Origin of the sequence: Caulobacter vibrioides OR37 (assembly GCF_000372645.1) — a bacterium.
GTDB lineage: Bacteria > Pseudomonadota > Alphaproteobacteria > Caulobacterales > Caulobacteraceae > Caulobacter > Caulobacter vibrioides_E.
The window spans coordinates 1-55,004 of record NZ_APMP01000030.1; the positions used below are offsets into that span (position 1 = coordinate 1).

At 68.5% G+C, this 55,004-nt stretch carries 56 protein-coding genes and 1 pseudogene; 39 read left to right on the forward strand and 18 right to left on the reverse strand.

Going from position 1 to position 55,004, the window contains the following annotated elements; all coding sequences use genetic code 11:
• The first annotated feature begins 71 nt into the window (after positions 1-71).
• On the forward strand, positions 72-905 hold the full coding sequence (locus OR37_RS17490; RefSeq protein WP_035017666.1) for a tetratricopeptide repeat protein: 834 nt from the start codon (positions 72-74) through the stop codon (positions 903-905).
• Between the two features lie 40 nt (positions 906-945).
• A complete protein-coding gene (locus OR37_RS17495; RefSeq protein WP_004622909.1) occupies positions 946-3,081 on the forward strand; it encodes a discoidin domain-containing protein in 2,136 nt (711 codons plus the stop codon).
• Here OR37_RS17495 and OR37_RS17500 read toward each other — a convergent pair.
• Entirely contained in the window at positions 3,038-3,235 is a 198-nt protein-coding gene (locus tag OR37_RS17500) for a hypothetical protein (protein ID WP_004622912.1), read from the reverse strand. The two genes, OR37_RS17495 and OR37_RS17500, sit on opposite strands and share 44 nt — an antisense overlap.
• Before the next feature lie 109 nt (positions 3,236-3,344).
• On the opposite strand from OR37_RS17500, the gene OR37_RS17505 reads away from it, so the two are divergent.
• Positions 3,345-3,611 carry a hypothetical protein gene (locus OR37_RS17505; protein WP_106404405.1) on the forward strand — a complete coding sequence of 89 codons (267 nt, stop codon included), beginning with the start codon at positions 3,345-3,347 and terminating at the stop codon, positions 3,609-3,611.
• Positions 3,612-3,669: 58 nt separating this feature from the next.
• Here OR37_RS17505 and erpA read toward each other — a convergent pair whose 3' ends face one another.
• The gene (gene erpA / locus OR37_RS17510) at positions 3,670-4,002 is read right to left on the reverse strand and encodes an iron-sulfur cluster insertion protein ErpA (RefSeq protein WP_004622918.1); all 333 of its coding nucleotides are present in this window, start codon (positions 4,000-4,002) and stop codon (positions 3,670-3,672) included.
• An 87-nt stretch (positions 4,003-4,089) separates the two neighbouring features.
• Between erpA and OR37_RS17515 the strand changes: the two genes are divergently transcribed.
• The 5 genes from OR37_RS17515 (at position 4,090) to scpB (ending at position 8,785) form a co-directional block, all read left to right on the forward strand.
• Positions 4,090-5,274, forward strand: coding sequence for a deoxyguanosinetriphosphate triphosphohydrolase (locus OR37_RS17515; protein WP_004622920.1), 1,185 nt, complete (start codon positions 4,090-4,092; stop codon positions 5,272-5,274).
• Positions 5,275-5,434: 160 nt separating this feature from the next.
• Complete coding sequence (gene ftsN, locus OR37_RS17520) at positions 5,435-6,262, forward strand: cell division protein FtsN (RefSeq protein WP_004622922.1); 828 nt, start codon at positions 5,435-5,437, stop codon at positions 6,260-6,262.
• The gene (nagZ, locus tag OR37_RS17525) at positions 6,259-7,299 is read left to right on the forward strand and encodes a beta-N-acetylhexosaminidase (protein ID WP_165570629.1); all 1,041 of its coding nucleotides are present in this window, start codon (positions 6,259-6,261) and stop codon (positions 7,297-7,299) included. Before ftsN ends, nagZ begins: the two co-directional genes overlap by 4 nt.
• Entirely contained in the window at positions 7,296-8,120 is an 825-nt protein-coding gene (locus OR37_RS17530; protein ID WP_004622925.1) for a segregation and condensation protein A, read from the forward strand. Before nagZ ends, OR37_RS17530 begins: the two co-directional genes overlap by 4 nt.
• Complete coding sequence (gene scpB / locus OR37_RS17535; protein ID WP_004622927.1) at positions 8,117-8,785, forward strand: SMC-Scp complex subunit ScpB; 669 nt, start codon at positions 8,117-8,119, stop codon at positions 8,783-8,785. The genes OR37_RS17530 and scpB overlap by 4 nt, the downstream gene beginning before the upstream one ends.
• 15 nt (positions 8,786-8,800) lie before the next feature.
• Here scpB and OR37_RS17540 read toward each other — a convergent pair whose 3' ends face one another.
• A complete protein-coding gene (locus tag OR37_RS17540; protein WP_004622929.1) occupies positions 8,801-9,124 on the reverse strand; it encodes a hypothetical protein in 324 nt (107 codons plus the stop codon).
• A gap of 322 nt (positions 9,125-9,446) precedes the next feature.
• Between OR37_RS17540 and tatA the strand changes: the two genes are divergently transcribed.
• From tatA to dipM, 7 genes are all read left to right on the forward strand, one after another.
• Positions 9,447-9,674, forward strand: coding sequence for a twin-arginine translocase TatA/TatE family subunit (gene tatA / locus OR37_RS17545; RefSeq protein WP_004622932.1), 228 nt, complete (start codon positions 9,447-9,449; stop codon positions 9,672-9,674).
• 83 nt (positions 9,675-9,757) lie between these two features.
• Entirely contained in the window at positions 9,758-10,345 is a 588-nt protein-coding gene (gene tatB / locus OR37_RS17550) for a Sec-independent protein translocase protein TatB (RefSeq protein ID WP_004622935.1), read from the forward strand.
• Positions 10,342-11,250 carry a twin-arginine translocase subunit TatC gene (tatC, locus tag OR37_RS17555; protein ID WP_004622937.1) on the forward strand — a complete coding sequence of 303 codons (909 nt, stop codon included), beginning with the start codon at positions 10,342-10,344 and terminating at the stop codon, positions 11,248-11,250. The genes tatB and tatC overlap by 4 nt, the downstream gene beginning before the upstream one ends.
• Before the next feature lie 230 nt (positions 11,251-11,480).
• Positions 11,481-12,875 (forward strand): serine--tRNA ligase, encoded by a 1,395-nt coding sequence (gene serS / locus OR37_RS17560; protein ID WP_004622938.1) that lies wholly within the window; start codon positions 11,481-11,483, stop codon positions 12,873-12,875.
• Between the two features lie 153 nt (positions 12,876-13,028).
• Positions 13,029-13,835 carry a 5'/3'-nucleotidase SurE gene (gene surE / locus OR37_RS17565; protein WP_004622940.1) on the forward strand — a complete coding sequence of 269 codons (807 nt, stop codon included), beginning with the start codon at positions 13,029-13,031 and terminating at the stop codon, positions 13,833-13,835.
• Entirely contained in the window at positions 13,832-14,500 is a 669-nt protein-coding gene (locus OR37_RS17570) for a protein-L-isoaspartate(D-aspartate) O-methyltransferase (protein WP_004622941.1), read from the forward strand. The genes surE and OR37_RS17570 overlap by 4 nt, the downstream gene beginning before the upstream one ends.
• 95 nt (positions 14,501-14,595) lie before the next feature.
• On the forward strand, positions 14,596-16,503 hold the full coding sequence (gene dipM, locus OR37_RS17575; RefSeq protein ID WP_004622942.1) for a cell division endopeptidase DipM: 1,908 nt from the start codon (positions 14,596-14,598) through the stop codon (positions 16,501-16,503).
• Positions 16,504-16,535: 32 nt separating this feature from the next.
• On the opposite strand, the gene OR37_RS17580 is transcribed toward dipM, so the two are convergent.
• Together OR37_RS17580 and OR37_RS17585 are read right to left on the reverse strand one after the other, a co-directional pair.
• Positions 16,536-17,468, reverse strand: a complete 933-nt coding sequence (locus tag OR37_RS17580; RefSeq protein ID WP_004622943.1) for a retropepsin-like aspartic protease — start codon at positions 17,466-17,468, stop codon at positions 16,536-16,538.
• 29 nt (positions 17,469-17,497) lie between these two features.
• Positions 17,498-18,337: an ATP-binding protein gene (locus OR37_RS17585; protein WP_004622944.1), complete on the reverse strand. Its 840-nt coding sequence runs from the start codon at positions 18,335-18,337 to the stop codon at positions 17,498-17,500.
• Between the two features lie 117 nt (positions 18,338-18,454).
• Here OR37_RS17585 and yajC point away from each other — a divergent pair, with 117 nt between their 5' ends.
• The 7 genes and pseudogenes from yajC to OR37_RS22445 form a co-directional block, all read left to right on the forward strand.
• Complete coding sequence (gene yajC, locus OR37_RS17590) at positions 18,455-18,760, forward strand: preprotein translocase subunit YajC (RefSeq protein ID WP_004622945.1); 306 nt, start codon at positions 18,455-18,457, stop codon at positions 18,758-18,760.
• Between the two features lie 59 nt (positions 18,761-18,819).
• Positions 18,820-20,415: a protein translocase subunit SecD gene (secD, locus tag OR37_RS17595; protein WP_004622948.1), complete on the forward strand. Its 1,596-nt coding sequence runs from the start codon at positions 18,820-18,822 to the stop codon at positions 20,413-20,415.
• 11 nt (positions 20,416-20,426) lie between these two features.
• Complete coding sequence (secF, locus tag OR37_RS17600; protein WP_004622950.1) at positions 20,427-21,374, forward strand: protein translocase subunit SecF; 948 nt, start codon at positions 20,427-20,429, stop codon at positions 21,372-21,374.
• On the forward strand, positions 21,374-21,727 hold the full coding sequence (locus tag OR37_RS17605; RefSeq protein ID WP_004622952.1) for an Mth938-like domain-containing protein: 354 nt from the start codon (positions 21,374-21,376) through the stop codon (positions 21,725-21,727). The genes secF and OR37_RS17605 overlap by 1 nt, the downstream gene beginning before the upstream one ends.
• A 60-nt stretch (positions 21,728-21,787) precedes the next feature.
• Complete coding sequence (locus OR37_RS17610) at positions 21,788-22,402, forward strand: urate hydroxylase PuuD (protein ID WP_004622954.1); 615 nt, start codon at positions 21,788-21,790, stop codon at positions 22,400-22,402.
• 51 nt (positions 22,403-22,453) lie between these two features.
• Positions 22,454-23,167, forward strand: coding sequence for a squalene/phytoene synthase family protein (locus tag OR37_RS17615; protein WP_004622956.1), 714 nt, complete (start codon positions 22,454-22,456; stop codon positions 23,165-23,167).
• Positions 23,166-23,275, forward strand: a pseudogene (locus OR37_RS22445) (hypothetical protein); the annotation flags it as partial. The gene OR37_RS17615 and the pseudogene OR37_RS22445, both read left to right, overlap by 2 nt.
• 5 nt (positions 23,276-23,280) lie before the next feature.
• Here OR37_RS22445 and OR37_RS17620 read toward each other — a convergent pair.
• Positions 23,281-25,371, reverse strand: a complete 2,091-nt coding sequence (locus OR37_RS17620; protein ID WP_004622959.1) for a S9 family peptidase — start codon at positions 25,369-25,371, stop codon at positions 23,281-23,283.
• 287 nt (positions 25,372-25,658) lie between these two features.
• On the opposite strand from OR37_RS17620, the gene lpxC reads away from it, so the two are divergent.
• The 5 genes from lpxC to OR37_RS17645 all read left to right on the forward strand — a co-directional run bounded on the left by lpxC (position 25,659) and on the right by OR37_RS17645 (position 32,351).
• A complete protein-coding gene (gene lpxC, locus OR37_RS17625; protein ID WP_004622962.1) occupies positions 25,659-26,555 on the forward strand; it encodes a UDP-3-O-acyl-N-acetylglucosamine deacetylase in 897 nt (298 codons plus the stop codon).
• A gap of 99 nt (positions 26,556-26,654) precedes the next feature.
• Positions 26,655-27,587 (forward strand): outer membrane protein assembly factor BamD, encoded by a 933-nt coding sequence (locus OR37_RS17630; RefSeq protein WP_081612986.1) that lies wholly within the window; start codon positions 26,655-26,657, stop codon positions 27,585-27,587.
• Positions 27,588-27,670: 83 nt separating this feature from the next.
• Positions 27,671-29,368, forward strand: coding sequence for a DNA repair protein RecN (recN, locus tag OR37_RS17635; protein ID WP_004622965.1), 1,698 nt, complete (start codon positions 27,671-27,673; stop codon positions 29,366-29,368).
• 80 nt (positions 29,369-29,448) lie between these two features.
• Positions 29,449-31,800 carry an NAD-dependent DNA ligase LigA gene (gene ligA, locus OR37_RS17640; RefSeq protein WP_004622966.1) on the forward strand — a complete coding sequence of 784 codons (2,352 nt, stop codon included), beginning with the start codon at positions 29,449-29,451 and terminating at the stop codon, positions 31,798-31,800.
• Between the two features lie 131 nt (positions 31,801-31,931).
• Entirely contained in the window at positions 31,932-32,351 is a 420-nt protein-coding gene (locus tag OR37_RS17645; RefSeq protein ID WP_004622968.1) for a DUF2147 domain-containing protein, read from the forward strand.
• 6 nt (positions 32,352-32,357) lie between these two features.
• On the opposite strand, the gene OR37_RS17650 is transcribed toward OR37_RS17645, so the two are convergent.
• A complete protein-coding gene (locus OR37_RS17650; protein ID WP_004622969.1) occupies positions 32,358-32,831 on the reverse strand; it encodes a MarR family winged helix-turn-helix transcriptional regulator in 474 nt (157 codons plus the stop codon).
• A gap of 210 nt (positions 32,832-33,041) precedes the next feature.
• Here OR37_RS17650 and OR37_RS17655 point away from each other — a divergent pair, with 210 nt between their 5' ends.
• Entirely contained in the window at positions 33,042-34,298 is a 1,257-nt protein-coding gene (locus OR37_RS17655) for a chloride channel protein (RefSeq protein ID WP_235046601.1), read from the forward strand.
• On the opposite strand, the gene OR37_RS17660 is transcribed toward OR37_RS17655, so the two are convergent.
• From OR37_RS17660 to OR37_RS17670, 3 genes are all read right to left on the reverse strand, one after another.
• Positions 34,295-36,106: an aminopeptidase P family protein gene (locus tag OR37_RS17660; protein ID WP_004622971.1), complete on the reverse strand. Its 1,812-nt coding sequence runs from the start codon at positions 36,104-36,106 to the stop codon at positions 34,295-34,297. The genes OR37_RS17655 and OR37_RS17660 overlap by 4 nt on opposite strands.
• 431 nt (positions 36,107-36,537) lie before the next feature.
• The gene (locus OR37_RS17665; protein ID WP_004622972.1) at positions 36,538-37,404 is read right to left on the reverse strand and encodes a 50S ribosomal protein L11 methyltransferase; all 867 of its coding nucleotides are present in this window, start codon (positions 37,402-37,404) and stop codon (positions 36,538-36,540) included.
• A 40-nt stretch (positions 37,405-37,444) separates the two neighbouring features.
• On the reverse strand, positions 37,445-37,942 hold the full coding sequence (locus tag OR37_RS17670; protein WP_004622973.1) for a hypothetical protein: 498 nt from the start codon (positions 37,940-37,942) through the stop codon (positions 37,445-37,447).
• 66 nt (positions 37,943-38,008) lie between these two features.
• On the opposite strand from OR37_RS17670, the gene OR37_RS17675 reads away from it, so the two are divergent.
• Both OR37_RS17675 and OR37_RS17680 read left to right on the forward strand, forming a co-directional pair.
• Entirely contained in the window at positions 38,009-39,178 is a 1,170-nt protein-coding gene (locus OR37_RS17675; protein WP_004622974.1) for a low temperature requirement protein A, read from the forward strand.
• Entirely contained in the window at positions 39,175-39,768 is a 594-nt protein-coding gene (locus OR37_RS17680) for an ATP-binding cassette domain-containing protein (protein WP_004622975.1), read from the forward strand. The genes OR37_RS17675 and OR37_RS17680 overlap by 4 nt, the downstream gene beginning before the upstream one ends.
• 30 nt (positions 39,769-39,798) lie before the next feature.
• On the opposite strand, the gene OR37_RS17685 is transcribed toward OR37_RS17680, so the two are convergent.
• Positions 39,799-42,222 carry an ATP-dependent helicase gene (locus OR37_RS17685; RefSeq protein WP_004622977.1) on the reverse strand — a complete coding sequence of 808 codons (2,424 nt, stop codon included), beginning with the start codon at positions 42,220-42,222 and terminating at the stop codon, positions 39,799-39,801.
• A gap of 143 nt (positions 42,223-42,365) precedes the next feature.
• Between OR37_RS17685 and OR37_RS17690 the strand changes: the two genes are divergently transcribed.
• Positions 42,366-42,551 (forward strand): hypothetical protein, encoded by a 186-nt coding sequence (locus OR37_RS17690; protein ID WP_004622978.1) that lies wholly within the window; start codon positions 42,366-42,368, stop codon positions 42,549-42,551.
• Positions 42,552-42,555: 4 nt separating this feature from the next.
• Entirely contained in the window at positions 42,556-42,804 is a 249-nt protein-coding gene (locus OR37_RS17695; RefSeq protein WP_035017667.1) for a hypothetical protein, read from the forward strand.
• Positions 42,805-42,816: 12 nt separating this feature from the next.
• On the opposite strand, the gene OR37_RS17700 is transcribed toward OR37_RS17695, so the two are convergent.
• The 3 genes from OR37_RS17700 to OR37_RS17710 are packed head-to-tail and all read right to left on the reverse strand — an operon-like array spanning position 42,817 to position 44,161.
• Positions 42,817-43,047, reverse strand: a complete 231-nt coding sequence (locus OR37_RS17700; RefSeq protein WP_004622980.1) for a ribbon-helix-helix domain-containing protein — start codon at positions 43,045-43,047, stop codon at positions 42,817-42,819.
• 10 nt (positions 43,048-43,057) lie between these two features.
• On the reverse strand, positions 43,058-43,234 hold the full coding sequence (locus tag OR37_RS17705; protein ID WP_004622982.1) for a DUF4169 family protein: 177 nt from the start codon (positions 43,232-43,234) through the stop codon (positions 43,058-43,060).
• A gap of 21 nt (positions 43,235-43,255) precedes the next feature.
• Complete coding sequence (locus OR37_RS17710) at positions 43,256-44,161, reverse strand: DUF6807 family protein (RefSeq protein WP_004622983.1); 906 nt, start codon at positions 44,159-44,161, stop codon at positions 43,256-43,258.
• Positions 44,162-44,321: 160 nt separating this feature from the next.
• Between OR37_RS17710 and OR37_RS17715 the strand changes: the two genes are divergently transcribed.
• Positions 44,322-44,957: a glutathione S-transferase family protein gene (locus OR37_RS17715; RefSeq protein ID WP_004622985.1), complete on the forward strand. Its 636-nt coding sequence runs from the start codon at positions 44,322-44,324 to the stop codon at positions 44,955-44,957.
• A 130-nt stretch (positions 44,958-45,087) separates the two neighbouring features.
• Here the strand turns inward: OR37_RS17715 and OR37_RS17720 are convergent, their stop codons facing one another.
• Together OR37_RS17720 and OR37_RS17725 are read right to left on the reverse strand one after the other, a co-directional pair.
• Complete coding sequence (locus tag OR37_RS17720) at positions 45,088-46,290, reverse strand: pyridoxal phosphate-dependent aminotransferase (protein ID WP_004622986.1); 1,203 nt, start codon at positions 46,288-46,290, stop codon at positions 45,088-45,090.
• A 169-nt stretch (positions 46,291-46,459) separates the two neighbouring features.
• Positions 46,460-47,137 carry a ParA family protein gene (locus tag OR37_RS17725; protein ID WP_004622988.1) on the reverse strand — a complete coding sequence of 226 codons (678 nt, stop codon included), beginning with the start codon at positions 47,135-47,137 and terminating at the stop codon, positions 46,460-46,462.
• 248 nt (positions 47,138-47,385) lie between these two features.
• Here OR37_RS17725 and OR37_RS17730 point away from each other — a divergent pair, with 248 nt between their 5' ends.
• Positions 47,386-48,105, forward strand: a complete 720-nt coding sequence (locus tag OR37_RS17730; RefSeq protein ID WP_004622990.1) for a TVP38/TMEM64 family protein — start codon at positions 47,386-47,388, stop codon at positions 48,103-48,105.
• Here the strand turns inward: OR37_RS17730 and OR37_RS17735 are convergent.
• On the reverse strand, positions 48,068-48,751 hold the full coding sequence (locus tag OR37_RS17735) for a TetR/AcrR family transcriptional regulator (RefSeq protein ID WP_004622992.1): 684 nt from the start codon (positions 48,749-48,751) through the stop codon (positions 48,068-48,070). The genes OR37_RS17730 and OR37_RS17735 overlap by 38 nt on opposite strands.
• A 51-nt stretch (positions 48,752-48,802) precedes the next feature.
• On the opposite strand from OR37_RS17735, the gene OR37_RS17740 reads away from it, so the two are divergent.
• The 3 genes from OR37_RS17740 (at position 48,803) to OR37_RS17745 (ending at position 52,570) form a co-directional block, all read left to right on the forward strand.
• The gene (locus tag OR37_RS17740; protein WP_004622994.1) at positions 48,803-50,758 is read left to right on the forward strand and encodes an alkyl/aryl-sulfatase; all 1,956 of its coding nucleotides are present in this window, start codon (positions 48,803-48,805) and stop codon (positions 50,756-50,758) included.
• A gap of 95 nt (positions 50,759-50,853) precedes the next feature.
• Positions 50,854-50,910 carry a hypothetical protein gene (locus OR37_RS21900; protein ID WP_106404407.1) on the forward strand — a complete coding sequence of 19 codons (57 nt, stop codon included), beginning with the start codon at positions 50,854-50,856 and terminating at the stop codon, positions 50,908-50,910.
• An 85-nt stretch (positions 50,911-50,995) separates the two neighbouring features.
• A complete protein-coding gene (locus OR37_RS17745) occupies positions 50,996-52,570 on the forward strand; it encodes a 2-isopropylmalate synthase (RefSeq protein ID WP_004622995.1) in 1,575 nt (524 codons plus the stop codon).
• Positions 52,571-52,656: 86 nt separating this feature from the next.
• Here OR37_RS17745 and OR37_RS17750 read toward each other — a convergent pair whose 3' ends face one another.
• Positions 52,657-53,145: a hypothetical protein gene (locus OR37_RS17750; protein WP_004622997.1), complete on the reverse strand. Its 489-nt coding sequence runs from the start codon at positions 53,143-53,145 to the stop codon at positions 52,657-52,659.
• Positions 53,146-53,272: 127 nt separating this feature from the next.
• Between OR37_RS17750 and OR37_RS17755 the strand changes: the two genes are divergently transcribed.
• Entirely contained in the window at positions 53,273-53,848 is a 576-nt protein-coding gene (locus OR37_RS17755) for an O-methyltransferase (RefSeq protein WP_004622999.1), read from the forward strand.
• 3 nt (positions 53,849-53,851) lie between these two features.
• Entirely contained in the window at positions 53,852-54,736 is an 885-nt protein-coding gene (locus tag OR37_RS17760; protein WP_004623001.1) for a hypothetical protein, read from the forward strand.
• Positions 54,737-55,004: the final 268 nt, after the last annotated feature.

Genomic DNA, 55,004 nt, shown 5'->3' on the forward strand with positions numbered 1-55,004 from the left:
AAAAATTATGCTTAACGATTCCTTGAGGAGCGCGCCGGATGATGGCGGGACCTTCTGGAGACATGTCACTCATGTGTCGCAAGCGCGCCCTCCTCGCAACCGTTCTCGGTTCCGCCGCCCTGTCGCTGGCCTCCCAAGCCGTCGCCGCCGACGCGGTCAAGGCGTCGGCGCCCGCCGCCCCGACCCCGGCGGCCGCGCCGGCCCCGCCGCGCAAGGCTTCGCCGCAGCAGCGCGCGGAAGCGCGACGGCTGGACCCGCTGGCTCAAGCGGCCTTTTGGGGATCTGAGTTCGAGATCGACCCGGCCGACGCCGAGGCGGGCGCCGGCCTGGCGCGGGCCTTGCGGGCCCTGGGCCGCAATGACGAGGCCGCGGAAACCGCGACCAAGGCCCTGGTGGCCCACCCCGACGACGAACCGCTGCTGCTGGAGCTGGCCCGCGCCCACATCGCCCGAGGGCAGGGCTTCTACGCCATCGAGCCGGCCCGCAAGGCCGCCGCTCAGAACCCTAAGGACTGGCGTCCGCTGACCCTGCTGGGCGTGGCCTACGAACAGGCCGAGCGCGACGACGAGTCCGAGGCCGCTCATCGCCAGGCTATCGCCCTGGCGCCCAGCGAGGCCACGCCGCTGGCCAACTACGCCATGCACCTGGCCGCGCGGGGCGATCTGGCCGGCGCCGAAGCCCAACTGCGTCGCGCCGCCGCCCTGCCGTCGGCCGGCATCCAGACCCGGCAGAACCTGGCCCTGGTGGTCGGCCTGCAAGGTCGCCTGCCCGAGGCCGAGAAGCTGGCTCGCGCCGACCTGCCGCCCGAGCAGGTGGCCAACAACCTGGCCTATCTGCGCGCCGCCCTGGGCCAGGCGGGCGCCGGCCGCAGCTGGGACGCCCTGCGCGGCGGCGGCGGCCAATAGGCGCCTTGCCTCGGCCTTGAAATAGAGCTCAAACGCGGCGGTGATCAGCTTCCTCGCCCTCGCCGCCGCGCTTGCCGCCCCGCAAACCGTTCCCGATCGCGTGGTCGTGGATCTTTCGGGCGCCAAGCCCGCCAATGTCTTTCGCCCGGACGAGGCGTTCGGCGGGGGGCTGGACGGCATGGGCCGCGACGAGGTCAAGGCGACCTACACCCCGCACAACGTCGCGGCCATGCGCCAGGCGGGGCTGAAGAAGATCACCTATCGGCTCCGCACCGAGCTGGGCAACGAGGCCTGGCACTGGAACCCGGAAGGGACTTGGAGCGACCCGGCGCGTCAGCAGGGCTATTGGACGGGCAGCGACAAGCCCGGCGCGCCGATCCTGCTGTCGCACGGTTACGACCTGCCGCGCCGGGGCATGACCAACGACCAGGCCAACAACAACGGCTATTCGCGCCTGGACGACGGCGATACGGCGAGCTTCTGGAAGTCCAACCCTTATCTGGACAGCCGCTACACCCACGCGCCGGCGCGGCCGCAGTGGCTGATCGCCGAGCTGGGCAAGCCGTCCGAGATCGACACCGCCCGCCTGTCGTGGGCCACGCCCTACGCCGTCGACTACAAGGTGCAGTACTGGGTCGGGGTCGACGACTACGACCATCAGGGCCGATGGGTCACGTTCCCGCGCGGCGACATCCATGGCGGCCAGGGCGGCGAGGTGACGCTGAAGCTGACCGACGCGCCGATCAAGACGGCTTATATCCGGGTGATCATGAGCCGGGGCTCGGGAACCGCGCCCCAGGGCTCGACCGATCCGCGCGATGGTCTGGGCTATGCTCTGGCGGAGGTCGGTTTCGGGACCACGCGGGACGGCCAGTTCGTCGACGTGATCCGCAAGGGTCGCTCGCGCACGTCCCAGAGCGTCATGCACGTCTCCTCGACCGATCCCTGGCACCGGGCGGTCGATCTGGACAAGGATCTGGAGCAGCCGGGCCTGGATCTGGTCTTCCGCGGCGGCCTGACCAATGGCTTGCCGATGATGACGCCGGTTGGGGCGATGTTCGACACGCCCGACAACGCCGCCGCCGAGATCCGTTGGCTGAAGCGTCGCGGCTATCCGGTCGACCAGGTCGAGATCGGCGAGGAGGCCGACGGTCAATACGGCTCGCCCGAGGACTACGGCGCGCTCTATCTGCAATTCGCCGACGCGGTGAGGGCGGTTGATCCGAAGATCACGGTCGGCGGTCCCAGCCTGCAGTCGGCGACCACCGAGATGTGGATGCCAGACCAGGGCGAAAGCCGCTGGTGGCATCAGCGCTTCGTCTCGTACCTGAAGGCGCGGGGCCGCCTGAGGGACCTCGGCTTCGTCTCGTTCGAGCACTATCCGTTCGACGACGTTTGCGGCCGGATCGACGAGAAGCTCAAAGACCACACGGCGATGCTGGACGGGGTCTTCGCCCGTCTGGCCGACGACGGCGTGCCCAAGACGACGCCGCTGGTGATCAGCGAATACGGTTTCTCGGCCTATTCGGGTCGCGTGATGTCGGAGGTGCCGGCGGCCCTGCTCAACGCCGACATCGTGGGCCAGTTCATGAGCCGGGGCGGCAAGCAGGCCTTCCTGTTCGGCTACACGCCCAACACGCCGATCAACCAGCACCAGGCCTGCGCCGGTTACGGCAACATGATGACCTGGCAGACCGACGAGGATGGTCAGGCCAAGTGGCCCAGCCCCACCTTCCAGAGCGCCTGGCTGCTGACCCACGCCTGGACCCAAGGCGACCACGGACAGCATCAGGTCTGGCCCGCGGCCTCGACCGTCCGTGACGCCAAGGGACGCGCGCCGGTCATGGCCTACGCCGTCAAGCGTCCGGACGGGAAGTGGGCGCTGATGCTGGTTAATCGCGATCCCGACGCCGCGCATCTGGCGACCTTGACCTTCAAGGGCAAGGACGGCCGGGCGATGACCTTCAAGGGTCCGGTCGAAGTCTGGCGCTATGACCGGACGCGATACGTCTGGAAGGACGACGGCGAGCATAGCCGGCCGGAAAAGACCCTGCCGCCGCTGAAACTGAGCCAGGATGGGACGAAGCCCGTTCTGCTGCCGGGCTGGTCGCTAACGGTGGTGCGGGGCGAGATCAGCCCGCCAGCGCGTCGCCGATCACCCGGGCCGCGCGGGTGAAGAGGCTCAGTAGCGGCGCGGCCAGCGCCTGACGCAACGTGAAGGCGAAGAACGCCGACAGAGCGATCAGCAGGGCCGTCTCCGTGGCCGCCCCGCCATCCTCGTTCGCCAGCCCGCGCGCCAGCGTCTTGACCGTCTTCTTCCCACCAAGCATTGGTCGCTGTCCCAAAAAGAAACCCCACGACCCGGGTGCGGCAAAACGCGCGCCACGCTCAATTCAGGATAGGTGTATGAAGCCGCCGCTCGCGAAGAAGGAACGCTCCATGCGGAAGGTCCTGGTGTTCACGGCGCTGGCCGTCGCGGCCGCCCCGGCCCTGTATTCCGCCTACATCGCCGCGGCGATCCTCGATCGGGGGTATCACTGGAAAGAGATGGACTGGAACGGCGATGGCCGCACGCAGCTGAGTGAGCTGATCGCCGCCGGCGATATCGTTCCGCATAGGACCGTGCGCGGCGCCCAGCGCTGCACGCACTATTTCGCCTATCGCACCGCGACCCTGGTGCGCTCGGACTGCGACGAGGACGCCTAAGGCGAAGGCTCGGGCTTGAGCGAGCGGCTGGGCCGCCGCCGCCCACGCCCTTTAGATGCTAGATCGAGAAGCTTACGCCGCAGCCGCAGCTGGACTTGGCGTTCGGGTTGCGCACGCGGAACTCCGCCCCGGCCAATTCGTCGACGAAGTCGATTTCCGACCCCTTCAGCAGCGCCAGGGACACCACGTCCACCAGGGCGGCCGCGCCGTCGCGCTCGACCTTGAGGTCATCATCCTCGACGGTGTCCACGAGATCAAAGCGGTACTGGAAGCCGGAGCAGCCGCCGCCGTCGACGGCGACGCGCAGCATCAGGGGGCGGCCCTCGCTCTCGGCGATGGCCTTGATCCGCCGGGCGGCGTTTTCGGAAAGCGTTAAGTCGACTTGGGTCATGGCTGTGGAAAAGTCACCTCGGGCCTATATGAGGCTGACGCGGCCTCTTCGGAAGAGGCAAATGGTCAAACGCGATAAAGGCGGTCTATGTCCCAGGCTCCGTACTTCGTCCCCCGCGCGCCCTACGCCGAGGATCCCTTCAAGTCGAAGGGCCGTCGGTTCCAGGAGGATGAGAGCCGCACCCGGACCCCGTTCGCCCGCGATCGTGACCGGATCATCCACACGTCGGCCTTCCGTCGCCTGAAGGAGAAGACCCAGGTCTTCGTGGCGCACGAGGGCGACAATTTCCGCACCCGCCTGACGCACTCGCTGGAAGTGGCGCAGGTGGCGCGCTCGCTGGCGACGGCGCTCGGCCTCGACAGCGATCTGGCCGAGACCATCGCGCTGGGCCATGACCTGGGCCATCCGCCCTTCGGTCACGCCGGCGAGGACGAGCTCGAGATCCAGATGCGCGACTACGGCGGCTTCGACCACAACGTCCAGACCTTCCGGGTCGTGACCGAATTGGAGCACCGCTATCCCGATTTCCTGGGCCTGAACCTGACCTGGGAAACGCTGGAGGGGATCATCAAGCACAACGGTCCGGTGACCAACAAGCTGGGCAAGCCGTCGTGGAAGGCGATCCAGCGGTACGACAACGACTATGGCCTGGGTCTGGACACCTGGGCCTCGGCCGAGGCCCAGGTCGCGGCCCTGGCCGATGACATCGCCTACAACAATCACGACGTCGACGACGGCGTCACCGCCGGCCTGTTCACCCTGGACGAGCTGATGGATGTGCCGCTGATCGGCCCGATCCTCTACGCCGTGAAGAGCGAGCGGCCGGACCTCGATCCCCGCCTGACCCATCTGGAGGCCGTGCGCCGCATGATCGGGGCCATGGTCGACGACGTGATGGGCGAAACCTTGCAGCGCGCCGCCGCCACGGGCGTGTCGTCGGCCGACGATGTCCGCGCCCTGGATCACGCCTTAGTCGCCTTCTCGCCGGACATGGCCGAGGACCTGGCCCGCCTGCGCGCCTTCCTCTACGAGCGCATGTACCGCCATTGGCGCGTCAATCGCACGCGCAGCCAGGCTCGCCGCATTCTGGGCGAAATGTTCGCGCTATTCCTCAAGGAGCCGGAGGTCCTGCCGACCGTCTGGTTCGCCAAGTCGCAGAACCGCGACGAAGCCGGCCGAGCCCGCGTGGTGTGCGACTACATCGCCGGGATGACCGATCGCTTCGCGATAGAAGAGCACCGCAAGCTGTTCCATCTCGACGTCTGGAACTAGGCCTTAGGGGCCTGGCTCGGCGGCGAGGCGCGAACAGCGGGATGTAAGCCGCCTGAGCGGGGCGGACGCTTCTTGGACGCGCCGGCGTTGGGTAACCTAGGATCGCGCGCGTCTGATTCGCTTCGTTCGATCCGCGCCCGAGAGTTTGGAGCCTGCCTCGATGTCCGATCCGCACCGCGGGGCCTATACGCCCCCCACCGACGCGCCGTTGTCGTTCGACGCGCGTCAGCCCGTGCGGGGCGCGCGCCCGCTGCCCATGACCCTGATCATCAGCGCGGTGGTCCTGGTCACGCTCGTCGTGGGCGTGGCGCTGGTCTATCGCGGCGGCATTCGCAATCCGAACGAGCCGCCGCGCGAGGTCGGCTCCCAGGTCGCCCAGATGAAGACGCCGCCGCCCGCTGGCAGCCAGCCGCAGGATCCGGCCGCCGGCTTGCAGATCTATCACAACGACGAGCCGCGCCCGTCGGCGACCTTCGCCGCCCCGCCCGAGGCGCCGGCGGCTCGCCCGGCCGTTCCGGTCAGCAGCGCCCCGGTCGAGACCGCCGCCCTGCCGCCGGCCAAGCCCGCGTCGGCCGTCGCCGCGGCCGCCGCCAAGCCGGCGCCGACCATCGAGTCGCTGGCCACCGCCGCCAACGCCGACTCCGCGCCCGTCGCCGCCAAGCCCGCGCCGAAGCCGACCCCCAAGCCCGTGCAGGTGGCTTCGGCCACGCCGAAGCCGGCGGCCGCCGCGCCCGTCGCCGCCGCCAGCGGCGCCGCCTCGGTTCAGATCGGTGCGCTGTCCTCGCCGGCCCTGGCCGACAAGGCCTGGATCGAAGCCACGCGCCTGGCCCCGGGCCTGGCCGCCGGCAAGGGCAAGAAGGTAGAGGCCGTCGACAAGAACGGCACGACCCTCTACCGCACCTCGGTCACCGGCTTTGCTTCCCGCGAGGCGGCCAAGGCCTTCTGCGAGGCCATCGCGGCCTCCGGCAAGTCCTGCTTCGTCAAATGAGCCTGCTGATGGGCGCCACGTCCTCCGCCGCCATCCTCGGCTGCGCCGGGACCACCCTGACGGCCGAGGAGGTCGCGTTCTTCAAGGACGTGAAGCCCTGGGGCTTCATCCTCTTCAAGCGCAATATCGCCGATCCGGAGCAGGTGAGGGCGCTGACCGCCGCGCTGCGCGACACGGTTGGCCGTCCCGACGCCCCCATTCTCATCGATCAGGAGGGCGGCCGGGTCGCCCGCCTGCAACCGCCGCACTGGCGGATCTATCCGCCGGGTCGCGCCTATGGCGAGCTGGTCGCCAATGATCCTCTGACCGCCCGCGAGATCACCCGTCTGGGCGCGCGCCTGATGGCGCACGACCTGCACGTGCTGGGCATTAATGTCGACTGCGCGCCGGTGCTGGACGTGCCCGACCCCAAGGGCCACGAGATCATCGGCGACCGCGCCTATGGCGACACGCCCGAGCAGGTGGCGACCCTGGGCCGCGCGGCCGCCGAGGGCCTGCTGGCCGGCGGTGTCCTACCGATCATCAAGCACATCCCCGGCCACGGCCGCGCCCTGAGCGACAGCCACCTGGAGCTGCCGGTCGTCAAGGCCAAGCTGCTGGAGCTGGAAATCCGCGACTTCGCGCCGTTCCGCGTGCTGTCCGACATGCCGATGGCGATGACGGCGCACGTCGTCTACGCCGCCATCGACCGCAAGAACCCAGCTACGACCTCGAAGAAGGTGATCAAGCAGGTCATTCGCGGGTCCATGGGCTTCGACGGCCTTCTGATGAGCGACGACCTGTCGATGAAAGCCCTGACGGGCGACTTCAAGCAGCGGGCCAAGGACAGCTTGTCGGCCGGCTGCGACGTCGTCCTGCACTGCAACGGCGACATGGACGAGATGAAGGCCGTGATGTCGGGCGTCGGCAAGATGTCCAAGGAGGCGCGTCGGCGGGCCCAGGCGGTGATGAACCGTCTGGTCAAGGTTCCCGAGCCCTTCGACCCGGCCGAGGCGCGCGCCCGCTTCGACGCGGCGTTCGGCGGTCGGTACGCTTGAGCGCGGGCTTCCAGCCCACCCTGGACTTCGAGGCCGCTCACGAGGCGGCCGAGGATGGCGCGGCCCTGGTCATCGACATCGACGGCTATGAAGGCCCGCTGCATGTCCTGCTGACCTTGGCGCGCGGCCAAAAGGTCGACCTGCTGCAACTGTCGATTACCCGCCTGGCCGAACAGTATCTGGCCTTCGTGCAGCAGGCGCGCCGCGTGCGTTTCGCCCTCGCGGCCGACTATCTGGTGATGGCCGCGTGGCTGGCCTATCTGAAGTCGCGCCTGCTGCTGCCCAAGGCCGAGCGCGCCAAGGCCGAGGGGCCACCGCCCGAGGAAATGGCCGCCCAGCTGGCCTTCCGCCTGGCCAAGCTCGACGTGATGCGCAAGGCCGTGGAGGCCTTGAAGGAGCGTCCCATCCTGGGGCGCGACGTCTTCATGCGCGGCGACCCCGAAGCGGTGAAGATCGTCTCCTCGACCCGGCTGGAGGGCGATCTCTACGGCCTGATGAGCGCCTATATCGAGCAGCGCAAGCGCGAGCACGGCCGCCATTACGCCCCCCGTCCGCCGACGGCCTATCCACTGGAAGACGCTCGCGACCGCCTGCGAACGCTGCTGCCGCGCATGAGCGAGTGGACCACGCTGTCGACCGTCGCGCCGATCGAGCAGGCGCTGGAGGAGGATGACGGACCCACGCCGGCCTCGTACCTGGCCTCGACCCTGTCGGCGTCGCTGGAACTGGTGAAGGAAGGGGCGCTGGAGGTCCGCCAGATGGAGGCGTTCGCCGACATCTACTTGCGGACCCGGGCCGAGCCGGCGCAAATCGCCGAATGACCAGCGCGATCGATCCGCTCTTCGTCGAACGCTGCATCGAGGCGCTGCTGTTCGCGGCGGCCGAGCCGCTCAGCGACCTGGACCTGGCCAAGCGCCTGCCCGCCGGGGCCGATATCGCGGCCGGCGTCGCGGCCCTGCGCGCGCGCTATGAGGGGCGAGGCATCGAGCTGGTCAAGGTGGCCGACCGCTGGCGTTTCCAGACGGCGGTCGACCTGTCCTTCCTGATGACCGAGGAGCGGGAAGAGCCCCGCCGTCTCTCCAAGGCCGCTCAGGAGACCCTGGCCATCGTCGCTTATCACCAGCCGGTGACCCGCGCAGAGATCGAGGCCGTGCGCGGCGTACAGGCCAGCCGGGGCACCCTGGACGTCCTGCTGGAGCTGGGGCTGATCCGGATGCGCGGCCGTCGACGCACGCCGGGCCGGCCGGTGACGTTCGGCACGACCGACGCCTTCCTGGAGCACTATGGACTGGCCAGCCTGGCCGATCTGCCCGGCGTCGCCGAGATGAAGGCCGCAGGCCTGCTGGAAATGAACCTGCCGCCCGGCTTCACCGTGCCCGATCCGCTGGGCCTGCGCGCCGGCGAGGACGAGGACCCGCTGGACCTGGACGATGGCGACGCGCCCGAATTCGCGCAGGACTTCCTGGGCGAGCCGGAAAAGGCTTAGGGCGGCTCTACCCGCCTAAGCCATCACGTCGGCCAGGATTCCGGTTTTCCTCTTCAAGGCCGGATCGTTCTGGACCTGCTGCTTGATCATGTCCTTGATCTTGTCCTCGACCGCCTTGCGCTTGTCGTCGGGCAGGGCCTTCACCTGCTCCTCGGTCAGGCCCAGCCTGGCCAGCATCATGGCCCGCATCTTCTGGGCGGGCGTCATGGCCTGATATTTCTCGAACGCCTCGCGGGGCGAGGTCGGGTCGGCGGCCGCGCTGGCGCCCGCGCCCGAGATCGCGCTCGGGCCGCTGTAGGGACCGACGGCGCCGGCTGAACCGATGGACATGATCGACATGAGCGCTTCCCCGCTGAAGGTCGCGCGTCCGCCGCAAGAAGCGGGCCAGACGATTTAGCTCGCCATTTCCGTCGCTTGGCCGGGAGAAGCGCGTCCGATGTCGCGCTCTCGGTCAACTTGACCGAGCAGAACTTGCCGCCTTTGGGCCTTAAAGGCGAGCCGGGCGTGACGGTCCGTGGGTTGAGCGGATTCGCCGGCCCGCGACCGGCGGTCCTCGTGACGTCGACAGTGGCCGCTGGTCTCGCGAAGGCCTATATTTAGCGGCATGTTGTAACGACGCGTCGCAGCGGCTATGGGGCGCTGTCGCAAGGAGTCTTTGGCTATGGGAAGTCTCGGTCCGATCCACTGGATCATCGTCGCCGTCGTCGTACTGCTGCTGTTCGGCGGTCGCGGCAAGCTGTCGGGCGTCATGGGTGACGCCGCCAAGGGCATCAAGGCCTTCCGCGACGGCCTGAAGGACGAGCCGGTCAGCAGCGACGTCGCCGAGAACAAGGCCACCGGCGCGCTGCCGCGCACCGAGGCCGAGAAGGAAGAGCTGCGCAAGTCGTAGTCATCGCCGCGCGCGGGGAAGGGTCTCCGCGCGACGATCCAACCTTGGGGGAGCCTCGGCTCCGCCCGGTCTAAGGCGCGTCCATGCTTCCTGATATCGGCGGCACAGAACTCCTTGTCATCGCCGCCGTCGCCCTGATCGTGGTCGGTCCGAAGGACTTGCCCGTCCTGCTGCGCAAGCTGGGCCAGTTCATTGGCAAGATGCGCGGCATGGCGTCGGAATTCCGCGCCAGCTTCGACGAGATGGCGCGCCAGTCCGAGCTGGACGAGCTGCGCCGCGAGGTCCAGGCCATGCGCGCGGGCCAATACGCCGCCCCCGCTCAGCCCGCCGCGCCCAATCCCGTCGACCAGACCTTCGCCGACATCGACGCCTCGCTCAGCAGCGGGGCGATGCAGATGCACCCCTATGCCGGGGCCGAGATCCATAGCCCGGCGCCCGAGCCCTCCATCCTGCCGCCGACCCCGGCTCCCCCCGCCGAGATCGTCGAGGCCAAGCCCAAGCGCGCGCCGCGCAAGAAGGCCGAGCCCGCGCTCGCCGAGCCGGCCAAGGCCCCGCGCAAGCGCGCGCCCGCCAAGAAGGACGTCGCGGTCGAGGCGCCCAAGGCGACCCGCGCGCCGCGCAAGAAGACGGCCAAGGCCGGCGGCTCCACCGCTTCGGACATCGCCTCGTGAACGACAAGGCCATCGGATACGACCCCGAGGACGAGATCGAATCCTCGCGCGCGCCGCTCCTCGATCACCTGATCGAGCTGCGGATGCGGCTGATCATCTGCGTCGGCGCGATCGCCGTCGCGTTCGGGATCTGCTTCGCCTTCGTCAAGCAGATCTTCCTGTTCCTGGTGCGCCCGTTCACCGTGGCCGAGGGCCTGAAGGCGGTGCAGGAATCCGGCGGCGGCCATCACGGCTCGTTCGACCTGCTGCTGGCCCTGGTCGGGATCAAGCACGTGCCGCCGGGGGCGTTGAAGGACATCACCCTGCAGGCCACCGCGCCGCTGGAACAGTTCTTCACCAACATCAAGCTGTCGGCCTTCGCGGCCATCGTCCTGGCCTTCCCGATCATCGCCTGGCAGCTGTATCGCTTCGTCGCGCCGGGCCTGTACAAGCAGGAGCGCAACGCCTTCCTGCCGTTCCTGATCGCCTCGCCGGTGCTGTTCCTGATGGGCGCGGCGCTGGTCTATTACGTGATGCTGCCGTTCGTGCTGTGGTTCTCGCTGTCGCAGCAGATCGTCGGCGAGGGCGTGAAGGTGGTGCTGCAGACCAAGGTCTCGGAGTACCTGACCCTGGTGACCACGCTGCTGCTGGCTTTTGGCCTCAGCTTCCAGCTGCCGGTGGTGCTGTCTCTGGCGGGCCTGGCGGGGTTGGTCGATTCCAAGATGCTGCGGTCGGGCCGTCGCTACGCCATCGTCGCCGTCTTCGTGGTGGCGGCCATCGTCACCCCGCCCGACCCGATCAGCCAGATCACGCTCGCGGTGCCGCTATGTCTGCTCTACGAGATCTCCATCTGGTGCGTGTGGCTGATTGAGCGCCGCCGCAAGAAGGAAGACGAGGAAGCCGGCCGGGATGTGATCTCGGTCTAGCGGCTAGCGTTCTCTTTGTGCCCGCCCGAGCGTCGCCCCTGACCGGGTGCGTCATCCGGTCGCACGCCCGCGTTTCCGGGATCCGGCGCGGTGTTCGGCGGCGCGAGCGGCGTCCGGGCGGATCACGAAGCCGTGGGGCGGCGACCAGGGCCGCCGGAACGCTTGGCGCCCCCGCCGACGCGCCTTAGAGAGGGCGTTTCTTCTCCGCCTTACTCCCGAGCTTGCGTTCGATGCACGACATCAAGGCCATCCGCGACAATCCCGAAGCCTTCGACCGCCACTGGTCGGCCAAGGGCCGCTCGGGCGCGGCCGCCGAGGCGGTCAAGCTGGACGTGCAACTGCGCGCCGCCCAGACCGCCTTGCAGGAAGCCCAGGCCAAGCGCAACGAAAGCTCCAAGCTGATTGGCATGGCCAAGGCCAAGAAGGACGAGGCCGAGGCCCAGCGCCTGATGGCCGAGGTCGAGGCGCTGAAGGGCGTCATGGCCGCCGCCGCCGAGGAGCAGGAGCTGGTCGGCGGCAAGCTGAAGGACCTGCTGGCGTCCTTGCCCAACATCCCCGCGCCCGAGGTTCCCGAGGGCGAGGACGAGCACGGCAATGTCGAGCAGCGCGTCTGGGGCGACGCCAAGGCCCTGCCGGCCGGCAAGCTGAACGCGCCGAAGGACCACGTCGATCTGGGCGCGGCCCTGGGCGGCATGGACTTCGAAGCCGCCGCCCGCATGAGCGGCGCGCGCTTCGTGGTGCTGAAGAAGGAGATCGCCCGCCTGGAGCGCGCCATCGGCCAGTTCATGCTGGACCTGCAGACGGTCGAGCATGGGTACACGGAGGTTAGTCCGCCGCTGCTGGTGCGCGATGAGGCGCTGTACGGCACGGGCCAGCTGCCGAAGTTCGCCGAGGATCTGTTCGCTAGCGTGACCGTTGGCTACGTGACCGACGTCATAAACACCTCCATTGGCCGTGAGCCCGACCGCTCCATCAAGGAGCGTGAACAGCATTTTCTCGATCGTACGTCGGGTCGGCACTGGCTAATCCCCACTGCCGAGGTCTCCCTCACCAACATCGTCCGCGAGCAGTTGGTCGCCGAGGAAGAGCTGCCGATGCGCCTGACGGCCCTGACGCCGTCGTTCCGCGCCGAGGCGGGCTCGGCCGGGCGCGACACGCGCGGCATGATCCGTCAGCACCAGTTCTACAAGGTCGAGCTGGTCTCGATCACCACGCCCGACCAGTCCGAGGACGAGCATCAGCGCATGGTCGAGTGCGCCGAGGCCGTGCTGAAGAAGCTGGAGCTGCCGTTCCGCACGATGCTGCTCTGCACCGGCGACATGGGCTTCGGCGCGCGCAAGACCTACGACCTCGAGGTCTGGCTGCCGTCGCAGAACATGTACCGCGAGATCAGCTCGTGCTCGAACTGCGGCGACTTCCAGGCCCGTCGCATGGACGCCCGCTACCGCAAGACCGGCGAGAAGGGCGGCCATTTCGTCCACACCCTGAACGGCTCTGGCCTGGCCGTCGGCCGCACCCTGGTCGCCGTGCTGGAGAACTACCAGGACGAGGGCGGCCGCATCCACATCCCGGCCGCGCTGCAACCCTATATGGGCGGGCTGACGCATATCGGGGGGCAGGGGTGAGCCCGGCGCGTGAAGTGTCCTTCCCCCTTGATGGGGGAAGGGTAGGGATGGGGGTGACGCCGCGTCTCCGCCAGACCAAGGCCGGTCGGTTGATCGTCCACGGCCGCATCACCCCCACCCAACCCTCCCCCATCGAGGGGGAGGGCTAAGGTCATGCGCATCCTCCTGACCAACGACGACGGCATCAACGCGCCGGGCTTGCAGAGCCTGGAGCGGATCGCCCGCGCCCTGACCGACGACGTCTGGATCTGCGCGCCGGAGTACGAGCAGTCGGGGGCCAGCCGGGCGCTGACCCTTTCGGACCCGATCCGCGTGCGGAAGCTGGACGACCGCTGCTTCGCCGTCGAGGGCACGCCGACCGACTGCGTGATGATGGCCGTTCAGCAGCTGATCGACGGCCCCGCGCCGGACCTGGTGCTGTCGGGCGTCAATCGCGGCCAGAACCTGGCCGAGGACGTCACCCTGTCGGGCACGGTGGCCGGCGCCATCGAGGGCATGACTCACGGCATCCCGTCGATCGCCCTGTCCCAGACCATGACCTTCTTCCACGAGGAGATCGTCGCCCACTGGGAGACCGCCGAGGCCTTCGGGCCGGGGATCATCCAGCGCCTGCTGGAGGTGGGCTGGCCCGCCGACGTGATCATGAACGTCAACTTCCCGGCCGTTTCGCCCGACAAGGTCGCCGAGGTCGAGGTCACGCGCCAGGGCTTCCGCGACGGGCTGCTGCGCACGATGGAAAAGCGCACCGACCTGCGCGGCCGCGACTATTACTGGATGGGCTTCTCGGCCAAGGCCTCGCAGCCGGCCGTCGGCACCGACCTGCGGGCGATTTATGAAGGCCGCATCTCGGTGACGCCGCTGCATATCGACCTGACGCACAACGAGACCGTCCACGCGCTGAAGGGCGTGCTGGGCGGGGCGCCGCCCAAGTCCGTCAAACCGGTTCGGGCGGATAGATGAGCGCACGCACGACCAAGGCCGCCGACGCCGCCAAGGCCGACCTGCAACGCCTGATGCAGGCCCTGCGCGACCAGGGGGTCAACGACGCCCAGGTGCTGCGGGCCATCGAGACGACGCCGCGCGATCTCTTCACGCCCGATCTGTTCAAGGACCGCTCTTGGGAGGATTCGGCCCTGCCGATCGCCTGCGGCCAGACGATCAGCCAGCCCTATATCGTCGGCCTGATGACCCAGGCCCTGACCGTCGAGCCGCGCTCGCGGGTGCTGGAGATCGGCACGGGCTCGGGCTATCAGACCACGATCCTCAGCAAGGTCTCGCGCCTGGTCTATACGATCGAGCGCTACCGGACGCTGATGAAGGAGGCGGAAGCCCGCTTCAACACGCTGGGCCTGACCAATGTCATCACCAAGTTCGGCGATGGCGGCGAGGGCTGGGCCGAACAGGCGCCGTTCGACCGCATTATGGTCACGGCGGCGGCCGAAGATGACCCTAAGAAGCTGCTTTCGCAGCTGAAGCCCAACGGCGTGCTGGTCGCGCCGGTGGGCAAGGGGCCAGTTCAGAGCCTTCGTCGCTATGCCGGCGATGGCAAAGGGGGCTTCCGGGTCGAGATCCTTTGCGACGTGCGCTTCGTGCCGCTGCTGGCCGGCGTGGCCAAGGATCAGTGACGGGTTGGAGGGCGCGGCGTCTCGCGTCCTTTGGTGTTAAAGGTTGGTTTACCCTGGCGGAGCCTTCTGGCGGCTCCGGCGGGAAAGGAGAGGCTATGAGGCAGTTGTGGACGCAAGCGGCGGTGGTCGCGCTGACGGCTGGAACACTCGGCGCCTATGCGGGGAGCGCGGACGCCGCGGGCCAGCGCTTCACGCCGAACTTCCCGATCACCCAGCCCGCCGCGCCGCCGGCCGATCAGCCGGTCGCGACCCAGCCCGCGACGACGACCGTCGCGCCGGGAGCCAGCGAAACCCTGCCCAGGCCAACGCCGATCCCGGTCGCTAGTCCCAGCGCCCCGGCGGTGACCCAGTCCGCCCTGCCGCCGCCGCCGGCCGCCCATCCGGCGCCGACCCGCGCCGCCTATCAGACCACCGCGCCCGCGCCGACTCTCCGCGCCGCGCCGCCCAAGACCGTGGTCACGACCTCGGTGACCGGTCCGGTCGTTACGGTGAAGGGCAAGCCCCAGGTGCACGTGGTCGAGTCCGGCGACGCCCTGGACGCCATCGCCCGCGGCATGGGCTCGACGCGCGCCGAACTGGTCGAGATCAACAAGCTCAAGGCCCCGTATCACCTGAAGCTGGGCCAGAAGATCAAGGGCCCGGCCAGCGAACAGAAGGCCTATGTCGTCCAGCAGGGCGACACGATGTTCTCGATCGCCAAGCGCTTCAACGTCACCGCCGCCGCCCTGGCCGAGGAGAACGACCTAAAGGCCAGCTCGGCGATCAAGAAGGGCCAGAAGCTGGCCCTGCCGGACGGCTTCAAGGACAAGGGCCCGATCAAGACGACCCAGGTCATCCCGGGGACGCCCGCCAGCCAGGCCGCCGAGGCCGCGCCGGAGACCGCGACGCCCGCGCCGGCCCCGACCCGTCAGGCCCCGTCCTCGCGCGTCAGCCGCCAGATCCCGACCGCCGAGACGGCCGAGCCGGCGACGGTCAGCACCACCACCGTCCGCGCCGGCGGCTCGGTGATCACCGTGGACGGTCCGCCCGAGATCCACGTCGTCAAGTCGGGCGAGACCCTGACCTCGATCGCCAAGCGCTTCGACGTCAGCGTCAAGGACCTGGCCGACGAGAACGACATCAAGACGACCAAGGCCCTGCGCCCCGGCCAGCGGATCAAGGGTCCGCCGACCGACCAGAAGGCCTATGTGGCCCAGGCCGAGGACACCCTGGCCGACGTCGCCAAGCGCTTCAATGTCAGCGTCAGGACGCTGGCCGCGACCAACGGCCTGCGGGCGGGCGCGTCGCTGAAGAAGGGCCAGAAGATCCGCCTGCCCAGCGGCTATCGCGACAAGGGGCCGATCCGCACGACCACTGTCGTGTCCCGCCCGACCGCCGAGCCGTCGAACACCTACGCCAAGGTCGAGACCCCGATCACGCCGCCGTCGACCTCGCGGCCGATCTATCCGTCGACGCCGTCGTCTCCGGTTCCCTATACGCCGTCGCCCTCCACCAGCTATCCGCGTCCCAGCGCGCCGGTCACGGCCCAGCCGACCACGCCCTCGACCACGCGCCCGATCATCGAGAGCAGCGCCGCCCCGACCGAGGCCGAGATCGTCGCCTCGGGCAAGGGCAAGTTCGCCTGGCCGCTGCGCGGCGAGCTGATTTCGAACTTCGGCGTCAAGGGCACGGGCCAGCGCAATGACGGCCTGAACATCCGCGCCGCCCAGGGCACGCCGGTGCTGGCCGCCGGCGACGGCGAGGTCGCCTATGCCGGCAACCAGGTGCAGACCTTCGGCAATCTCGTTCTGATCAAGCACGCCGACGGCTGGGTCACGGCCTACGCGCACCTCTCCAGCATCAATGTGAAGATGCGCCAGCAGGTCAAACAGGGCGAGCAGATCGGCGCCGTCGGCCAGACGGGCGGCGTCACCGAGCCGCAGCTGCACTTCGAGATGCGCTACGCGCCTTCGGTCAAGGACAAGGCCAAGCCGGTCGATCCGAACCTGGTGCTGCCGCGCTGATGATGTAAGGGCCCGCGTCGTAAGAGGCGGGCCTAACCGCACGCGCCGTGGAAGACCAAGCGCTTGCCGCGATAGTCGAACAGCACCTTCAGCTTCAGGTCGGCCATCAGCTTGTTGCCGACATTGGCGACGCGAGTGTCGGTTGAACCCGCCTCGGAATAGACGCTCATCGCTGTCTCGGTTGCGACGAAGGGGCCAAAGCCGACCGGCGCCTTGAAGATATAGGACTTGGACTTGGCCTCGCCGCGCGCCCCGGTGCGGGTCACCGAGCCGTTCTCCGACAGGTTGGCCCGCACGCCGGGCAGGGCGAGGGCGCTCTTGAACAGGCTGACCGCGCCGTTCGAACCGGTGTCCAGGCTGACAGGCGCGCGCGAAGCGCCGAATCGGAAGCCTGGGATGATCGGGAAGCTGTCGACGGTCTTTAGCGGCGCGCTCCAGCGCTTCCGGCAGGTCGCCGTCAGGCGCGGGGCTTCATTCCCCCGGTTCAGGAAGGCGACCGTGTGGTTCGGATAGTCGATCAGCACGGTCTTGTCGGCCAGGAAGCTGTAGCCGATCACGCCGTCCAGCGACCGACCATAGCCCGCGGACAGGCCGCCCATGTCCGACACCACCGTGTCGAACGGCGCGAACGCGCGGCCGCCGATCGTCAGTTGATCGATGACGCCTGGAAATACCTGGGCGCCCTTGCCGTCGCCGAAACCCGTCGCTTCCCCGCCGTCGCCGCGATCGATCCGCAAGCCCAAAGCCTGCGCCCGGCCAAGGTCGATCACTGAGGGATCGACGCCGGTGTCCAGGATCACCCGCAGCGGCTGGCCATGGACCTTGACCTCGATCTCGATCGCCCCGCGCGAGAAGTCGAACGGGACAACGAGCGGCGGGGCCGGCGGCGCCGGGCTGGCCGCCGCCGAGCCGGCGAGGCACGCCGCCATGATCAAGGCGCGGCGGGGAAGGGCGGCGATGTTCATGGCTTCATCCTCTCACATCGGCCGGACGATCAGCCCGGCAGCTTGACGCCCAGCTCGCCGGCCAGGTCGCGGACGAACTGCCAGGCCACGCGGCCCGAACGGGCGCCGCGCAGCTGCGACCACTGCAGGGCGCGGCGATCTAGATCCTCGACCACCAGGCCGAAGCGCTCCGCATAGCTCCGGATGGCGCCCAGATAGGTGTCCTGGTCCATCGGCGGGAAACCGATCCACAGGCCGAAGCGGTCCGAGACGCTCATCTCTTCCTCGGCGTTCTCGGCGGCGGCGATGGCGCCCTTCTGCTCGACGTGGTCGCGGGGCATCAGGTGGCGGCGGTTCGAGGTGGCGACGAACAGCACATTGTCCGGCGGGCCCGAGACGCCGCCCTCCAGCGCCGACTTCAGGGCCTTGGCCGCCGCCGCGCCGTCCTCGAACGACAGGTCGTCGCACAAGACCACGAAGCGCTCGGAGCGCGCGCGCAGCAGGTCGAACAGCGGCGGCAGGGCCGCGACCTCGTCGCGATCGACCTCGATCAGCTTCAGCGCCGGATAGGTGTCCGCCAAAGTCACGAAGGCGGCCTTGGTCACCGAGCTCTTGCCCGTGCCCCGAACGCCCCACAGCAGAACGTGGTTGCATGGCAGGCCCTCGGCGAAGCGGCGCAGGTTCTCGACGAACCGGGCCTTCTGGCGCTCGATGCCGACCAGCACGTCCAGCGGCAGCGGATAGTCGGCGGCCGGGACGAAGGCGCCGCTGGCCGGCTCGTGCCGGAAGAGGCGGGCGGCGCCAAAGTCGGGCGCCGGCGGCGGCGGCGGGGCCAGGCGTTCCAGGGCGTCTGCGATGCGGGCCAGCAACGGTGCGGTCATGTCGGTCATGGCCCGTTCCTTACCCTCGCGCGCTCGCATTGCAAAAGGGGAGGCGAACGCATAGCTTCCGCCGACTTGGCGCGACCCTATGTCTGGCGGCGCGCTCAATGGTTTCTTGGAGACGTTATGTCCGGTCTGAACGCCCAGCTCGTGCAGTTCGCGCCCATCCTTCTGATGGTCGTGCTGTTCTATTTCATGCTGATCCGTCCGCAGCAAAAGCGCCAGAAGGAGCATCTGAACATGCTCAACAATCTGAAGCGCAACGACACCGTGGTTCTGTCGAGCGGCGTGATCGGCAAGATCATGCGCGTCGAGGACAAGGAAGTGGGCGTCGAGATCGCCACCGGCGTGACCGTCAAGGTCATCAAGGGCATGATCACCGAGGTCCGCGCCAAGGGCGAACCGGCCGCCGCCAACGACGCCAAGAGCTAACGCGACCATCGAACCCCGCGTGAGGCGTTCTAGCGACGTCGCCTGAAAGTCACGGATCCATGCTGACCCTTTCCCGCTGGAAGATCATCGCCGTCACCCTGTCGGTGATCTTCGGCATCCTGTTCTCCCTGCCCAACGTGCTCCCGCAGAGCGCGCTGGACGCCATGCCCGGCTTCCTGCCGCACAAGAAGCTGAACCTCGGCCTCGATCTGCAAGGCGGGTCGTACCTGCTTTATGAGGTCGACACCGACGCGCTGCATCGCGAGCGCCTCAACAACATGGTGGAGGACGTCCGCACCCAGCTGCGCAACGAACAGATCCCGTTCGGCGAGCTGGGCCTGCAAGGCGACGTGGTCAGCGTCCGCATCGGCGATCCGTCGCGCTACAACGACGCGGTCAACCTGCTGCGCAAGAACATCGGCGCGCCGCTGGCTGGCGTGATCGGCGGCAAGGACGTCGCGGTCAACGGCAAGGGCGACAACCGCATCGAGCTGGGCTTCGTGCCGGAAGCCGCCAAGGCCGACGCCGCCAAGGCCGTCGAGCAGTCGATCGAGACCATCCGTCGCCGGATCGACAGCCTGGGCACCAAGGAGCCGTCGATCAACCGTCAGGGCGAAAACCGGATCATGATCCAGGCCCCGGGCGAAAGCGATCCCAGCAAGCTGCGCGACATCGTCGGCAAGACCGCCAAGCTGACCTTCCAGATGGTCGATGACACGGTCACGCCGGAGGACATCCAGGCCAATCGGATCCCGCCGGGCTCGGAAGTGCTGCCGGGCGATCGCTTCGCGCCGTTCTACGTGGTCAAGAAGCGCGCCGTCGTGTCCGGCGAGGAGCTGACCAACGCCTCGCAGAGCTTCGACCAGAACGGCCAGCCGGCCGTGGCCTTCGCCTTCAATGGCTCGGGCGCCAAGAAGTTCGCCGACATCACCACCCGCAATCGCGGCAAGAAGTTCGCCATCGTCCTCGACAAGCGCGTGCTGTCGGCGCCGGTGATCAACGATCCGATCACCGGCGGCAGCGGCATCATCACCGGCAGCTTCACGGCCCAGAGCGCCAACGAACTGGCCCTGCTGCTGCGTTCGGGCGCTCTGCCCGCGCCGCTGAACATCGAGGACCAGCGCACCGTGACCGCCGAGCTCGGCGCCGACGCCGTGAAGGCCGGCTCGATCTCGCTGGCGATCGGCGCGGTGGCGATGTTCGTGTTCGTGATCCTGGCCTATGGCCTGTTCGGCGGCTTCGCGGCCATCGCCCTGGTGGTCAACGTGCTGCTGATCATCGGCATCATGTCGATGACCCAGGCGACCCTGACCTTCCCGGGCATCGCTGGCCTGATCCTGACCCTGGCCGTGGCCGTCGACGCCAACGTGCTGATCTACGAGCGGATGCGCGACGAGGCCAATGCCGGGCGAACGCCCATGGCCGCGGCCGACCATGGCTACAAGCTGGCCCTGACCTCGATCCTGGACGCCAACATCACCAGCCTGATCTCGGGCCTGATCATGTTCAGCTTCGGTTCGGGTCCGGTGAAGGGCTTCGCCTGGACCCTGGTGATCGGCGTGTTCACGTCGCTGTTCACCGCCATCTTCATCACCCAAGTGCTCATCGGCTGGTGGTTCAAGGCCACCAAGCCGAAGAAGCTGCCGATCGCATAGGAGATCCGACCATGCGTTGGCCCCTCATTCGCTACATCCCGCGTTCCACCCACTTCCGCTTCGTGCGCTGGGCGCCGGTCGCGGCCGTCGTCTCGGCCGTGCTGATCGTCGCCTCGATCGCGTTGCTGTTCCTGCAGGGCCTGAACCTGGGCATCGACTTCAAGGGCGGCAACGCCCTGGAGATCACCATGTCGCGCCCCGCGCCCCTGGGCGAACTGCGCGCGGCCATGGGCCAGATCGGCGCCCATGACGCCCAGGTCCAAGGCTTCGGCTCGCCGAACTCGGCCATGGTCAAGTTCCTGCCCAACAAAGGCGAGAAGGCCAGCGACGCCTCGGCGCGCGTCGAGGGCGAATTGATCAAGCGCTTCCCCGACCTGAAGGTGAAGAGCCGCTCGGAAGTCGGCGCCAAGGTTTCGGGCGAACTGCTGATGTCCGGCTTCAAGGCCCTGGGCGTCGCCCTGCTGCTGACCCTGGGCTACATCTGGTTCCGCTTTGGCCTATCCTACGGCACGGGCGCGGTCGTGGCCGTGCTGCACGACATCGTCCTGACCCTTGGCCTGCTGTCGGTGGCCCGCATCGAGTTCTCGATGACCGAGATCGCGGCCCTGCTGACCGTCATCGGCTACTCGATGAACGAAAAGGTCATCACCTTCGACCGTCTTAAGGAAAACCTGCGCAAGTATCGCACCACGCCGCTGCGCGACGTCATCGACCTGTCGGAAAACGAGCGTCTGTCGCGGACGATCATCACCGGCACCACGGCCCTCTTGGCCCTGGGCGGCACGATGGCGTTCGGCGGGCCGGTGCTGTACCCGCTGGTGTTCACGATGATCTTCGGCATCGTCATCGGCACCTATTCGTCGGTCTATATCGCCCTGCCGATGATCCTGATCTGGGGCGTCAAGCGGAACGACGAAGAGGCGACGCCGGTCAAGTTCGGCGCGGCCTCGCGGCCCTAATGCGCCAGCCGCCGTCCATCGACGCCTGGGGCGGCGGCGGCTTTCGAGTCGCCGGCGTCTGGCGGCCCGGTTCGCTGCTGGTCCTCGACGATCAGCCCGCCGACTGGGCGGCGACCCGGCTGGCCGATCTGACGCCCGAGGACTTCGCCCCGGTCTTCGCCGCCGGCGGAGCCGTGGAGTTCGTCCTTCTGGGGACGGGCCTGGTCAACGCCCTGCCGCCGCGCCCGGTCCGCGACTCCCTCAAGGCCGCCGGCGTCGGCCTCGAGTTCATGAGCACCGAAGCCGCCGCGCGGACTTACAACGTCCTGGCCAGCGAAGGCCGGCGCCTGGCGGCGGCGCTGATCGCGGTCTGAGCGCTTTTGCCCATCGCCCCGAACACTCCTAAGCTCGCTCGGGCAACGAGGGGGAAAACGATGTCCAGACTGCTGTCGAACTTCCGCAACACGATGATGCTCAGCTTCGCGCTGGCCCTGGTGATCATCGGCGGCTACGCGCACGGGCCGCAGGGGCACGGCGCGGTGTTCCTGCAGGCCGTATTCCGTTGGCTGCACGTGCTGTTCGGTGTGCTGTGGATCGGGCTGCTGTACTATTTCAACTTCGTACAGATCCGGGTGATGCCCCAGATCCCGGCCGAGCTGAAGCCGGCGGTCAGCAAGTACATCGCGCCCGAGGCCCTGTTCTGGTTCCGCTGGGCGGCGCTGCTGACCTGGCTGATGGGCGTGGTGCTGGCCTTCAGCCGGGGCTATCTGCTCGAGGCGGCGACCCTGGGCCTTTGGCAGGGCTATACGCCGGGCGTCGACATGCAGTTCACCTTCATCGGCACCGGCATGTGGCTGGGCACGGTGATGTTCGTGAATGTCTGGGCCTTCATCTGGCCGAATCAGAAGATCGCCCTGGGTCTGGTCGAGGCCGACGCGGACGCCAAGGCCAAGGCCGCGCGCCTGGCCATGCTGTTCTCGCGCACCAACGTCCTGCTCAGCCTGCCGATGCTGGCGACCATGGCGATGAACCAGACGATCTTCGGCTGATCGCGCCGCGAAATGCTGTAAGGGGAGGACCCCTTTCTGCTGCCGAAGACCATGGCCGACACCGAAACCCTCGACGATCTCGTCCGCCGCGTCGACCCGGACCGCTGGCTGGCCAGCCGGTTCATCGGCGACGCGGCCGCGCGGGCAGACGTCGTCGCGCTCTACGGTCTCAACTATGAGCTGGCGCGGGTGGCGGGCGGCGTCTCCAACGCCCTGATGGGCGAGATTCGCCTGACCTGGTGGCGCGAGGCGATGGAAGAGATCGCCGCCGGCAAGACGCCGCGCAAGCACCCCAATGTCGAGGCCCTGGCCGCCGCGCGCTTCGACCCCAACGCCCTGGCCCTCCTGGCCGAGGCGCGCCTGGCCGATCTCGACGAGGGGCCGTTGAGGGACGAGGCCGCCGTGCTGGCCTATGTCGACGCCACGGCTGGGGCCCTGGCGGTGCTGGCGGCGCGGCGGCTGGACGCCGGTGCCGATCCGCACGCGGTCAAGGGCGCGGCGCGGGCCTGGGGCCTCTCGGGCCTCTGGCGGCTGAAGCAGTCGGGGCGCTCGCGCCTGCCGGAAGCCTGGACGCGGGCCGACCTGGCCCAAAAGGTCGAGGACCAGCTGAAAGCGGCGCGAGGCGAGGTGAGGGGGCTGCCCGTGGCGGCCTTCCCGGCCGTCGCCCCGGCGGCCCTGGCGCGGGCCTATATGGCCGGGCGCGAGATGGGCGACCTGGAGAAGAAGGCGCGGCTGACCTTCGCCACCGCGACGGGGCGGCTGTAGCGCCCCCTCCGTCTCGTCGCGTATTCGCGCCGATCCACCTCCCCCGCGAGCGGGGGAGGAGACGGGTCTTGCTCCTCCCCCGTGAAGCGACGGAGGGGGGCCGAGGCCGGCGATCACTTCCCCGGCCGGTTATTGCCCGTCCACTGGTCCAGCCAGTCCAGCACTTCCTTGTGCCACTGCACCGAGTTCTGGGCCTTCAGGACCCAGTGGTTCTCGTTGGGGAAGTACAGCAGCTTGCTGGGGATCCCCTTGCGCTGCAGGGCCGTGAACGCGCCGATGCCCTGTTCCAGCGGGATGCGATAGTCGAGCTGGCCCTGAATGATCAGGTGCGGCTTGGACCAATCGGCGATGTGGTTGACCGGGTTGAACTTTTCGTAGGTCGTATTCGGCTGCCAGGGCGATCCGCCGTTTTCCCACTCGCTGAACCAAAGTTCCTCGGTCGAGTAGCCCATCATCCGGGTGTCGAAGACGCCGTCGTGGGTGACCAGGCACTTCCAGGGCTGGTTCCAGTTGCCGGCGATCCAGTTGATCATGTAGCCGCCGTAGGAGGCGCCCAGGGCGCAGGCGCGGTCGGCGTCAAGGAACGAATATTTCGCCAGAGCGGCGCTCCAGCCCTTTTGCAGGTCTTCCAGCGGGCGGTCGCCCCAGTGCTGGCTGATCGCGTCAGTGAAGGCCTGGCCGTAGCCGGTCGAGCCGTGGAAATCGACCATCACCACGGCGTAGCCGGCGTTGGCGTAGATTTCCGGGTTCCAGCGGTACGACCAACTGTTGCTGAACGAGCCTTGCGGGCCGCCGTGGATCAGGAAGGCGACCGGATACTTCTTGGCCGGGTCGAAGTTGGCGGGCTTGACGACGAAGCCATGCACGGTCTCGTCGTTCCAGCCCTTGAAGCTGAACTGCTCGGGCTCGCCCCAGGCGACGTCCTTCAGCGCCTGTTCGGAGACGCTGGCGATCTTCGCCGTCGGACCCTTGGCCGGCAGGAAGAACAGCTCCGAGGGGCTCTTCAGCGAGTCCGACGCGTAGACGATGCCGTTGGGACCGACGTCGAAGGCGGTGACATGGCCCTCGCCGGTCAGGGCGGTGACCTTGCCGGTTTTAACGTCGATGGCGAACAGCTTGCCCTGGCCGACGTCCAGCGCGGTGGCGTAGATCGTCTTGCCATCGCGGCTCCAGGCGATGGCGTCGGGCGAGCGGTCCCAGGTCGGGGCCAGTTCGCGATCCTGCTTGGTCGTCCGGTCACGAATGATGATCGCGAAGCGGTCGGCCTCGAAGCCCGGCCGCTTCATGGCCCGGTAGGCGGCGAACTTGCCGTCGGGCGAGATGACCGGAACCGTGTCCCAGGCCTTGTTGGCCTCGGTGCGGTTGCGCGGGCGCTCCGATCCGTCGAGCTTCACGGCCCAGAAGTCGTAGTTGGTGGTCCAGGCCTCGTCCTTGCCGGCGACCTTGGCGGTGAACACGACCATGTCGTTTTCCGGCGTGATGGCGAAGTCCGCGTCGTCGCCATAGGGCTTGGTCGGGGTGTCGCCGTCGAAGCCCTTCATCAGGTCGATCGGCTGGCCGGTCGCCACGCCATTGGCGTCCAGGCCATAGGCGAACAGGTGGTTCTTCGTGCCGTCGTTCCAGGTGTCCCAATGACGGATGAACAGGCGGTCGAACACGACGCCGGTGGCCTTGGTCGCCTTCTTGGCGTCCAGCCGCGCCTGGGTGCAGGCCAGGTCCGGGCAATCGGGGAAGACCGCCATGCCGACCACGATCGTCTTGCCGTCCGACGACACCTTGAAGGCCTGGACGTCGAACGGGGTCGAGGTGACGCGGGTGGCGGTCTCGCCGTTGATGTCGGTCCGGAACACCTGGTCGGTCCCGCCCTCGCGACCCGAAACGAAATAGATCGCCTTGCCGTCGGCGCTCCAACGGCCGCTCGAGGCGCCGCCGTCCGAGATCTTCAGCCGACGCGGGGGCGCCTTGGCCTTCAGGTCGGCGATCCACAGCGACATCGCGGCCTTGTTGGCCGGATAGTCCAGGGTCCGCACCGAATAGAGCACGTAGCGGCCGTCGGGGGAGACGCGCGGATCGCTCAGCCGGTCGAGGCTCGCCATGTCCTTCGGGGTGAAGACATGTGGCTTTTGCGTGGCCTGGGCGTGGACTCCGGAGGCGGCGAGCGTCAGGGCGAGCGCCGAGGCGGCGAGGCGCAATGTCTTGATCATGAAACCCAAGGTCCTGGAAACGGTTATTCCCGAATGGCGGCGAAGCCTAGCGCCGCTTTTCGCCCGCGCCTAGGGGAGGCGGGCAAGGGATTCCCGGGCGCGGATCGTCGAACGGCGATCCGTTTGCGAAGCCGTGTTGATGTGACAAAAACGAAATAAAGTCAGTCGCTTAGGGCGTAACAATCGGAAACAGGACTTGCTTTGCCGCGACGCAGCATCGCGCCTAGATGCTAGGTCGGGGCGATAGGGTGACCGCAGAGTCATCCGTCCAACGATAAGGGTCTCTGGTGTCGGCTTCGGGTTATTTTCAGCACACGGTCGCGGGACCGGTGATCTTCGCCGGGATCGGCCTGCACACCGGCGAACATGTTCGCGTCGTGGTGCGCCCCTCCGCCGCGGACGCCGGGATCGTCTTCGTGCGGACCGATGTGCAAGACCGTGACAACCGCGTGCCCGTCTCCGCGGAGGCGGTCTGCCAGACTCAGCTGGGCACGGTGATCGGCAACGCCGCCGGCGTGCGCGTCTCGACCATCGAGCACCTGATGGCGGCCCTGGCGGCCCTGTCCATCGACAATGGCGTCGTCGAGCTGGACGGCCCGGAAGTGCCGATCATGGACGGCTCGTCCGAGCCGTTCGTCCAGATCCTGGACCGCGCTGGCCGCCGCAAGCAGGAGGCCGTGCGCCAGTACATCGAGATCCTGGCCCCGATCACGGTGGAGGAGGGCGACAAGCGCGCCAGCCTGCTGCCGTCCGACCGTTTCGAGGTCGCTTTCGAGATCGCGTTCGATTCTAAAGCCATCGGCCGTCAGGCCGTCGACCTGGCGATCGACGAGGATTCGTTCCGCGCCGAACTGTCGGCCTGCCGCACCTTCGGCTTTCTGCGCGAGGTCGAGGCCCTGCGCGCCATCGGCCTGGCCCGGGGCGGTTCGATGGAAAACGCCGTGGTCATCGACGGCGATCGGGTTCTGAACCCGGAAGGCCTGCGCCGTCCGGACGAGTTCGTTCGCCACAAGGCGCTGGACGCCGTCGGCGATCTCTATGTGCTGGGCAAGCCGATCCTCGGCCGCTTCGAAGGCGTTCTGGCCGGTCACGGCCTCAATAACGCCGTGGTTCGGGCGTTGCTGTCCCAGCCGCGCGCCTGGCGCCTGCGCGCCCTCGCGCCGGCCCTGGCCCAAGCGGTCTGATAGCGTCTCCGGGAGTCGGGGCTCGGCGTTCGCATTTGCGCCTTCGACGGCGTGGTGTAGAAGCCTTGCACGGCGCAGGGGCGCGCGTTTGGTTCGAGGGTGAGAGACTCCGTGCTTCGTAATTTCCAGGGACGTCCGGCCGTCGTGATCGCCGCCGTGCTCGTGGCCGTGTCGGTGGCGGGCTGCGCGGGCAAGTCCAAGAAGCCGACCCTCGCCTACGAAGAGCGTCCCGTCGAACTGCTGTACGCCACCGGCGCCGACCGTCTGGACCGCGGCAACTGGAACGAGGCCGTCGACTATTTCCGCGAGGTCGAGCGCCAACACCCCTATTCGGAGTGGTCGCGCCGTTCGATCCTGATGACCGGCTACGCCCACTACATGGGCAATAACTACACCGACGCGATCGGCGACGCCGACCGGTTCATCTCGCTGTATCCGGGCAATCCGTCGGCCAGCTACGCCTACTATCTGAAGGCCATCTGCTATTTCGAGCAGATCGTCGACGTGAACCGCGACCAGGCCGCCACCGAGCAGGCCCTGGCGGCGCTGCGCGATGTGGTCGTGCGCTATCCGAACACGGAATACGCCACCGACGCCCGCCTGAAGATCGACATGGTCAACGACCAGTTGGCCGGCAAGGAAATGGCCATCGGCCGCTACTATCTGCGCAGCGGCAACACCCTGGCCGCCATCGGTCGCTTCAAGACCGTGATCGAGAAGCACCAGACCACGTCGCACACGCCCGAGGCGCTGTATCGCCTGGTCGAGGCCTATCTGACGATCGGCCTGACCGACGAGGCCAAGCGAAACGGCGCGGTGCTGGGCTACAACTTCCCCGGCGATCGTTGGTACGCCGACGCCTACAAACTGTTGAACGACAACGGCTTGCGCCCGGCGGTCGAGCCGCTCAAGGCCGGCGCCAAGCGCAACGCTCTGGAGCGCCTCCTGTCGCACGACAAGCAGACGACCCTGCCGCCTCCTGGGACCAAGAAGGACAAGAAGGGCGGCCTGATGGGCGTCCTGGGCATGTAGTTTGGACGGGTGGAACGGGTTTGTGCTCGTTCCGTTCTTCCAGGCTATTTCAAAAACCCTGATTCCCGGCGATCCTGCGCGCCATGCTGATCGGCCTTTCCATCCGTGACGTCGTGCTCATCGAGAGCCTGGACCTCGCCATCGGCGAGGGCCTGACCGCGCTGACCGGCGAGACCGGGGCCGGCAAGTCCATCATCCTGGACGCCCTGGGTCTGGCGACGGGCGCGCGCGCCGACGCCGGGCTGGTGCGCCGGGGCGCGACCGGCCAGGCCTCGGCGACGGCGATCTTCGCGCTTCCCGTCGACCATCCGGCCTTCGCCTATCTGGACGACAAGGGCCTGGACTATGCCCGCGACGAGGACCTCGTTCTTCGCCGCCAGCTGTCGCCCGACGGTCGCAGCCGGGCGTTCGTCAACGACCAGGCCACCAGCGTCGGGGTGCTGAAGGATCTGGGCGCGCTGCTGTTGGAGGTTCACGGTCAGCACGAGACCGTCGGCCTGCTGGATCCCAAGACGCACCGGAGCCTGCTGGACGCGTTCGGCGGCGTCAGCGTTGGCGCCGTGGCTTCGGCCTGGAGCGCCTGGCGCGCCGCCCGCGAGAAGGCCGAGGGCCTGCGCGATCTGGCCGGCCGCGCGGCCGCCGAGACCGAGGAACTCACCCTGCGGCTCTCGGAGCTGGATCGCCTGGATCCCCGCGAAGGCGAGGAAGCGACGCTCGCCGAGGAGCGAGCGCTGCTCAGCTCGGCCGAGAAGGCGATGATCGACATCGCCGCCGCGCAGGACGCGCTGGGCGGTGACAGCTTCACCGGCAAGCTCGCCCAGGCCTATCGCGCGCTGGAACGCGCGCGGGACCGGGCCTTGCAGGCGGGCGCGCCGGCCGACGGCTCGGCCATGACGCGCCTTTCGGCGGCCTGCGAGGCGGTCGACCGCGCGCTGGTCGAGGCTCAGGAAGCCAGCGCCGCGATCGATTCGGCGGCGGAGACCTTCGAATTCGAGCCGGACCGTCTGGAAAAGGCCGAGGAACGCCTGTTCGCCCTGCGCGGCATGGCCCGCAAGCTCAACGTGCTGGTCGAGGACCTGCCGGCCAAGCGGGCCGAGTTCGCCGCGCGGCTGCAGGCCATCGAGACCTCCGAGGACTCGCTGCGCGCCGCCGACAAGGAGGCCGCCGAGGCGCGCGAGGCCTATCTGTTCGCGGCGGAGGCGCTGTCCAGCGAGCGCCGCGCCGCCGGCGACGCCCTGGCCAAGGCCGTCGAGGCCGAACTGGCCCCGCTGAAGCTGGAAAAGGCCCGATTCCGCGTCGCGCTGGAGCCGCTGGGCGAGGAGCGCGCGGGGCCGACGGGCCTGGACCGCGTCGCTTTCGAGATCTCGACCAATCCCGGCGCGCCCTTCGGGCCGATGGAGGCCATCGCCTCGGGCGGCGAGCTGGCGCGCTTCGCCCTGGCGCTGAAGGCGGCTTTGGCCGGACGCGGCGGCGGTCCCCAGCCGCTGATGATCTTCGACGAGGTGGACCAGGGCGTCGGCGGGGCCGTGGCCGACGCGGTCGGCCTGCGGCTCAAGCGATTGGCCCAAAACGCGCAGGTGCTGGTGGTGACCCACTCGGCCCAGGTCGCCGCGCGCGGCGACGCCCATTGGCGGATCTCCAAGTCCGGCGACGACACCGCGACCCGCACCAAGGTCGAGCCCCTCGGCCCCGCCGAGCGCGAGGAGGAGATCGCCCGGATGCTGTCCGGCGCCGAGGTCACGGAAGCGGCGAGGGCGGCCGCCCGGGCTTTGATGGCCTGAAAGCCTGTAAAGCCGCCGTCGCAAGGGCCGCGCCGCGTTGCTAACCTGCGCCCCACGTCCCGCATCCGGATTCGCCGCCCGTGTCTCAGATCGCCGTCGCCGACCTCACCGAAGCCCAGGCCGCCGAGGAGCTGGAGCGCCTTGCCGATGATCTGGCCGCCCACGATCTGGCCTATCACCAGCACGACGCGCCGATCATCAGCGACGCCGAGTACGACGCCCTCAAGCGCCGGAACCTCGATATCGAGAGCCGTTTTCCGCACCTGGTGCGCGAAAACTCCCCGTCCATGCGGGTCGGCGCGGCGCGGGCCGAGCAGTTCGCGCCGGTCGAGCATGGCGTGCCGATGCTCAGCCTGGACAACGCCTTTTCCAACGACGAGGCGATCGAGTTCGACGCCCGGGTCCGCCGCTTCCTGCGGCTGACGCCCTCCGACACCGTGGCCTACACGGCCGAGCCCAAGATCGACGGCCTGTCGGCCTCGCTGCGCTATGAAAAGGGCGTGCTGGTCCAGGGCGCGACGCGCGGCGATGGCCGGGTGGGCGAGGACGTCACGGCCAACCTGCGGACCATCGCCGACATCCCGCATCGCCTGAAGGGCTCGGGCTGGCCCGACGTGATCGAGGTGCGCGGCGAGGTCTATGTCGAGCTGGCCGCCTTCGCCGCCTTCAATCAGGCCGCCGAGGACGCCGGCCAGCGCACCTACGCCAATCCCCGCAACTTCGCCGCCGGCTCTTTGCGCCAGATCGATCCGAAAATCAGCGCTCAGCGGCCGCTGCGTTTCTTCGGCTATGCCTGGGGCCTGATCTCCGAACCGTTCGCCGAGACGCAGTGGGGCGCGCTGGAAAAGCTCTCCGAATGGGGCTTCGTCACCACGGCCCCGCCGGCCAAGCGGGTCGAGAACGCCCAGGGGCTGCTTGACGTCTACGCCCAGTTCGAAACCCTGCGGCCCACGCTGGGCTTCGACATCGACGGCGTCGTCTACAAGGTCGACGAGCTGGAGCTGCAGCGGCGGCTGGGCTTCGTCTCGCGCTCGCCGCGCTGGGCCATCGCCCGCAAGTTCCCGGCCCAGCGGGCCCGCACCCTGCTCGAGGCCATCGACCTGCAGGTCGGCCGCACCGGCGCGATCACCCCGGTTGCCCGGTTGAAGCCGGTGACGGTCGGCGGCGTCTCGGTGACCAACGCCACCCTGCACAACGCCGACGAGATCGCGCGGCTGGACGCCCGGATCGGCGACACGGTGGTGATCCAGCGGGCCGGCGACGTGATCCCGCAGATCATCGAGGTGGCCCTGGACGCGCGCCCCGATCCCGCGCCGGCGCCCTACGAATTCCCCCACGTGTGTCCGTGTCCGCTCCAGACGCCGCTGGCCCGCGAGGTCACGGCCTCGGGCCAGGAGTCCGTGGTGCGCCGCTGCACCGGCGAATTCGCCTGTCCGTTCCAGCGGGTCGAACACCTGCGCCATTTCGTGTCCCGCCGCGCCTTCGACATCGAGGGCCTGGGCGAGAAGCAGCTTCAGGCCTTTTTCGACGAGGGCTGGATCACCGAGCCGGCCGACATCTTCAAGCTGGCCAGGGACGAGGAAAAGCTGGCGGCCCTGCGCGACCGCGACGGCTATGGGGAGACATCGGTCAACAATCTGGTGAAGGGCATCGAGGCGCGTCGCGTGATCGGCATGGACCGGATGATCTACGGTCTAGGCGCGCGCGACATCGGCGAGACGACCTCGACCGTGTTGGCGCGCAATTTCGACCGCTTCGAGGATCTGCGCGCCGCCGCCGAGGTCGCCGCCAAGGGCCTGCCGGGCGAGACCTATCTGGAGCTATCCACCGCCCCGGGCGTCGGCCCCAAGGCGCTGGATCTGCTGATCGAGGCGGGGAAGGGCGGTCCTCTGGCCGATCCTTGGCCGCAGACCGACGATCTGGAGATCAAGATCGGCCACGCCGTGCCCAAGCTGACCAAGCCGGCCCGAGCGGCCCTGGCCCAGCGCTTCGGAAGCTGGACGGCCTTCGCCGAGGGGTTGGCCGCGGCCGCGTCCGGCGCGCCGGGCGAGGACTATCTGCACCTGGCCGCGATCGACGGCGTCGGCCCGGTGGCGGCCCAATCCCTGGCCCGGTTCTTCGCCGAGGCGCACAATCGCGCCAAGGTCGCCAATCTGGTCGCCGAGCTGGATATCCAGCCCGTGGCCAAGCCCAAGACCGACACGGCCGTGGCCGGCAAGACCATCGTCTTCACCGGCTCGCTGGAGAAGATGACGCGCGACGAGGCCAAGGCTCAGGCCGAAAGCCTGGGCGCCAAGGTCGCTTCGTCGGTGTCCAAGAAGACCGACCTCGTCGTGGCCGGTCCGGGCGCGGGCTCCAAACTGAAGACCGCGACCGAGCTGGGCGTTCAGGTGATGACCGAGGACGAGTGGCTGGCCATGGTCGGGCGCTGACGGGAACCGATCGAAAGTTCGTCCCTTTTCGAATTCCCGCCTCGTTTTCGTGTGAAGGCTTGCCGTGAGGGACGAGATCGCGCAACGAGCGTTCGAACGCGCATTTGAAGCGTGACCACAGGGAGTTCTGGATGTTCCGCACCACCATGATCGCCGTCGCCGCCCTCTGCGCGTTGGCGACCCCGGTCTTCGCCGCCGACGCTACCGGCCTTTGGCAGACGCCGACCAACGGCGGTCAGGTCGAGATTTCCCACTGCGGCAATCGCCTGTGCGGCAAGCTGGTGACCTCCGACCACATCAAGGCCGATCCGACGGTCAAGGACGAGCACAACCGGGACCAGACCCAACGCGGTCGCACGCTGAAGAACCTGCAGATGCTGTACGACTTCACCGGGGGTCCGACCAAGTGGACCGGCGGCAAGGTCTATAATCCCGACGACGGCGGCACCTATTCGGGCACGATCGAGCTGATCAGCGACAACCAGCTGAAGCTGAAGGGCTGCATCGTCGCGCCGTTCTGCAAGACGCAGGTGTGGAACCGCGTGAAATAGACCTCTTCACGCGCCGCCGGCCGGGGCTGGCGGCGCGATCCGGCGCGCGGTTTCGGCGATCTCGGTCAGGATGTCCGCGCCTCGGCTCAGCTGGGCGAGGTTGCGCCGCGAGATCGCCGCGATCACCGCTTCGCCGCGCGGACGCAGGGTCAGCGCCACGCGCCGGCGGTCCGTCTCGAACGGGCGGCGCGAGACCAGGTCGCGCTCGACCAGCCGTTCCACGAGACCGACCGCGCTGTGGTTCTTGATCAGCAGGCTGTCGGCCAGCTCCCCGACCGACATTGGTTCGGGTCCCGGATGACACCGGATCGCCAGCAGCGCCTGATGCTGCTGCGTCGTCAGGCCATGCGCGCGCGCGCCGGCCTCGCTGAACGCCAGAAATTCGCGAACCGCCCGCCGGAAGGCGCCCAGGGCCTGATAGTCCGCCTCGCGCAGCGGCGTTGCGTCTTCCGTCGCGATGTTTGGCTGGGCTTGGGGCAAGGGGCTCTCGGCTCAAGGAGTTTCAATCGCCAGCGGCCTTTCGGGCCCCTGATGCGTTGACGCCGCTAAACGTCCGCGTTAGCAGAAATATCGCATCACGATGTATTTGCAAGGCGATCGTTTCCCATGGCCCTATCCCCGCTCGAAGCCTTGGCTCGCCAGAGGAAGCTCGTCCGGTTACGGGCCCGCCGCTCGTTGCGAACCGGGGCGGTGATAGCCGCCGCCGTGGCGGCGGGCGCGGCGGCGGTCGGCTTCGCGCGGCTGTGCGACGAGGCCATGGCGCTGCATCAGTCGTGGATCGAGGGGCGCGCCTGGCTGGGGCCGATCCTGCTGGTCGTCGGGATGCCGCTGTGCGTCTGGCTCATGCGGCGCCTGGCCCCGGCCTCGGCCGGCAGCGGCATTCCCCAGGTGATCGCGGCCGGTGACATCGGCCGGGGCCGCGACGCGTTCGGGGTCAAGGTCCACGACGACCGCGTCTCGATGAAGACGGCCGGGGTCAAGGTGGCGCTGGCGGCTCTGCTGCTGGTCTGCGGCGGCTCGATCGGCCGCGAGGGGCCGACGGTGCAGGTGGTCTCGGCGATCATGGTGTTCCTGACCGGCTGGCTGCGGGGCGGGCCCGATCGCCGGACCCTGCTGATCGCTGGCGGCGCGGCCGGCGTGTCGGCGGCCTTCAACACCCCGATCGCCGGCATCGTCTTCGCGGTCGAGGAGCTGGCGCGCGGCTTCGACAAGCGGGCCAACACCGTGGTGATCCTGGCGGTGGTTTCGGCCGGCGTGGCGGCCTATGCGATCGGCGGGGACTACGCCTATTTCGGCGACATGTCGGGCTCGGCCGGCTGGAACGCCTGGATCAGCGCGCCGATCCTGGGCGCGATCTCGGGCTTCGCGGGCGGTCTCTTCTCCCGCGCCCTGGCGGCGGTGCTGGTGGGCGACAATCCGGTTCGGCGCTGGCGCGGCAAGCGGCCGGTGGCGTTCGCGGCGCTGTGCGGCCTGGCGGCGGCCGGGGCGGCGGCGCTCAGCCACGGCGCGACCTATGGCGCGGGCTACGCCCAGGCGCGGGCGCTGCTGTATGGCCACTTCGGCTCAGGCTTCGCCTTGGCGGTGGGCAAGTGGACGGCCACGCTGGCGGCGGCGGCCAGCGGCGCGCCGGGCGGGATCTTCGCCCCGTCCCTGGCGGTGGGCTCGGGGATCGGTGCTCTCTTCTCGCACATCGCGCCGTGGTCCAGCGGACGGGACGCGGTCACCCTGGGGATGGCCGGATACCTGACCGGCGTCGTCCAGGCGCCGCTGACCAGCGCGGTGATCCTGATGGAGATGACCCGCGATCCGGCCCTGGTCGGGCCGTTGCTGACCTGCGCCCTGGTGGCGCGGCGGTGCTCGGAAGCGGTCTCGCCGACGCCGCTCTATCACGCCCTGGCGCGGGCCTGGACCCGCCCGCGCCGTCGGGCCGACGATCAAGTCGCTTAAAGCGGCGCGCAGGCCGCTTCCAGCCAGGCGCGGACTTCGGGCTCCACGCGGGGGCCGATCTCGCGCAGGACGCGGGCGTGGTAGGCGTCGAACTGCGCGATCTCCCCGGCGGTCAGCAGCGCCTTGTCGATCAGGCGGCGGTCGATCGGCGCCAGGGTCAGGGCCTCGAAGCGGTGCATCGGCCGATCGCCCCCGGGGATCGGCTCGGCGGGCATGACGACTTCCAGGTTCTCGATGCGAATCCCGTATTCGCCGTCCTTGTAGTAGCCGGGCTCGTTCGAGACGATCATGCCCGGCTGCAGGGGAATGGTGTTCGGCGCCTTGGAGATCCGCTGCGGCCCCTCGTGGACGCCCAGATAGACGCCGACGCCATGGCCGGTGCCGTGGTCATAGTCCAGCCCATGCGCCCACAGGGCCGCCCGGGCGAAGGCGTCGATCGCCGAACCCGTCGTCCCAGCCGGGAAGCGCAGGCGTGCGATCGCCAAGTGGCCTTTCAGCACCAGCGTATTGCGCTGGACCATCTCCGCGCTCGGTTCGCCGATCGCCACGGTGCGGGTGACGTCGGTCGTGCCGTCCAGATATTGGCCGCCGCTGTCGACCAGCAGCAGCGATCCCAATTTGGCGCGTTCGTTGCTGCGCTCCGTCGGGTGGTAGTGGGGCAGGGCGCCGTGGCCGTTCGCCGCGCCGATGGTGTCGAAGCTCAGATCCTTGAGCACGCCGGTGGCTTCGCGGAAGGCTTCCAGCTTGGCGACCGCCTCCTTCTCATCGGGCGGATTGACCTGGCCCTCGGTGGCTAGCCAGTGCAGGAACCGCGTCAGGGCCGCGCCGTCGCGGCGGTGGGCCTCGCGCGTACCCTCCAGCTCGACCGCGTTCTTGCAGGCGCGGGGCAGGGCGCAGGGATCCATGGCGCGCACGACCTTGGCGCCGGCGGCGGCCAGTTGGTCGAAGTACCAGGCCGAGGACTGGGCCGGGTCGACGACCACGGCCTTGCCCGACAGGTCGCCCAGGGCCTCCTCCAGCCTGTCCGGGGTCTCCAGCGAGACTTCGTTGCCCAGCCAGGCCGGCAGGTCGGGCGTGACCTTGGCCGGGGCGACGAACAGGCGCGCCGAGCCGTCGGCGTTGATGATGGCCTGCGACAGCGGCAGGGGCGTGCGGATGACGTCGCCGCCTCGGATATTGAACAGCCAGGCGATCGAGGCGGGCGCGGTGATCACGGCGGCCTCCGCGCCGAGGGCCGCGACGGCCTGGCCGATGCGCGCGCGCTTGGCGCTGGAGGGCTCGCCGGCGTACTCGACCGGCTGGGGCGTGATCGGCGCCATGGGCTGGGCCGGGCGGTCCGCGCCCCAGGCCTGGTCCAGCGGATTAACGGCGACGGGCTTCAGCGTCGCGCCGGCCTTGGCGGCGGCGGCCTTCAGGCCGTCCAGGGCGGCGGGGCTGTGCAGGCGGGCGTCGTAGCCGATCACCGCGCCCTTCTCGACCGTCTCCAGATAGGCGGGTACGCCGCCCTCGACGAGGTCGCGGATCTCGAACACGCCTTGGTCGACCTGCTCGCGCACCTGCAGGGTGTAGCGGCCGTCGACGAACACGGCGGCGCGGTCCTTCAGGATCACGCCCGCGCCGGCCGAGCCGGTGAAGCCGCTGGCCCAGGCCAGGCGGTCGTTGGCGGCGGGCAGGTATTCGTTCTGGTGCTCGTCCTCGTGCGGTACGAGGAAGCCGTCCAGCCCCTGGGCCATCATGGCCTGGCGGATCAGCGGGACGTGCTTGGGGCCGAAGGAGGGATCGGTGGATTCGTCGAAGGTCTGGCGCATGGGAGAGGATTTAGGCCTGGGCGCTTTTCCTGGAAAGACCGACTATTTCCCCGCGCCAGCGAAATAGCCGATCACCATGGCGAGTTCATCGACGGATGTACTGCTCGTCCGGCTGCAAGCCGAGGCAATGCTGCATATCAGACTCAAATTTCGCTCGAATGGCGGACCGGGGAAGATTCTTCAGATCGAGCTTGAGGGTGTGGCGAGGATAGCTTTTCGCGTAGGCGTGGATGGCTGTCACTATCGCCCAATTCATCTTGCGCAGGACAAACTCATTTGAATGTCCCGCGAGGGCCTCGTCGATTTATTCGGACAAATCCGTCAACTGCCGGACGATCATTCGGCCTCTGGGCAAACGCCGGATGCCGAATGAAACGCGGGCCGGCCAATACGCAAGCGTCTCGGCCAGGATTTGCTCGAAATCCTTCAATCTACGGCCGCGTCAGCACCAGCGTCGCCCAGGCGTCGCGATGGATGCGGCTTTTCACCTTGAAGCCGCGCGACAGGTAGGCGGCCTTGACCATGCGTTCCTGGGTGCGGAGCAGGCCCGACAGGATGACCGTGCCGCCCGGAACCAGGGCGCGCTTGATGTCCTGGGCTAGACTGATCAGCGGGCGGGCCAGGATATTGGCGAAGACTAGGTCGTAGGGCGCGTTGCGGGCGACCAGAATGTTCGACAGGCCCGAGGCGTGGACGAAGCGGGCGTTGGCCTTGTTGACCTTCGCGTTCTCCTTGGAGATCCGCACGCTGGGCTTGTCGATGTCGGTGCCGACGGCCAGCTTCGCGCCCGTGCGGGCGGCGGCGATGGCCAGCAGGCCCGTGCCGGCCCCGACGTCCAGCACCTTGTCGAACCTGCGCGCCTTGATCAGGCGGTCATAGGCCTGCAGGCAGCCGACGGTGGTGCCGTGGTGGCCGGTGCCGAACGCCGCGCCAGCCTCGATGCGCAGGTTGACGGTGCTGGCCGGGGTGCGGCCGCGATCGTGCATCCCGTAGACGAAGAAACGGCCGGCGCGCACCGGCGGCAGGCCCGACAGCGCCATGGCCAGCCAGTCGGCGTCGGCCAGGGTGTCGCGCGTGACCTTCAGGTCATAGTCGGCGAGCAGGGCCATCAGCCCTTCGTCTTCTTCCTCGGTCGTCGGGAAGGCGTCGATGCGCCAGATGTTCTTGTCCTCGTCCTCTTCCAGGATCGAGTAGGTCGCGCCTTCCAGGCCCGGATGGTTGTCGATGGCGTCGGCGGCGGTCTCGGCGTCGAGACGCGCGCCACGGGCGACGATCTGCTGCGGCGTATAGTCGGTCATGCCGCTCCGTTAGCGGCAAAGGGGCGAAAAAGCGAGCGCTTCAGCGCGTCGTCATGCCGGTGGCGGCCGCGTCGGCCATCGTCAGCGCCGTCACCCCCGGCTTGCGATCCTCGGGCAGGGAGACGTTCAGGATGTCGCCGTCCCGCGAGGCCGCGCTATAGCTGTCCGGATCGGGCGGCGGCGTCGCCGGACCATGGCGGCCCGGCGTGTAGGGCGGCATATCGGGCGCCGGGGGGAGGACGTCGCTCGGCGCATAGGCGACCATCTGGACTGGCGGCGCGCGCGTGGCCTGAATGAAGTCGGTCCCGACCACATAGTCCGGCGTGTTACCGGCGGGCCAGGCGGTCGGCTCGGCCACGGCCTCGAGCTGGGGCCGAGCGGGTTCCATCTGCGGCGTGAAGCCGGTGTCCTGGGGGCCGGTCCGCAACACGAACCCAGCCAGCAAGCCGACCAGCGCGCAGATCGGCGCGCCACAGGCGACGGGAGGGCTGAGGGCGAAGGTCCTCAGGCGATCGAGGGTCGGGTCCAGACGTTCCATTTCGCTAGAGCGCGTGAAACGGCGGATGGTTCTGGCCTCCGTGTCCTGGCTGTGGTCAACCACGGCATGGCCGACACCAAGACACCGCTGCTTCGAGAGCGCAAAGCCGACGAACATGCCCGCGTAACCTATGCGGAACTGTTCTTCGACCTGGTGTTCGTGTTCGCGGTCACCCAACTCTCGCACGCGGTGCTGCGCCATCCCGACGGCCCCGGTCTGGTCCATGCGACCCTGCTGCTGCTGGCGGTTTGGTGGTCATGGATCTATACCGCCTGGGCGACCAACTGGCTGGATCCGGAACGCGGGCCGGTCAGATTGATGTTGTTCGCGATGATGGCCGCGGCCCTGGTGCTGGCGGCCGCCATCCCGGACGCCTTCGGAGAGCGAGGGCTGGCCTTCGCGGCCGGGCATGTCATCATGCAGGTCGGGCGCACGGCCTTTTTCTTGTGGAGCGCCTGGCGCGCGCCTCAGCATCGCGCCAATTTCGCGCGCATCCTCTGCTGGCTGACTTTCGCCGCCGTCTTTTGGATCGCCGGGGGCTTCGTCCGGGGGGAAGCGCGACTGGCGATCTGGGGTCTGGCCTTGGGGATCGAGTATCTCTCGCCGGCCGTCGGCTTCTGGACGCCCGGTCTTGGCCGCACCAAGAGCGAGGAGTGGAAGGTCGAGGGCGGCCACATGGCCGAGCGCTGCGCCCTGTTCACGATCATCGCCCTGGGCGAGTCGATCATTGTCAGCGGCAGCACCGTGATGGGAATGCCCTGGGATCCCCCCGTCATGGCGGCGTTCGCCAGCGCCTTCATATGCAGTCTGGCGATGTGGTGGATTTACTTTTCCTCGACCGCGGAGGCCGCCAGCAAGGCCATCGAGGAGGCGAGGGATCCCGGCGCTATCGCGCGCGTGGCCTACACCTACGCCCACATCCTGCCCGTGGCGGGCATCATCGTGGCGGCGGTCGGCGACGAGTGGGTCATCCACCATCCGCTGGGCTCCGCCGACGTCAAGGTCGTGGCCGCGGTGATCGGCGGCCCGGCGCTGTTCCTATTCGGGACTTTGGTCTTCAAGCTGGCGGTGTTCCGGAGGGGATCGCCGACCCGCCTCATGGGGCTGGTCATGTTGGCCGCCATGGTTCCCGTGGCGGGACTGGTAAGCCCGCTGACACTTTCGATCCTGACGAACCTTGTTCTCGTGCTGGTCGGCGGCGGCGAGACGTGGCTGATCGCGCGGAGGAGGACATGAGCGACGCGGGCGGCGACATCGGCCCGAGCGGCCGGCGGATCGCCGTGCTCGGCAATTCGGGCTCTGGCAAGTCGACCCTGGCCCGGGCCTTGGCCGCCCGCCTGGATATCCCGCATGTCGAGCTCGACGCTCTGAACTGGCAAGCCGATTGGCGGGGGCTCAGCACGGACGCGCCCGAGGAATGGGCTCGCGTCGTCGGCGAGGCCATAGCCGGCGAGACCTGGGTCACCGACGGCAACTATTCCAAGGGCGCGCTGCCCCAGATCTTGCCCCGCGCCACCGACATCATATGGCTGGACTATTCCCGCGCCGTGATCATGGGCCGCGTGCTGCGACGCTCCCTGCTGCGGGCGTGGTCCGGACGCGAGCTCTGGCCCGGCACGGGCAACCGCGAGGACTTCCGACGCTGGCTGCGCAAGGACCACCCGATCCGCTGGACCTGGGACACGCACCTGTCCGCCAACGCCAAGCGAGAGGGCTATTGGGCCGATCCGGCGCTGGCGGGGGCCCGGAAACACCGGTTCAAGACGCCGGCGCGGACGCGGCGGTGGCTGGAGGCGATCCCACCCACGCCGCGCGCTCCCGACTGACCCGCGCCGAAGGGCGTCGCCCGCGCGTCCTCAGGCCTTTTCGACGAAGCTGTCGATGACCTTCTTCTCGCCCGCCTTGTCGAAGGCGACGGTCAGCTTGTTGCCCTCGATCCCCGTCACCCTGCCGTAGCCGAACTTGACGTGGAACACCCGGTCGCCGCGCGAATAGGCGCTGTTGCTGGGGGCGGAGACCGCGACCAAGCGGCCTTCGCCCTCGATCGGGGCGGAGCGGGCCGAAGAGCCGGAGCGGACGCCGGCCGCGCCGCGCCAGGCCGCGCCGCGCTCGCCAAAGCCGGCCGTGCGCTCCTGGGCCCGTTTCCAGCCCGGGCTGTCATAGCTGCTGCCGGCCTGGAAGGCGGACGTGCCGGGATCGTCCCAGCGCGAGGCCGCCGTCGACTGCATACCCGGACCGCCGCCGTAATAGCCGGTCTCCGACGCCGCATCGACGTGGGCGATCGGCAGTTCGTCGACGAAGCGACTGGGCAGCTGCGACGTCCAGCGACCATAGACCTGACGGTTGGCCACGAAGCTGATCCGCGCCTCCTCGCGGGCGCGGGTGATGCCGACATAGGCCAGGCGCCGCTCTTCCTCGAGGCCCTTCTCGCCCTTGTCGTCCATGCTGCGCTGACTGGGGAACACGCCTTCCTCCCAGCCGGGCAGGAAGACCAGCGGGAACTCCAGGCCCTTGGCCGAGTGCAGGGTCATGATCCAGACCGCGTCGCCGGTGGCCTCGCGGTCCAGGTCCATGACCAGCGACACGTGCTCCAGATAGGCTTCCAGCGTGTCGAACGCCCCCATGGACTGGACCAGTTCCTTCAGGTTCTCCAACCGCGTCTGGCTGGTCGGGCCCTTGTCGAGGCGCAGGGCGTCGGTATAGCCGCTCTCTTCCAGCACGGTCTCCAAGAGGCGCTGGTGGTGAAGGGTTCCGACGAGCGAGCGCCAGCGGTCGAGGTCGCGGATGAAGTTGCTGAGCGCCGTGCGGGTGCGGGCCGGCAGGTCGTCGCCGCCGATGATCACGCGGGCGGCCTCTACGGTCGAAATCCCCTCCAGCCGGGCGATCTGCAGCAGCTTCTGCACCGAGGTGTCGCCGATGCCGCGCTTGGGCGTGTTGACGATCCGCTCGAAGGCCAGATCGTCGTCGGGCGACTGGATCAGGCGCAGATAGGCGTGGGCGTCGCGGATCTCGGCCCGCTCGAAGAAGCGCGGGCCGCCGACCACCTTGTAGGGGATCTGCAGCATCACGAAGCGCTCTTCAAAGGCGCGCATCTGGAAGCTGGCGCGGACCAGGATGGCCATCTGGCTGTACTTGCGGCCGGCCTTCTTGGCGCGCTCGATCTCGTCGGCGATCAGGCGGCTCTCGGCTTCGCCGTCCCAGACGCCGCTGACCTTGACCTTCTCGCCGCCCTTGGCCGGGGTCCACAGGGTCTTGCCCAGGCGCCCCTTGTTGGCGGTGATCAGGCCCGAGGCGGCGGCCAGGATGTGCTCGGTCGAACGGTAGTTGCATTCCAGGCGCACGACCTTGGCGCCCGGGAAGTCGCGCTCGAAGCGCAGGATGTTGTCGACCTCGGCCCCGCGCCAGCCGTAGATCGACTGGTCGTCGTCGCCGACGCAGCAAACGTTCTGGCGGCCCTGGGCCAAGAGGCGCAGCCACAGGTACTGGGCGACGTTGGTGTCCTGGTATTCGTCGACCATCACGTATTTGAAGCGGCGCTGGAAGTCGTCCAGCACGTCCGGATGGCCGGTGAACAGGCTGATGTTGTGCAGCAGAAGGTCGCCGAAGTCGCAGGCGTTCAGGATTCGCAGGCGCTCCTGGTACTGGCGATACAGGGTGATCCCCTTGCCGCCCGCGAACTCGCCGGCCTCGCTGGTCGGCACGCGGTCGGGCGTCCAGCCTCGGTTCTTCCAGCCGTCGATGATCTGCGACAGGATCCGGGGCGTCCACCGCTTGGCGTCGATGTTCTCGGCCTCGATCAGCTGTTTCAGCAGCCGTTCCTGATCGTCGGTGTCGATGATCGTGTAGTTCGACTTCAGCCCGATCAGCTCGGCGTGGCGGCGCAGGATCTGGGCGGCCACCGAGTGGAAGGTGCCCAGCCAGCGAAGACCCTCGGCCTCCGGGCCGATGATGTGGGTGATCCGCTCGCGCATCTCGCGCGCGGCCTTGTTGGTGAAGGTGACGGCCAGCAGCTCCCACGGGCGGGCGCGGCCGGTGGCCAGAATATGGGCCAGGCGGGTGGTCAGGACGCGAGTCTTGCCGGTGCCGGCGCCGGCCAGGGCCAGCAGGGGCCCCTCGGTCGTTTCGACCGCTTCGCGCTGCTCGGGATTCAGGCCGTCCAGATAGTCGGGCGGGGACGCGCTCGTCGGCGGGCGGGCGCGGGCGAGGTCCGAAATGCGCGGGGAGGGCAGGTCGCCCGGGAACCCTTGCGAGGATTCCGGCGAGTCGTCGTCAGGAAACATGGAACATATGTAGCACAAACCGCGCGGGGCTTAAGTCCCTTCGCGGGTCCGCGCGCCCGCCCCCGCGGCGGCGAGGGGAGGAACCTCCCGGCTCGCCTATCGTTGTTCCGCCAGAAACAACCTCAATGAATAGGGAGCCCCAGATGGCCGGGGAAACCAGCGGCGGCGGCAACAGCGGCTTGGCCTTCATCGTGGGGGGGCTGGTGGTCCTGGTGGCCGTGCTCGCCTTCTCTATGTTCAACGGCGGCTTCAGCCACAGAAAGCAGGTCGACGTGAACATCTCGGCCTCGGCGCAGAAGCTGCCCGACGCGCCCAAGCCGGCGGGGTAAGGTCGTGAAGACCCTCGCGCGGGGCGGCCGCTCAACCCAGCGGCGTCCGCGCGGCGGGCTGATCTGGGGCTTGGCGCTGGTCGTCGCGTTGGCGATGGCGGTGTGGGGCGCCTGGCGCCTCGGCGTCATGTCCGGTGATCAGGCCGTTTGGCGCCAGGCCCTGCTCGCCGCGCCCCGGATCGCCCGACGCGCGCCCAATCCGCAACCGATCCCGCTCCCCACGCCACGGAAGCCGGGCGTAGAGCGGCGGTGATCGGCGCTAGGCTTACATCGCGTTCGGTGGGTTCTGGCCGCCCGCCCGCGACAGCGCGAACACCCGGCAGGCCGAGGCCAGAGGCCGCCCGCCGCGCGCGCTGTCGATCCGCTGGACCAAGGCGGCCAGGCTGAGCCCCTCGGCCGTCGCCGCGCCGTCCAGCACCGCCCAGAACTCGGGTTCCAGCGCCAGCGAGGTGGCGTGGCCGGCCAGGTTCACCGACCGCTTCTTCAATCCAGCCATCGAATGGGCCTCAGTCCTCGCGCTTGGCGCCGTCGAGGTCGCGTTTGAGTTTTTCGGCGCGCGCGGCGTCGAGGGTCTTCTCGCCCTTGGTGCGGCCGAACCGGACCCGGTTCTCGGCGGCGCGAGCCTTGTCGTCGGCCTTGGCCTTGGCCTTGCGCGCTTGGTTCAGATTGACGATGTCGGCCATTCTTCGTGGTCTTTCGGGCGCTTACGGGGTCTTCTTCCGGCTGGCCGGGCGGATGACCAGCGTTTCTTGCAGGCGCAGTGTCTGATCCTTCCTCAGCACCAGCGGAGCGCGGCCCGGGAAGACGCAGTTCTGCATCGAGCGCTCATTATAGAGCATCCAGCGCGTCACCGCCTGTCCGTTCGCCTTGCAGGCCAGGCCCACCGTCCAGGCGGGCGTATTCGAGCCGCCTCGCCAGGCAAAACCCATCGACGGACCAGCGTCCACGGCCGCGCCGCCCGGCGCGATCGGCTTGCCGCCGGAGGCGAAGGTCAGCTGCTCCGGCTCCACCAGCCGCATCGAGAAGCCGCCGAAGCCGCGATCGTCATCGCTGCCCCCCAGCCCCAGGGCGTCGACGCGGGACGTGATAATCGTGTCGAACTCGACGCGCCGCGACCCGGCGGTCAGCGGCCGCACGGTAATCCGGGTCGTCTCGCGGGCAACATAGACCAGTTCCGGACCCGAATTGACCATCCAGTCGACGTCGACCGTCAGGGTCCCGCCGCCCTGAGGGTCGCCGAGGAAACGCTTCTCGCGGACGAAGTAGGACAGACCCTTCATGTACCAGCCGTCGGCGACCGACTTGCCGTCGGTCTGAACCTTCATCCACGCCCACCAGATCCCGCGCTGATGGGGATGATCGCCGGGACCATCCTCGATTAGGGCGGTTCCGTCGGGGGCGTAGAGCGCGCCGACATAGTTGGCGCGGCCGGGCTGGGTCGCGGGATCCAAGGGCTTGGCGCGATAGACCAGCACCGTCTTACCAGCCTCGGTCAGGGTGACGGCGTCGTCGGCGAAGACGGCGTCGACCCGCTTGCCGATCGCCGGATCGGCCAGGGCCGGTCCGGCCATGACGAGCAGCAGGGCGGCGAGAAGAGCGCGAACGGACATGGGCGCCTCCGAACGGTGAGGAACGTATCAAGAACAATCTTCGCGGGCGTGGCAAGCGAAACTTGACCGCTGAGGCGGCGGTTTCATGTCCAGCCCGGGGCTTTGGCTTGACCCTCTCCGGGAAGCAGACGCTTATCCCGCCGCATCGCGGAGGGTTTCGATGTATAAGCTCTATGGTTCGCCCAGCACGGCCGGCACGGCTATCCACTGGATGCTGTTGGAACTGGACGTCCCGTTCGAGGCGGTCCTGCTGGATTTCGACAAGGGCGAGCACAAGACGCCGGACTATCTGGCGCTCAACCCGGACGGGGTGGTGCCGACCCTGATCGTCGACGGCGCTCCGGTGACCCAGATGGCCGGCATCGTGACGCTGCTGGCCGAGCGCCATCCCGAGGCGGGCCTCGCGCCGCCGGTCGGATCGTCGGAGCGCGCCCCCTATCTCAGCTGGAGCTTCTGGCTGGCCAACAGCTTCCAGCCGCACTTCCGCGCCTGGTTCTATCCGCACGAGCCGGCCGGCGGCGAGGCCGTGGACGCCGTGAAGGAAGCGGCCCGCGTCCGCATCGAGCAGGGGCTGGCGCGCCTGGACGCGCATCTGGCGGATCGCGACGTCATCGTCGGCGATCGCTTCTCGACGGTGGACCTGCTGGTGACGATCCTGTGCCGCTGGACGCGCAACATGCCCAAGCCGGCGACGGCGTGGCCGAACCTGAAGCGCTACCTAGACCGCATCCGCCAGCGGCCGGCGTTGCGCGAGGTCCATGCCCGCGAGGGCCTGACGGACTGGATCGACGGGTGATCTCCTTTCCCCTGGATGGGGGAAGGGCGGGGGATGAGGGTGAATTGCTGAGGTAGAGGGCGTGCCGCGTCCGGCGTCTTAGTCACCCCCACCCAACCCTCCCCCATCTAGGGGGAGGGCGAAGACGAGCCTACTTCACGCTGGCGCAGAAGCGCTGGATGCGCGCGCAGGCGTCTTCCAGGACCTCGTTGCTGGTCGCGTAGCTGATGCGGAAGAACGGCGAGAGACCGAAAGCCGCGCCGTGCACGACGGCCACGCCCTCGGCTTCCAGCAACTCGCCGGCGAAGTCCTCGTCGCTCTCGATGACCTTGCCCGAGGGCGCGGTCTTGCCGATCAGGCCGGCGCACGAGGGATAGACGTAGAACGCGCCTTCCGGGGTCGGGCAGTGCAGGCCGGCGGCCTGGTTCAGCATCGACACGACAAGGTCGCGACGCTCCTGGAACAGCTTGGCGTTCGGCTTGATGAAGTCCTGCGTGCCGTTCAGCGCCTCCAGCGCCGCCCACTGCGAGATCGAGCAGGGGTTGGAGGTCGTCTGGCTGATCATCTTGCCCATGGCCTTTATCAGCGGTTCCGGACCGCCGGCGTAGCCGATGCGCCAGCCAGTCATCGAATAGCCCTTCGAGACGCCGTTCATCGTCAGGGTGCGGTCATAGAGCTTGGGCTCGACCTGGGCGATGGTGGTGAATTCGAAGTCGTCGAACACCAGGTGTTCGTACATGTCGTCGGTCAGCACCCAGACCTGCGGGTGGCGCAGCAGCACCTCGGCCAGGGCGGCCAGTTCGGCGCGGCTATAGGCGCCGCCCGACGGGTTCGAGGGGCTGTTGATGATCAGCCACTTGGTCTTCGGCGTGATCGCCGCTTCCAGCGCGGCCGGAGTCAGTTTGAAGCCGCTCTCGGCGGTGGTCTCCACCGAGATCGGCGTCCCGCCGGCCAGCAGGGTCATGTCGGGGTACGACACCCAGTACGGCGCGGGGATGATCACCTCGTCGCCGGGGTTCAGGGTGGCGACCAGGGCGTTGTAGATCACCGGCTTGCCGCCCGGGGCGACGTGGATCTGGCTCGGCTTGTACTCCAGGCCGTTCTCACGCTTGAACTTGGCGCAGATGGCGGCCTTCAGCTCGGGCATGCCGTCGGGGTCGGTGTACTTGGTCTTGCCGGCCTTGATCGCCTCGATCGCGGCGTTCTTGATATTGTCCGGCGTGTCGAAGTCCGGCTCGCCCGCCGAGAGGGCGATCACGTCACGGCCGGCGGCTTTCAGCGCGCGTGCCTTGGCGCTGATGGCGATGGTGGCCGACGGCGCAATGCGCCGCAGGGCGGCGGACTCGAGCGACATGATGCAGGACTCCCCTGTGCTTGCCTGGCCCTTCGCGTGGGCCGTTTCAGGATTGCGGGGGTCTTTACGCCCCCGTTCGCCGCGGCGCAACGCGGGCGAGGACGTTTCCAGGGGCGTCGAAGGCGTTTTGGGCGCGCGCGCGAAAAGCGGCGTTCGCGCGTCGCGATCGCTAGCGCTGAACCGCCTGGGCGGTCAGGTCGGGGACAACCTCGCGGCCCATCAGCATCGGCGCGATCTGGTCCCAGAGGCGGGTGATCTCCTCGGCCGCGGGCGAGCCCGGCTCCCATTCGCAGACCGATCGTCCGTGGGCGATCGACTGCTGGAAGGCCGCGCGGGCGCGAATGCCCACCGTGGCCAGCGGCATCCCGGTGAAGCGCAGCGCCTCGGCGGCCTTCAGCACGACCGACGGCTCGGCGTTGTTGCGCCGGGGCGGCGCTTGGCTCAGCACGATCACGCCCTTGCGGCCCAGGCGGCGCACGGCCTCGGCGGAACGCACCGCCGAGGCGATGTCCAGGAAGGTCGGGCGGCAGACCAGCACGCAGAGATCGGCGCTGTTGACCGCCTGCAGGCCGTCGGTCTCGGGCGCGGCGGGCGTGTCGATGACCATCAGGTCCAGTCCGGCCTGTTGGGCCTGCACCTTGGCGGAGAACAGCTTGCCGGCGGTGATCTCGGCCAGGGCCGGTCCATCGCCGTTGCGGGCGCGCAGGACGTCCGAGGCCGAACGCTGGGGATCGATGTCGGCCAGCATGGTCTTCAGGCCCGCCAGGTGGGCGGTAATGGCTAGATTCACGGACAGCGTCGTCTTGCCCGCGCCGCCCTTGCGAGAGATGACAGCCAGGGTTTTCACGTCCGCGACTCCTTACAGGGCCAAGGTTTTCCGTGACCTACGGCCTGTGGATAAATAACGCCATCCTGTGAAGAACACGCAACCGAAATATCGCGACCGACGAGTATTGGCGTCCCCGGATCGTGGTCCGGCGCTTTAACCTTCTGTTACGAAGAAGGACATTCGCTGTCTTGGCCCGAAATTCGCCTGTTTCCATTGCAACCAGCGCGGGCGCTTGACCCGGATGGCCGGTTGGGCGAGGAGGGCGCGTGATCCGCCGCATCATCGACTTCGTGACGAACATGGACGCCCGCGCCTGGCGGACGATCGCCGTGTCGTTCGTTCTGTTCGGCGGGGTCGGGGTCGTCTTCCTGTTCGGCGCGCAGCTTCTGGGCGTCAACGGCGAGGCGGCGGTTGAGCACTGGCTGGGCGCGGCGACCGGACCCTGGGCCTTGCCGGTTGCGGTGGCGGCCTTCGCGGTCATGGCTTTCCTGGGCGTGCCGCAGTTCGTGCTGATCGCCGCGGCGGTCGTCGCCTTCGGACCCTGGGCGGGTTTCGCCTACAGCTGGATCGGCACGCTGGTCTCGTCTCTGGTCGGCTTCTGGCTGGGCCGGGCCTATGGCGCGAGGATCCTGCGCGACTTCGCCAGCGAGGGCGTCAACAAGTTCATGCGGATGATCGGCAAGAACGGCTTCATGGCCAGCCTGATCGTGCGCCTGGTGCCCTCGGCGCCGTTCATCGTGGTCAACATGGCCGCCGGCGTCACGCCGATGAAACTGAAGGATTTCGCCCTGGGCACGGCCATCGGCATCGTGCCGAAGATCGCCCTGACCGCCTTCGCCGGCAATTCGATCGTGCAGGCCCTGAAGGGCGGCGGCAAGCAGCACATCGTGATGATCGCCCTGGCCGTCGTGATCTGGCTGGGCATGGGCCTGATCAGCCGCGCCTGGCTCAAGAAGCGCGAGGCGGCGGCGGAGGAACAGGGCTGACGCCCGCCGCTCTGTAGGTGGCCTCGCGCCAGGCCCGGACGATCTCGCCGAACCACAGCGTCCGCGTGGCGTCGTCCATGCCGTCGGTTTCCTCGACCCCGGCCGCCCAGGCCTCGATCACGAACGGCATGAAGGTGCGCGCCGCGTGGCGGCAGGTCAGGCGCGCGGTCTCCGACGCGCCGGGCGGCGGGGCCACGAACGGCTCGATCAGTCGGGTCAGCAGGGTTTCCAGCGCCTCGCGCCAGGCGGCGGCCTCGGGCGCGCCCCGGGCGTCGCGCAGCAACAGCAGCGCCAGCTTCGGATGGGTCGCGCGCGACATCTCCACCAGCCGCGCGATGCTGGAGCCGTAGCCGCCCCACGGCTGATCGGCCGACGCCTCGATCCGCGCCAGCAGGTCGCCGAACAGGGCGTCGATCAGGCTCTGGCGCGACGGATAGAGCCGATAGATCAGGATCTTGGCCACGCCCAGGCGGTCGGCGACGTCCTGCATCGTCGCCCCCTGCAGGCCCTTGTCGGCGAACACTTCGATCGCCGCGTCCAGCACGGCCTGGCCACGCGCGGCCTTGTCAACGCGGGGCTTCGGTAAGCCTGGCCGACCTCGCGGGACGGGGGGCTTGGGGCTAGGGGCTTTCGCGACTCCGCTCATCGGTGCTATGTAGAATGAAACTACAAAGTTTCAAAATATCGGAGGGACGGGATGCGCGGGAAGATGCTGGCGGGGAGCGTGCTGGCTCTGGCCATGGCGGGCACGGCGGCGAGGGCGGGCGATCCTGCCAGCCCGATCACGGTCGAGGCCCAAAAGGTCTTCGCGGCCAGCCTGCCGGCGGACGACCGCCAGGATTTCGAGTTCGCCGAGCACGGCTTTCTAGGCACGCGGGCCGATTCCCTGATCAAGCGCGAGGACGGCCAGACGGCCTGGGATCTGTCGGTCTACGACTTCCTCAAGAAGCCGGCGCCCGCCACCGTGAACCCCAGCCTGTGGCGGCAGGCGCAATTGCTGGCCAAGAACGGCCTGTTCCAGGTCTCCGACCGCGTCTGGCAGGTGCGCGGCTTCGACATCTCCAACATCACCTTCATCAGCGGCGACACCGGCTGGATCATCATCGACCCGCTGACCATGAAGGAAACCGCGCGCGCCGCCCTGGAGCTGGCCAACGCCAAGCTGGGCGCGCGGCCGGTCAAGGCGGTGATCTACACCCACAGCCACAGCGACCACTTCGGCGGCGTGCGCGGCGTGGTCGACGAGGCCGACGTCAAGGCCGGCAAGGTCGCCATCGTCGCCCCCGAGGGCTTCATGAAGGAGGTCGCGGCCGAGAACATTCTGGCCGGCAACGCCATGAGCCGCAGGGCCCAGTACCAGTTCGGCGTCATGCTGCCGCCGGGCGTCGAGGGGCAGATCACCTCCGGCATCGGCCAGAACATCGCCAAGGGCTCGATCACCCTGATCCCGCCGACGATCACGGTGGACCATACGGGGCAGGAGCTGACCCTGGACGGGGTCAAGATCCGCTTCCAGTACACGCCCTCGACCGAGGCCCCGGCTGAGATGAACCTCTATTTCCCCGATCTGCGCATCGTCGACATGGCCGAGAACGCCAACGTCTCGATGCACAATATCCTGACGCCCCGGGGCGCGCTGGTGCGTGACAGCAAGGCGTGGGCCGACGACCTGACCGAGTCGATCCGCCTGTTCGGCGACGTCTCCGACACGATGATCACCAGCCATGGCTGGCCCCGCTTCGGCGGGGCGGTGGTGCGCGCGTTCCTGGCCGACCATCGCGACGCCTACAAGTATCTGCACGACCAGACGGTTCGGATGATGAACGAGGGCATGACCGGCGACGAGATCGCCGCCGCCATCCAACTGCCGCCGACCCTGGCCAAGGACTGGTTCAACCGCGGCTATTACGGGTCGATGAGCTTCAACAGCCGGGCGGTCTATCAGCGCTACATGGGCTGGTACGACGGCAATCCGGCTCACTTGGCGCCCCAGCCGCCCGCCGACGCGGGCAAGCGCTATGTCGCGGCCATGGGCGGGGCGGCCAAGGTCCGGGCGATGGCCAAGGACGCGATCGGCAAGGGCGACTACGCCTGGGCCGCCACCTTGCTCAATCACGCCGTGATGGCCGACGACGGCGACAAGGAGGCCAAGGCCTTGCTGGCCTCGACCTACGACCAGCTGGGCTACCAGGCCGAGAACAGCCTGTGGCGCAACATGTACCTCACGGGCGCCGACGAACTGCGGGGCGGGGTGCGCAAGCTGCCGGGCTCGCTGACGCCGCTGGACATGATCGCCGCGCTGGATAGCCAGATGATCTTCGATGTGCTGGCCGTGCGCCTCAATCCCCAAAAGGCCGGCGACGCGCGGCTGAAAATGATCTTCGCCTTCCCGGATCGGAACGAGCGATTCCTGGTCGAGGTGCGAAACGGCGTTCTCGTCGCGCAGACCGCGAAGGGCGATGAGAAGGTCGACGCCAGCCTGACGGTCGCGCGGCCGCTGTTCCTGGACTCGCTGTTTCGGGGGACCTCACTGGTTCCGAAGATCATGACGGGCGAGGTTAAGCTTGAGGGCGATCGCGCGGCGATGGGGCGTCTGGTGGGGTGGTTTGACGCCTTCCCGACCGACTTCCCGATCGTTACGCGCCCGAACTAAGCTGGGAGTGGAATAAAATTGCGCCCGCCGCGACCGATTGCCCGGTGGGCGCAAATTGCTTGCTCGATTCCAGGGCGCTGTGTAGAAAGCGCCTTATGACCGTCGCGCGCGACCTGCTTCCGCTTCTGCTTATCAGCCCCTGGGCGCTCTAGGGGCCGCGCATCGTCGTGGCCGGGCGCACAGGGGACAATTGAACCCGCAGCCCGCACGCAGACACCCATTCGACGAGTATTCCCTATGACCTCCGTATCCGCCGGCGCTTCCGACAAGCGCGACAACGTCGTCATTTTCGACACCACCATGCGCGACGGCGAGCAGTCGCCTGGAGCCTCGATGTCGCTGGAAGAGAAGCTGGAGCTGGCCAAGATCCTCGAGGAGATGGGGGTCGACATCATCGAGGCCGGCTTCCCGATCGCCTCGAACGGCGACTTCGAAGCCGTCCGCGAAGTGGCCAAGATCGTCAAGAACTCGACCATCGCCGGCCTGTGCCGCGCCCACCAGGTCGACATCGATCGCTGCGCCGAGGCCCTGAAGCCCACCCAGCGCGGCCGGATCCACGTGGTCATCGCCACCTCCGACCTGCACATGAAGCACAAGCTGCAGATGGAGCCGGACCAGGTGATCGACGTGATCGCCCGCTCGGTCGGGCACGCCCGCAACCTGCGCGACGACGTCGAGTGGTCGGCCGAGGACGCCACCCGCAGCGATCGCCAGTTCCTGCGTCGCGCGGTCGAGACCGCCATCAAGGCCGGGGCCACGACGATCAACCTGCCCGACACCGTCGGCTACACCTATCCGTCGGAATACGCCGACCTGTTCAATTGGATGGTCAATAACGTCGAGGGCGCCGACAAGGTGATCTTCTCGACCCACTGTCACAACGACCTGGGCCTGGCCGTGGCCAACAGCCTGGCCGGCGTGCAGGGCGGGGCGCGTCAGGTCGAGTGCGCCGTGAACGGTCTGGGCGAGCGCGCCGGCAACGCCGCGCTGGAAGAGATCGTCATGGCTCTGAAGGTGCGCGGCGACCGCCTGCCGTTCCGCACGGGCATCGACACCACGCACATCACCCGCGCCAGCCGCTATGTCTCGGCCATCACCGGCTTCCCGGTGCAGTACAACAAGGCCATCGTCGGCAAGAACGCCTTCGCGCACGAGAGCGGCATCCACCAGGACGGCATGCTCAAGAACCGCGAGACCTACGAGATCATGACGCCGGAGTCGGTGGGCCAGGCCCCGTCGAGCCTGGTCATGGGCAAGCACTCGGGCAGCCACGCCTTCCGCGCGAAGCTGAAGGATCTGGGCTACGAGCTGGGCGAGAACGCGCTGAAGGAAGCCTTCGGCCGCTTCAAGGACCTGGCCGACCGCAAGAAGCACGTCTACGACGACGACATCATCGCCCTGGTCGACGACGCCCTGGCTCGCGGCTCGGAGAAGATCCGGGTGTCGCGCCTGCGCGTGGTGGCCGGCACCGACGGCCAATCGGCCGAGCTGACCCTCGACGTCGACGGCGTCTCCAGCACGGCCGAAGCCACCGGTGACGGTCCCGTCGACGCGGTATTCAACGCCATCCACAAGATCGTGCCGCACAGCGCCGCCCTGCGTCTCTTCCAGGTGCACGCGGTGACCGAAGGCACGGACGCCCAGGCCCAGGTCTCGGTGCGTCTGGAAGAGGACGGCCGCATCGCCACCGGCGCGGCCGCCGACACCGACACCCTGACGGCCTCGGCCAAGGCCTATGTCAACGCGCTCAACAACCTCTTCGCCCGCAAGGAAAAGAGCCGCCCCGAAGCGGCGATCGCCAGCGGGTTCTAAAGGTCGCGCGGAAAACCCGGCCGGGCGTCTGCCTGGCCGGGTTCCCCACAAGCTCCCAACTCGGGATGGCTGTTGGCGCGCGCCGATCAGGCCGCTTGGCGTTTGCTGAACGGCCGGGTGGCCAGGATCTCGGCGCCCAGGTGACCCTGCGGTTGCACGTCGAGACCCAGCTCGCGCAGACTGTCGGCCAGGGCGCGGCGCGAGGCCTCGTCCAGCAGGGCGCTGGCGTCCACGACCAGCGCGCCGCCGGGGCGCAGCATGGCGTAGGTCGCCGCGACCGTCGCGCGGGTGTCTTGCGTCGTCTGGCAATCCAGCACCAGCAGCACGTCGCTGCGCTCGTCGGCCGCCCCGCAGGTGGCCCGGCGCGCCGCCTCGACGCGCTGATAGCCGCGACGCCACAGCTGGCACATGGCCTCGCCGGCCCCGGGACCGGCCACGGCCACGAAGCTCAGCGGCGTGGCCTCGGCCAAGTCCAGCATACGGTCCAGGGCGGGGCGGATCCCCTCGGTCGGCACGCACAGCAGGAACTGCGCGGCCTGGCGGATGGGAACCCATTTGGGCGGGCGGGGCGACATGGCCTTCGAAACCTCTTCTGACTGGCCCAACGAAATGGGCCGACCACCGGGTTTTGCGCCCAAGGCCCGCAAGGGCTCCATTCGGAAAGAGGCCCTCATCCATAAGGGCCGCGTAAGGATCGATTTGATGTTCGGCGACAATTCCTCCGCCGCGCCTGCCGCCTGGACCCTGATCCAGGCCCGCACCGCCGCCATGGGCTTCGAGATGCCGTCCGAGGTTGACACCGGCGCGCTCCTGCGTCTGCTCGCTGCCGCTAAGCCCGGCGGACGCCTGTTGGAACTGGGAACCGGCACGGGCCTAGCCACAGCTTGGCTGCTGAGTGGCCTGGACGCTTCGGCTTGCCTGATCAGCGTGGACGTCGACCCGATGGTCCAGGGCGTGGCGCGAGATGCCCTCACGGACGCGCGGGTGCGTTTCATCCTGGCCGACGGTCTAGACTACATCCGCGCCCAGGCGCCGGCATCGTTCGACCTGATCTTCGCCGACGCCTGGCCCGGCAAGTACGAGGCGCTAGACGAGACCCTGGCGCTGCTGAAGCGGGGAGGGCTGTATGTGATCGACGACATGTTGCCCCAACCGAACTGGCCCGAGGGCCATCAGGTTCGTGTCGACGCCCTGGTCTCGCGGCTGGAGGCCCATCCCGACTTGGTCGTCACGCGGCTGGCCTGGGCGTCCGGCCTGATCGTCGCGGCAAGGCGCTGAGCCATGATCTGGATCCCCATCACCATCGCCGCCTCGTTCGCCCAGGTGGCGCGCAACGCGGCCCAGCGCTCGATCATGGGCGGGACAGGGCCCTGGGGCGCGACCCTGGTGCGGTTCCTGTTCGGTCTGCCGTTCACGGCGGTCTTCGTGCTCGTGGCCTTCGTCCTGACGCGCGGCGAGCACCCGCACGCCGGTCCGGGCTTCTGGATCCCGGCGATCGTCGGCGGGGCGGCGCAGATCTCGGCGACGGCGGCCCTGCTGGTCGCCATGCGCCGCGCGGGCTTCGCGGTCGCCACGGCCGTGCAGCAGAGCTCGATCCCTCTGGCGGCCCTGCTGGGCTGGCTGGTCTATGGCGAGCGGCTGAGCGCTCTGGGCTGGACCGGCGTGGCCCTGACCAGCGTCGCCCTGCTGGTCGTCACCTGGCCGCGCGCCGGGGCCTCGGGCGACAAGCCGATCAGCGGCGGGCTATTTGGGCTGGTGTCCGGGCTGGCCTTCGGCGTCTCGCTGAACGCCTTCCGGCAGGCGGGACACGCGCTGGAGCCTGCCCATCCGATCTTCGCGGCGGTGGTCACGCTGATCGCGGTCCAGGGGATGCAAACCCTGGCCCTAACGGCGTTCCTGGCCGCGACCGATCGCTCCGCCCTGGTCGCGGTGGCCAAGGCCTGGCGGGCGTCGCTGAAGGCTGGTTTCTGGGGCGCGGCGGCCTCGGCCGGCTGGTTCATCGCCCTGGCCTTGGCGCCGGCCGGGCCGGTGAGGGCGGTCGGGGTGGTCGAGGCGCCGATCGCGGCCCTGGCGGCGCGTCGTCTGTTCGCGGAACGTTTGACCGCCGTCCAACTGGTCTTCGGCGCGGTCGCGGCTCTGGGGGTGGCCCTGGCCGCGCTGGGCTAGATTTCGCCACGATGGGATGCTTGGCCGACTTCACCGCAAAAGCCTGAGAAAACCCCGCGAATAGACCTTGAATTCAACGCTTTCGCAGGGCAAACGGGCGGCGTCGGCGCGTCTTTTGGCGTTCGGGCGACGGCGCGGCCAGGGGCGGCGCTCCCGTCGAGCGGCGAGACATGCTGACCGGATCGAAATCCGCCAAATGCGGGAATCATGTTGTCCTCGCATTGATTTGAAGTAGGAGCCTTTTCTTCTCCGCCGACCCTGTCTTTGA

Excerpts from the sequence above, each read along its gene's own strand:
- surE (WP_004622940.1), top strand. The coding sequence starts at position 13,029 with ATGCGCATCCTCCTGACCAACGACGACGGCATCAACGCGCCGGGCTTG.
- OR37_RS17580 (WP_004622943.1), bottom strand. The coding sequence starts at position 17,468 with ATGAACATCGCCGCCCTTCCCCGCCGCGCCTTGATCATGGCGGCGTGC.
- OR37_RS17505 (WP_106404405.1), top strand. The coding sequence starts at position 3,345 with ATGCGGAAGGTCCTGGTGTTCACGGCGCTGGCCGTCGCGGCCGCCCCG.
- OR37_RS17620 (WP_004622959.1), bottom strand. The coding sequence starts at position 25,371 with ATGATCAAGACATTGCGCCTCGCCGCCTCGGCGCTCGCCCTGACGCTC.
- OR37_RS17705 (WP_004622982.1), bottom strand. The coding sequence starts at position 43,234 with ATGGCCGACATCGTCAATCTGAACCAAGCGCGCAAGGCCAAGGCCAAG.
- OR37_RS17750 (WP_004622997.1), bottom strand. The coding sequence starts at position 53,145 with ATGTCGCCCCGCCCGCCCAAATGGGTTCCCATCCGCCAGGCCGCGCAG.
- OR37_RS17760 (WP_004623001.1), top strand. The coding sequence starts at position 53,852 with ATGATCTGGATCCCCATCACCATCGCCGCCTCGTTCGCCCAGGTGGCG.
- OR37_RS17490 (WP_035017666.1), top strand. The coding sequence starts at position 72 with ATGTGTCGCAAGCGCGCCCTCCTCGCAACCGTTCTCGGTTCCGCCGCC.
- serS (WP_004622938.1), top strand. The coding sequence starts at position 11,481 with ATGCACGACATCAAGGCCATCCGCGACAATCCCGAAGCCTTCGACCGC.
- OR37_RS17715 (WP_004622985.1), top strand. The coding sequence starts at position 44,322 with ATGTATAAGCTCTATGGTTCGCCCAGCACGGCCGGCACGGCTATCCAC.
- OR37_RS17500 (WP_004622912.1), bottom strand. The coding sequence starts at position 3,235 with ATGCTTGGTGGGAAGAAGACGGTCAAGACGCTGGCGCGCGGGCTGGCG.
- OR37_RS17660 (WP_004622971.1), bottom strand. The coding sequence starts at position 36,106 with ATGCGCCAGACCTTCGACGAATCCACCGATCCCTCCTTCGGCCCCAAG.
- OR37_RS17675 (WP_004622974.1), top strand. The coding sequence starts at position 38,009 with ATGGCCGACACCAAGACACCGCTGCTTCGAGAGCGCAAAGCCGACGAA.
- erpA (WP_004622918.1), bottom strand. The coding sequence starts at position 4,002 with ATGACCCAAGTCGACTTAACGCTTTCCGAAAACGCCGCCCGGCGGATC.
- OR37_RS17685 (WP_004622977.1), bottom strand. The coding sequence starts at position 42,222 with ATGTTTCCTGACGACGACTCGCCGGAATCCTCGCAAGGGTTCCCGGGC.
- OR37_RS17585 (WP_004622944.1), bottom strand. The coding sequence starts at position 18,337 with ATGACCGACATGACCGCACCGTTGCTGGCCCGCATCGCAGACGCCCTG.
- OR37_RS17665 (WP_004622972.1), bottom strand. The coding sequence starts at position 37,404 with ATGACCGACTATACGCCGCAGCAGATCGTCGCCCGTGGCGCGCGTCTC.
- nagZ (WP_165570629.1), top strand. The coding sequence starts at position 6,259 with ATGAGCCTGCTGATGGGCGCCACGTCCTCCGCCGCCATCCTCGGCTGC.
- OR37_RS17755 (WP_004622999.1), top strand. The coding sequence starts at position 53,273 with ATGTTCGGCGACAATTCCTCCGCCGCGCCTGCCGCCTGGACCCTGATC.
- OR37_RS17710 (WP_004622983.1), bottom strand. The coding sequence starts at position 44,161 with ATGTCCGTTCGCGCTCTTCTCGCCGCCCTGCTGCTCGTCATGGCCGGA.
- OR37_RS17720 (WP_004622986.1), bottom strand. The coding sequence starts at position 46,290 with ATGTCGCTCGAGTCCGCCGCCCTGCGGCGCATTGCGCCGTCGGCCACC.
- OR37_RS17540 (WP_004622929.1), bottom strand. The coding sequence starts at position 9,124 with ATGTCGATCATGTCCATCGGTTCAGCCGGCGCCGTCGGTCCCTACAGC.
- OR37_RS17670 (WP_004622973.1), bottom strand. The coding sequence starts at position 37,942 with ATGGAACGTCTGGACCCGACCCTCGATCGCCTGAGGACCTTCGCCCTC.
- OR37_RS17700 (WP_004622980.1), bottom strand. The coding sequence starts at position 43,047 with ATGGCTGGATTGAAGAAGCGGTCGGTGAACCTGGCCGGCCACGCCACC.
- OR37_RS17645 (WP_004622968.1), top strand. The coding sequence starts at position 31,932 with ATGTTCCGCACCACCATGATCGCCGTCGCCGCCCTCTGCGCGTTGGCG.
- ftsN (WP_004622922.1), top strand. The coding sequence starts at position 5,435 with ATGTCCGATCCGCACCGCGGGGCCTATACGCCCCCCACCGACGCGCCG.
- secF (WP_004622950.1), top strand. The coding sequence starts at position 20,427 with ATGCGTTGGCCCCTCATTCGCTACATCCCGCGTTCCACCCACTTCCGC.
- OR37_RS17615 (WP_004622956.1), top strand. The coding sequence starts at position 22,454 with ATGGCCGACACCGAAACCCTCGACGATCTCGTCCGCCGCGTCGACCCG.
- recN (WP_004622965.1), top strand. The coding sequence starts at position 27,671 with ATGCTGATCGGCCTTTCCATCCGTGACGTCGTGCTCATCGAGAGCCTG.
- OR37_RS17735 (WP_004622992.1), bottom strand. The coding sequence starts at position 48,751 with ATGAGCGGAGTCGCGAAAGCCCCTAGCCCCAAGCCCCCCGTCCCGCGA.
- OR37_RS17680 (WP_004622975.1), top strand. The coding sequence starts at position 39,175 with ATGAGCGACGCGGGCGGCGACATCGGCCCGAGCGGCCGGCGGATCGCC.
- OR37_RS17740 (WP_004622994.1), top strand. The coding sequence starts at position 48,803 with ATGCGCGGGAAGATGCTGGCGGGGAGCGTGCTGGCTCTGGCCATGGCG.
- scpB (WP_004622927.1), top strand. The coding sequence starts at position 8,117 with ATGACCAGCGCGATCGATCCGCTCTTCGTCGAACGCTGCATCGAGGCG.
- dipM (WP_004622942.1), top strand. The coding sequence starts at position 14,596 with ATGAGGCAGTTGTGGACGCAAGCGGCGGTGGTCGCGCTGACGGCTGGA.
- OR37_RS17690 (WP_004622978.1), top strand. The coding sequence starts at position 42,366 with ATGGCCGGGGAAACCAGCGGCGGCGGCAACAGCGGCTTGGCCTTCATC.
- OR37_RS17570 (WP_004622941.1), top strand. The coding sequence starts at position 13,832 with ATGAGCGCACGCACGACCAAGGCCGCCGACGCCGCCAAGGCCGACCTG.
- OR37_RS17605 (WP_004622952.1), top strand. The coding sequence starts at position 21,374 with ATGCGCCAGCCGCCGTCCATCGACGCCTGGGGCGGCGGCGGCTTTCGA.
- tatA (WP_004622932.1), top strand. The coding sequence starts at position 9,447 with ATGGGAAGTCTCGGTCCGATCCACTGGATCATCGTCGCCGTCGTCGTA.
- yajC (WP_004622945.1), top strand. The coding sequence starts at position 18,455 with ATGTCCGGTCTGAACGCCCAGCTCGTGCAGTTCGCGCCCATCCTTCTG.
- OR37_RS17515 (WP_004622920.1), top strand. The coding sequence starts at position 4,090 with ATGTCCCAGGCTCCGTACTTCGTCCCCCGCGCGCCCTACGCCGAGGAT.
- secD (WP_004622948.1), top strand. The coding sequence starts at position 18,820 with ATGCTGACCCTTTCCCGCTGGAAGATCATCGCCGTCACCCTGTCGGTG.
- tatB (WP_004622935.1), top strand. The coding sequence starts at position 9,758 with ATGCTTCCTGATATCGGCGGCACAGAACTCCTTGTCATCGCCGCCGTC.
- OR37_RS17610 (WP_004622954.1), top strand. The coding sequence starts at position 21,788 with ATGTCCAGACTGCTGTCGAACTTCCGCAACACGATGATGCTCAGCTTC.
- OR37_RS17745 (WP_004622995.1), top strand. The coding sequence starts at position 50,996 with ATGACCTCCGTATCCGCCGGCGCTTCCGACAAGCGCGACAACGTCGTC.